This window comes from Microbacterium gallinarum (genome assembly GCF_014837165.1).
Classification (GTDB): domain Bacteria; phylum Actinomycetota; class Actinomycetes; order Actinomycetales; family Microbacteriaceae; genus Microbacterium; species Microbacterium gallinarum.
Map to the genome: position 1 here is coordinate 1 of NZ_JACSPM010000005.1, position 57671 is coordinate 57671.

Here is a 57671-nt window from a genome sequence, read left to right on the forward strand (position 1 = left end):
TTCAGGCGACGCAGGATGTCGCCGATCTCCTCGCGACCGCTGTCGAGCTTGCCCGACATCGCTTCCATCTCGCCGTAAGAAGCCTTGAAATCCGCCATCGTCATTCCCTTCGTCCGTGGACCGGGTCCGGCCCGGTGACTCCACGCTAACCCGGGACCGCCGGAGTGCCCATGGGGACCATTCCCCATGGCGGACGTCGGGCGCTATTGCGCCAGGTGCCGCACCGCGTCGGTTACGGCGTCGTCGTCCGTCAGCAGCTCGATGCGCTCGAAGAGGTCGATCATCGGCTGCTGCATGATCGCGAGGGTGACGAGGTCCTCGTCGACGGCGTTGAGGACGAAGAGGAGATCGGATGCCGCGGCCACGGTGCGGATGCTGCCGGCGACGCCCTGCGCGGTCTCCGGATCAGCAGCGACGTCCGACAGGCGCACGGTCGCCGCCGACTGCACGACGGTGCCGAAGCGCTCGGAGGCATGCGAGGCGATCTGCGGCGCCGTCGGCGAGTCGATGCCCAGCATCGCGACCTCCTCGAGGTCGACGTCGGCCGGGGCCTCGCCGTACACGCTGAGGAAGGCCACCCCCATCGTGCGGCCGTCCTCGGGAGCGAACCACAGCACGTGGTCGACGTCCTGCGGGCGATCGGAGGCGACGTTGAAGGCGGCACGCTCGAAAGCGGCGCGGCGCTCGGGATCGTCGGGGATGGCGGCGTCCGCGATCGCCGCGGACCAGGCCGCGGCATCCGCCCACTCGAGATACGGGAAGGCCGGCGGCACGCCGATCCACTCGCGGTCGTCGAGATCGATCACGTAGTCCGTCATGCGGGCCGGCCCCACTCGAACGTGCCGATGATCCCGTGCCCGAGCGTCTCGAGCGAGCGGTCGGGCTCCTCGCCGCGATCCTCGGTGAGGACCGTGTAGGCGTACAGCAGGTGCAGGGCTCCGGCGTCGTCGGGCCGCGGGATCATGTAGTGGAGGGTGACGGATGCCGCGGCATCCTGCCCCTCCAGCTGGTCGGCGCGGTCGTACCAGCGGTACCAGCGGGCGCCCGTCGCGTCGACCTCTTCGACGGCGGCGTCGCCGGCCCGGTCGGCCACCGCCCGTGCGAGGCCACCGGGCGCGAACCGCACCGGCACGACCGTGAGCGAGGCCGGGAGGACGGAGTCGTCCATCGTGACGACGGGCAGGTGCACGCCGAGCGCGCGCCGCCGGCGGAGACCCTCGAACATCCGGTGGATGTGCTGGCGGATCGCGAGCGCCACGTCGGCGCGGCCGGCGTCGCGGGCGCCGCGGGTCGCCAGCTCGGTGAGCTCGCGCTCACTCTCGACGTCGGTGCGGAACTCCCGCCAGCCGGGCGGGAACAGCATCGAGAACCCGAGTCCGGACGGCGGTGCGGTCGGTGTGCTCACGCGTCGTCTCCGGGCTGGTCGTCGGTGGCGCCGGACGGCCGCTCCGACGCCTTCGGGGAGGCGGCGGCCGCGGCGGCCTGACGGGCGCGCAGGTCGGCGAGGTCGGCCTCGAGGGTGGCGCGCGCCTTCTTGTCGTAGCGCGCCCTGCGCCGCAGTTCGACCTCCTCGAGGAAGAACGCGTCGCGCTGGACGGGGGCGACCGGCGAAGCCGGCAGCGTCACGCGGCGGATGATCAGCACGATCGCGCCGATCAGCGCGAGGGGGGCGCCGAGCCAGTGCCATCCCATCGTGCGATCCCCGTCGGGGATGCCGCCCGGCTCGGGGTACACCCACGACAGCAGGATCGGCAGGAGGAGGAAGACCGTGAGCGCGTAGACGATCGTGTTGGTCAGCAGCGCCTTGTGCCGGGCGTCCACGACCTTCCACAGCAGAACGGCGGTCAGCAGCGGGGCCAGCGCGACCGGGACCGTCAGCCAGCTGGGCAGCGGGATGAGCGGGAACGGCACATCGGAGTCCCACGCGGACGTGCCGTCGACGGGGTTGGGGATGCCCGATACGAAGATGTTCACGATCGTGACGACGATGAAGACCGCCGACGCGATGAGGCCGATGCTCATCGGCATCCAGCGCGGGCCGATGCTGCGCTCGCGCGCAGCGTCGGCTTCGTCGCCGATGGCGTAGGCGAAGGGCGAGTGCGGCGGGGTCACGACACGAGGCTCGCTCTCCAGCCGCTGTAGCGTTCGGAGTTCTGCGTGGCCATGAAGTCGGAGTTTACAATCCACGTGACCGACGACTCGAAGACGGAGGCGGTCTGCGCGAACTGAGACGGCGCGAACGACGCGACCTCGGCGGAGTTGGCCCACGCGACAGCGTCGTCGCCCACGCGCGAGCCGTTGCGCAGCAGGAAGTTCGAGAAGCTCGTGACCGGGTTGTGCCCGCCGCGCCACAGGTTCATCACCGGGCGGTCGATGAAGAAGTCGCGCATCGAGAAGCGCGAGAGCAGCGCCGACGACCGCATGCCGGACCGCACGGCGTAGTACGCATTGCGTGTGCCCGCCCACGCGTTGTTCCCGAGGCCTGCCAGCCGCGAGAACGGCCCGCCCGACATCGGCGCGTAGCCGAAGCGGGGGAAGGTCGACCGCACGGACGCGCGCATGATGCCGCGACCTGCCGAGAACGTGGCCGAGACCCCCCGCAGCGCGGCGATGCCGCCCCTCGCCCCCGTGATGAGCGGTCGGGCGAACGGGATGACGCCGATGATCGACAGCGTCAGATCGAGCCAGTTGCCTCTGCCCTTGGCGTACTTGAGCACGTTGATCGCGACCATGACGAGGGCGATCACCGCGCCGATGGCGGCGATGGCCAGCGCGATGGGACCGGTCACGAAGATCGCGACCACCGCGAGGCCGACCGCGATCCAGCCCAGGACCGGCAGCAGGTCCTCGCCCCACGCGTCGTTGTTATCGGCCGCGTCGAAGGCGTCCTCGATCCCGTCGACCGCGTCGTCGTAGGCGTCCGACCAGGTCGAGAACTTGCGGTCGAACGTGCCCCACAGTGACGCGAGCCTGCTCTCGGCGTTCTCCCGGGCCGTCTCGGCGCTGGTCTGCGCGTCGAGCGCGGCCTGCTTCTGCGAATCGGAGACGTCGTCCTCCCACGGCATCTCGTAGCGGTGGTCGCGCACGAGCCGGTCGGCGTCGGCCTCCTCCGTCCGGGCCGTCGCCAGGTCGCGATGGGCGTCTTCGATCTGCGGGATGAGCGGGTGGATCCCGGTCTGCGCCGTGTCGAGCTCGACGGCGTACGTCTTCAGCACCGCGCCGGTGCGCTCGTACCGCGTCGCGGCCTTCTCGAGGTCGGGATACGTCTCGCCGGCGACCTCGCGGACGGCGTCGACGGACTCGGCGATCTGCCGCGTGCCCTCGCTGATCCGCTTGAGCTGCGTCGCCGTGCGGCGCATGACTGCGCCCGCGTCGACGAGATCCTGGCCGTAGCGGCGCACGTCGCCGGGGTTGCCCTCCAGACGGCGCAGCAGGTTGTTCTCGGGGGAACGGAGTGTCATCGTGTCCTCACACCGCGTTGTCGGGGGCCGACGACTGCATCGCGGCGGCGGCCTCGGCGTCCCAGTTCTGCCACCCGTCGATGACGTCCTGGAGGTGCTTGCGGATCTGGTCGAGGTTGTCCTTCAACTCGCCGCGCGTGTTGTTCCAGTCGTCCTCGAAGTCGTTCGCCTTGCCGTGGAGCGAGCCGCGGCCGTCGGGGCGGCCGATCGCCTCGGCGATGCCGTCGGCGACGCCGGTCGCGGAGTCGAACTCGCCGATCGATGCGTCGAGCCCGGCGAGGACCTCGTCGAGCTCCTGCATGTTGAGGTAGATGTCTGGCACTTCTTCGCCCCCCGCATGGCGCGGCGGGGCGGCCGAGGGCCGCCGCCGCCGCGAAGTCGTCAGTTGCCGGCGAGTGCCTGGTCGGTGTCCTTGATCGCCTGCTGCATCTTGCGCAGCGACTCACCCATGTCAGCGATGCCCTCGATGGCCTTCTCCAGACCCGTGGTCAGCTCGGTGTAGCCCTCGCCGAACTTGCCCGACGCGTGCTGCGTCTTGAAGTCGTCGCCGAGCAGACGGTCCACATCGCTCTTCAGGCGACGCAGGATGTCGCCGATCTCCTCGCGACCGCTGTCGAGCTTGCCCGACATCGCTTCCATCTCGCCGTAGGAAGCCTTGAAATCCGCCATCGTCATTCCCTTCGAAACCTCGGACCGCTCTGGCCCCACGTCAGGCTAACCGAGCGGGTGAGCGCTTCCCAATGGGGATCATTCCCCATCCGCGGCATCCGCTCGTCTCTACTCCGCGACCAGCGGCAGCTGGACCGTGACGACCTGCCCGTTCTCGACGAAGAGGCCGCGGCCGACGGGGAACTCGTGCCGCTGCACCTTCGGGAAGGGGACCTTGAACAGCGAGTCGCCGTCGTACGTCTCGGGCCGCAGGGCGATGCCGTGGCGTCCGCCCTTGAGCTCGCCGATCAGGCCGTAGCCGCTGCTCAGCTGCGACACGTCGCCATCGGCCACGAGGAAGTGGTCACTGCGGTTGATCGCCTGGAAGAGCTCCTTGAGCGGGCGCTCGGCGTCGGTGTCGCCGTACTCGGTGATGTTCTCGACGACGACCGCGATCCGCTTCGAGGTCGACTCGTCGGCAACGACGTCCTTGAGCTCCTTCGCGAGCGCGCGCACGTCTTCGATGGCCGACACCGCCTGCCGCCACGGACGGTAGTCGCGCAGTGCGGCGCGACGCCCGCCGACGTGGAAGAGCTCGACATCGGGATCGAAGCGCTCCAGCGACGAGACGATGCCGCGCAGGGCGGTGGTCTTGCCGCTCTGCGGCGGCCCCGCGACGACGAACGTGCCGACGGGCTCGAAGCCCTTGGGGCCGAGGGTGTCGTCGCCGATGCCGAGCGCGGGGAACTCCCCCACGCGCGCCGGCAGCTCGGCGACGTCGAGCTCGACCGGGAGCGACCCGATGTTCTTCGCCTCGACGGCGCCCGCCGCCCGCAGCGCCGCGGCGAAGGCCTCGGCGGCGGTGTTCTGCTCGGCGACGTTGGTCGTGCCGCCGATGACGGCGACCTGGGTCTCGAGGCCGTCGACGATCGCACGGCCGGGCACGCTGCGCTCGTTGAGGACGTCTTTCGCGACGCCGAGGATCGAGTACGCGCCCTCGTCGGACATGCGCAGCACGATCCGCTTGGTGACGTTCGCGCTCACCGCGGTCGGCACGGCGCCGTAGCGGTCGGCTGTCGCGACGACGTGCACGCCGAGCGGGCGGCCCTCGCCGAGGAGGCGCATGAAGATGCCGTAGAACGGCGCGCGCGTCGACGACGTCTCCCAGTCCTGCTTGAAGACGCCGAACCCGTCGAGCAGCAGGATGATGCGGGGCTCGGCGGCGTCGCCGGTGATCTGCCGGTACTCGGTGAGGGTGGCGGCGTTGACGTCGGAGTACCGCTTCGCGCGGTCGTCGAGCACGCCTCGCAGAGTGCGCAGCAGGCGCTGAACGCGCTCGACGTCGTCGCCCGAGACGATCGACCCGACGTGGGGCATGATCTCCATCGAGCGCAGCGCGCCGGTGCCGAAGTCGATGCCGTACACGGCGACACGTCCGAGGTCGGGCCGTGCGCCAGCCGCGATGCCGATCGTGCGCAGCGCGGCGCTCTTGCCCGCGCCGCTCGTGCCGTAGACGAGCATGTGGCCGTCGGTGTCGGGCTGGAAGTAGACCGCCTCCTGCAGCTGCCGCTGCGGGATGTCGGCGAGGCCGATCGGGATGCGCTGGTCACCCTCGAGCGGCAGATCGCGCAGATCGATCGTGCCGGCGAGGTCGTCGAGCCACGGACGGCGCGGGGCGGGGATGCCCGCCTCGGCAGCCGCGGCCACGAGGTTCGCGACGAGGCGCTTCTGGTCGTTGGGACCGAGGTCCTCGTCGTGGGTGTCGGACTCGCTGTCGCCCTCGGCCTCCCATAGGGTGACCGAGCCGAAGCGCAGCTCGGCGACCCGCACCTGGGCGCGATCGGGCTCTTCCGCGGTCCAGCCGCCGGCGTACCCGGACTGGAACGGCACCAGGCGACCGGGGCCGGTCTTGGCGATGCCGCGGCCCGGGATCGACGGGTCGAACGTCGAGGCGACCGGGTCGCCCACGACGTCGTTCGAATCGGCGGCGTCGGCCATCCGCAGCGCGACGCGGAGGTTCGTGTTGGCGCGCAGGTTGTCCTTGATGACCCCCGCAGGGCGTTGCGTCGCCATGATCAGGTGGATGCCGAGCGATCGGCCGCGCTGGGCGATGTCGACGACGCCGTCGACGAACTCCGGCACCTCGGTCGCGAGCGCGGCGAATTCGTCGATGACGAGCACGAGCGCGGGCGGGGTCTCGGGGTCCTGGCGCTTCTCGAGTTCGAGGAGGTCCTTCGCCTTCTTGCGGTTGAAGAGGTGCTCGCGGTGGTGCAGCTCGGCGCGCAGGCTGGTGAGCGCGCGCCGCACGAGGTGCGGGCTCAGATCGGTCACGAGACCGACCGTGTGCGGCAGCTCGACGCAGTCGGCGAACGCCGACCCGCCCTTGTAGTCGACGAAGAGGAACGTCACCCGGTCGGGGCTGTACTCCGCTGCCATGCCGAGCACCCAGGCCTGCAGGAACTCCGACTTGCCCGAGCCGGTGGTGCCGCCCACGAGTGCGTGCGGCCCCTGGGTGCGCAGGTCGAGCGACATCGCGTCCGGGCTCCCCTGCCCGACGTACGCCTTCAGCGTTCCGGCACGCTTGAGCCGCGGACGCGGGCCGCGCGCGCGGTCGATGACCGAGTTGTTCTGACGCCACCGCTCGACCGCCGCCTGCGGCTCGGCCGCCATGTCGGTGCCGATGAGGCGCAGCAGCGACACGCTGTTCGGCAGGTCTGACGAGTCGGCCGCGACGGAACTCGAGTCGACGACAGGCGCCAGGCGCTTGGCGAAGATCTCCGCGTACTCGCGCGAGACGCCCTCGATCGCGACCTTCTGAGCGCGATCGCCCGCGCGCACCCAGCCGACGGTGGCCTCGTCGAGGCCGTCGCTCACGTCGATGAACGTGCGACACGACGCCGGCAGCGACTCGACGGTGGGAGCGACGAAGACGGTGTAGACGCCGGCATCCGGTCCCCGCTCGATCACCTGGGTGAGGCGCGGACGGTCGACGGGCGCGTCGTGCGTGACGAACAGCACGAGCGAGACGTCGCCGGCGGCCGACCCGCCTCCGCCGCGCTGCTCGCCGACGTGCTTGCCCAGGGCCATCGAGACCTCGCTCGCGGCGAGCGGGCCGCGGTGCGTCGCCGACCCCGACAGGCGCTCGAGGATCGCCTCCTCGAGTCCGTTGAGCAGTGCGGTGCCGGCGGACTGGCTGTCGGCGAGCGCCATCTCGGCGAACGGCGAGCGCGGGCTGGTGGTGTGGGGCAGCCACTTCATCCACTCCATGTCGCCGGTCCAGCCCGGGTCGACGATGGCGGCGGTGACCACCTCGTTTGGGGCGTGGAGCCCGAACAGCTGCACCCCGAGGCCCCGCACGACGTCGGCGGCGAGCTCGCGGGGTCCTGCGATGCCGATGGCGCCGGCGGACGGCAGCAGCTCGATGACGGGCACGTCGTCGATGTGCGCGAACCGGTCGCGGAGCCTGCGCACCTGCTGCGAGTACTGCGCGATGCCGCGCTGGTCGTTCGCCTCCTGGATGGTGTTGCGGCTGTGTCCCGCGCCGACGCCGAGGCGCAGCCCGAGGAAGTTCCAGTGCTCCGGCCGCCGCGTCCACAGCATCGGCCCGAGCGCCATGGCGTTCTCGTACACGGTCGCCGTCGCGGGCGCCTCGGCCCGCCGGCGCTCGCGCTCGACGATCTCTTCCAGCTCGAGCTGCTCCTCGAGCTCGTCGAGCTGCGTCTCGAACGTCTCGATCTCGAGCTGGAGCTTCTTGCCCTGCTGCGTGCGCTGGCCGATGAAGTTGCCGAGCATCATGAGCGGGGCCATCGCGACGATCAGGAGCGAGGTGGGGCGCTGCGTGACGGCGAACATCGCGAGCCCGAGCAGCACCGGGGCCATGATCATCGGCCACGGGAAGATGCGCGGGTCGGCCTCGTTGGGGATGATCGGATGCCGGAACTCCTGGCCCGCGTAGCGGTCCTCCACGCGCGGCGAGCGATTGAACATGAGCGCGCCGCCGCGCTCCAGCACGAGCGACGCGTCGGTCTCGACGCGCGGCACCAGCGAGAACGACACCTCGGTCGCGCCGATCGTGATCTTCTGGCCCGGGATGACCCGGACGCGCTGCACGAGGCCGCCGTCGACGATGAGGCCGTTGGCGGAGTTCAGGTCGACGAGCTCGATGGACTGGTCGACCTCGACGCGCGCGTGGCGCTTCGAGACGAGCGGATCGTCCAGCAGCACCTGCGCGGGAGCGACGCGGCCGATCACCGTCGAGCCCGCCGGGAGGGGGATCGTTCGACCGGCGTCGGGGCCGCTGTGGATGCGCATCACGGCCGCGGTCACCGCGCCGTCGGCGCCGGCCCCGTGGACGGCGGGCACGACGGAGGCGTCGAAGCCCGAGCCGATGGGCGCGTCGGCGATCGACGCGGACGGGTCGAGGTGGACAGGGCGACCCGCCGGCGAGGCGACGAGCAGCGTGGGCACGTCGCTCGCGTTCACGCCGCCCGGCGCGGCGAGCGCGTCACCCTCGGCGAGGGCGCGCGCCACATCCTGCACGGTCGCCGTCGAATCGGCGGTCACGAGCACGTCGACGGTGGATCCGACGCCTCGACGCAGACCCAGCTTCAGCTTCACGAATCAGCACCTCTCGGAACGAGCTCGAACGTCCTGCCGCCGATCTGCACGGTCCAGCCCACGGGGACGCGCATGCGCTCCCCTGCCGGAACGTCGACGACGTCTCCGCCGGGCGACAGCAGCTGCGTGCCGTTGCGCGAGCCGCGATCGCCGACCCACACCCCCTCGGCGTCCTGCCCGAACGCCGCGTGCGTCTTCGACATGAGTCGCTGCGGGTCGTCGAGCCGCACCACGGCGTCGGCGGTCTCACCCGCGGCGGGCTCCGGGTCGCGGCCGATGAGTCCCAGCACGGGAACCCGGAGCACCGAGCCGTCGTCGAAGCGGATCATGGCCTGCGCCCGGCGCAGCCCGGCGGCCGGCGCGGCGCCTGCCGCCTGCACGACCTCGGCCGGCGTCGGCGCAGCCGGGGCAGTGGCCGAGGTCCGTGCCGGAGCCGGCGTGGCTGCCGGGATGGCGGATGCCGCGGCGGGCGCTGCAACGGCAGCGGCGTCGGCCGCCGGGGGCGCGAAGCTCAGCGCCGCGGGGGCGAAGCTCTGCGCCGTCGGGGCGGCAGGCGGGGAATCCGCTCCGGGCACGCCGTCGATGACGCTGTCGTCGCCCGGCGCGGCGAGCGCCCACTGCGCCCCGGTGCCGCCGGGGCCCACGACGCCGGCGCGCGAACGCGCGTCGGGGATGCGCAGGGACGACTCCGCCGGGGCACCGCTCGCCATCGACGGCAGCTCCTCGGTGTCGTCGGGGCGACCGCGCAGCGCTCGGCGCGCGTGGCGGAGCGCCTTGGCGTCGAACGGGTCGAGCCCCGCGCGCGCGTCGATGACCCAGCATCCGCCGATGCGGTCCAGGATGCTGCGCCCCCTCCGCTGCGGGTCGGCGAGGCTCGACGCGAACAGCACGGCGGGGCCGATGACGACCAGCACGAGCGTGCTCGCCGCCAGGACGAGGGCGCGCAGCACCACTCGCCAGAAGCCCGGACGACCGAGGTCGGTCGCCGAGATCGAGCGAAGGCGCAGCGCGGCCTTGCCGGTCGTCACGCCCCGTCGGCCGTGGAGGATCAGCTGGATCAGGACGAAGAGGCCGGAGAGGAACCAGCCGCCTGCGATGAGGAGAAGGACCAGCAGTGAGGTGTCGCCCAGGGCCAGCATGACCATGCCGGCGATGAGCGGCGCCGCCAGGACCAGCCAGATGGCCACGTCGATCGTGAACGCGAGCGAGCGGTAGCCGAGCCCGGCCGGCACGATCCCGAGCATCGCCGCCGTCTCGGGCGCGACGGGGCTGTCGTCGAGGGGCTCGTCCCGCGTGAGGCGGGCGGGAGCGGCAGTGTCGGTCATCGTCATCCTCAGGTCACCGGTCGCCGTCAGGTCAGCAGGAGCACGAGCGCAGCCGCAGATCCGAGCACCACGGCCGCCGCGGCGAGCACGACGACGAGCATGCGCCGTCGGTCGCGGGCTCGTGCCGCACGCTCCACACTCTCATGATCCGGGACGGGGCCCGTGCGCTGGACGTCCGGAGGACGCACCGGCGCCGGCCCGCGGACGGCGGTCACCGGGGGAACCGGACGCGGCGGGACGGGGGCGCGGAGCGCGTCGACGTCGGGGACGCGTGCGTTCCGCGCGCCGGGCGCGGCGCCGACGGCACTCGGCCCACGACGGGCGTCGCCCGACGCGGCCAGCGGACGCAGCAGGGTCTCCTCGACCTCCGGCGCGGTGTCGGTCGCCGCGGCGGACCGGCGCGAGAGCACGGTGTCGTCGTCCGCGACCGCAGGCTCGGCCGGGACGCGGGCGCGAGCTGAGGGGATCGTGTCGTCCGGCGTGTCCGGCCCATCGGGGTCGGACTCGCCGCGACGGCGCACCGACACCACGGTCTCGTCATCGGGCTCCGGCGCACCGCCCCGACGCGCCGAGATCTCCGTGGCGTCGTCGACCGGGTCGGACTCGCCGCGACGGCGCACCGACATCACGGTCTCCTCACCGACCGGGTCCGGCGCGCCACGGCGTCGCGCGGAGATCACCGTCGCCTCGTCGACCGGCTCGGCGGCGGCCCGCCTGCGGGCGCCGATCACCGTCGCCTCGTCGACGGCGTCATCGTCGCCGGGCAGGGCGGGATCCGCCCCGGGACCGGGTGGGTTCGCGGGGTCGACCGGCGTCATCGGCTCGAATCGTCGGCCAGCAGCCGCAGTTCGGCGTCGCCGAGCAGCAGCCGAGCCGGAGCACGGTGCGCGGCGCCGGGCGGGATCTCGCGCTCGGCGCCATCGGACGCGATGAGGATCGTGCCGTTGGTCGAGTGCAGATCGGTCACCGACCACTCGTCGCCGTTGCGCTCCAGACGCATGTGCGTCTTCGACACCGTGCCGTCATCGATCACGACGAGCTGCGCATCCGGATACGCGGTGCTCGGCGCCGGTCGGCGACCGACGAGCACGATGTCGGCGGTGAGCTCGACCAGACCGCCCGAGGGCACCACGATCGACCACTTCGCCTTCCGGCGGTTCGCGATGACGGTCTCGTCGACGCCGTCCGGGATCTCGGGCAGCACATGCTGAGCCGAGACCGACGCGCGCGCCGACCGCGGGGTGCCGGCATCCGGTGCACCCACCACGGCGGACACCTCGCCGGATGCCTCCGGGAAGGCGTCGCCCTCGGGCAGCGGTGACCGCGCCGGAGCCCACGGCTCGACATCGGGGGCCGGCTGCGCCGCGGGCACCCGAGTGACCGCCGGACGCACGTCGGACTCCTCGTCGGGACGTTCGGCGGCGACGCCGGGGACCGCGGCGATCGGGTGCGGGGCGCCGCTGACGGCCGCCGTGACCTCTCCGGTCAGCTCGACGACGGCGCCGAGGTCGAAGCCGCCCCAGTTCTGGTTGGCGCGCGCAGACGACGCGGGGGCGGGTGCGGACTCCTCGTCGAGCACCGGCGACGGGTCGGCCGGTCGGTGGGGTGCGCCGGGGTGTGAGGGCTCGGTGAAGTCGAAGGATGCCGGGGGCACGGGCCGAGACGCGCCGGTCACCGGCACGAAGGAGATCGGCTCCTCCGCGGCCGCGGCCGCGGAGGCGGGTGCCGTGCGGGGCGTGTCCGCTGCAGGAGCGGGCGGCACAGGTGGTACGGGCGGAGCGGGACGCATCGTGGCCGGCGCGGCGGGGGCCCATGCGTTGCCGGCGGGCGCGGCGCCGGGCAGCGGCGGAGGCGCGCCGGCGTCCGCCGGAGAGGAGCCGGGAACCCGGGCGTCGGTGTGCGCGGTGGAGCGGCGCACCCCCGCGGCGGGCTCGGCGCCGACCCAGCGGGCCGAACCGAATCCGAGGACCGTGGCCCAGACCGGGAAGAGGAGCGCGGCGAGCACGGTCATCCCGACGCCGTGCCCGAACGCGACGTTGACGCGGTAGCAGGCGATCACGACGACGACCCACAGCGCGATGCCGCCCAGCACCGGGACGAGGGCCATCAGCACGAGCCAGGGCGAGAGACCCCCGAGCTGGAGCAGCACGATCACGTTGAGGACCGGAACCCACGCCTTCCAGGTTTCCTCGCCCGACTTGCGGAACACGGCGGAGAGCGCGAGCGCGGTCCAGACGTAGACGGCGGCGACCGCGAGCAGCGAGATCAGGATCCCGGCGACGGTGGCGGATGCTTCGGCATTCATGGCATCGGGCGCGCGGGCTGGACGACCCGGCGCCTCCCCCTCTCGGCGAAACGCGTGCGGGCACCCGGGGCGGGTGCGAGGTGTCGGACGAACGATCTCAACGATACGGTCACGGCAAGCCCTCTCCAGAACCCTCGCTCCTTCGCGAGGCGGCGACGCTCCTCGTCGACCGCCCGCCAGTACTGCGCGGCGTCGGCGTCCGTCTCATCTGCGGACGAGAATACGGCGCGATCGGCGGTGTCGGCGAGTTGCAGCCCCGTGTCGGAGCCGAAGTCGCTCGCGAGCTCCCGGCGGGTGTGCGTGCGCGGCGCCTCGCAGCCGGCGTCGAGGGCGGCGTCCACATACTCCTCCCAGCCCCCGGCGATGCGGGCCGCGGGAGAGGATGCGCGGCGCCGTCCGCGTCGGCGCGCCGCCTTCGCCGCGATGACGACGAGGAACGGCCCGAGCGCGAGCCCGAGGATCAGCAGCGCCACGCCGGAGGTGCGCAGGATCGGCCACAGCCACGCGAGGTCGAGCCCGGCGTCGTCGGCGGCGGGATCGCCCGAGGCCGAGTCCTCCTGGAGCGGATCGGGGGGCAGCACCTCCTCCACGGTGTCGGGCAGCACCTCGGTGACGATCTCCGGGTCGCGCTGCTCCGTCACGTCGAGGCTGGGCGACTCGGCCCATTGCGGGGTGACGTCGACCGTCACCCAGTCCCCCTCGGCCGACTGCACCTCGGTCCAGGCCGACAGGTCTCGCGCCCGGCACACGCCGTCGTCGCACGACGCGAGACCCGGCTGGGGCTCGCCGATGCGGGCGCCGAGCACGACCCTCGACGGGAACCCGAGTTCGCGGGCGATCAGCGCGACGGCGACGGCGAACTGCTCGTCGTCGCCGACGGCGGCGACGTAGTTGCCGGAGGCCTGCGCGCGCGGGTCGTCCTCGCGCTCGAGCAGCCGGTCGAACATCGCGTCGATGCGGGCGAGCGAGTGCCCCGACGCGCTCGGCTGGAACGTGTAGTCGGGCAGCTGCTCGGCCCACACCGGGAGCGGCTCGCCGGGACCTCCCCTGAGACCGTGGCTGAGGTAGCCGCGCTCCCGCAGCAGCGCGACGAGGTCTGCGAGAGCTGCGCCCCCGGTGCCCGAGACGTGGTTCTCGACCCACGCGCGCAGGCTGTCCGGCGCGGCGACGTCGCCCGCGGTCGCACCCGGGGCCTCCAGCTCCGCCAGGGCGGGGACCTCCGGGTCGACGCCGTAGGCGGTGTAGCGGTCGCCGGGAGCGAGCCCGCCGCCGGCCGTCTGCACGCCGGCGGACGCGGCGGCGTTGTAGTAGAAGCGGTCGGCGAGCGACGCGGCGCGCGGACCCTCGAACGCGACGCCTGACAGCCGCCCGGCGGTCGGCATCCAGATCCCGCCCAGCGTCTCGATCTCCACCGTGGCTTCGACCGGCGTGCCGGGTCCGGCATCGAGCGACGAGGGCACGCGCACGAAGCGTCCGGCGTCCGCCGCCCCCTCCCCACCGCTGCGGAACACCTCGCCGTCGTAGGTGTCGAGGGTGGCGACCCGCACGCGCTCCGGCGTCGCGGCGTCCGCGGTCACCGTGAAGAGCACCTGCTGCACGCGGTCGTCCTCGAACAGCGCGCGGTACTCGGCGAGCGGGCTCACGGCTGCGGAGAGGTCGACCTCGGGTCCGACCGCGGTGCGCAGCACCTCGCGTTCCGCTCCGCGCGCGGCGAACGGCACGACGCCCACGGCGAGCACCAGCGCCGCCGCGACCATCCCCGCGCCGAGCGCCGTGCGCCGCCGGTCGGCCCGCGACGGGCGACGCGAGATGCGGACGCCGCTCGACGCCGCGGCGCGCTGCAGCGCGCGAAGGCGCTCGTCGTGCGTGCGCCAGGCCAGCCACAGCAGGCACGACAGCAGGCTCAGCGCGCCGAGTGCGGTCTCGGCCGGGGCGTACAGCGTGACCGGCCCCATCTCGAGGGGGGCGCTCACCGTCGTGCGTCCGAAGAACAGCCCGAACGAGACCATCCCGAGCGCGACGGGGACGGCCAGGTAGGCGATGCGATCTTCGCGCCACGCGAGCAGCAGCAGGAGGCAGGTCCCCGCGAGGAAGACGATCAGCGCCGGAACGAGGAGGTTGCGGTACGAGCCGACGGGCAGCTCGACGGTGACGAGGTCCTTCCAGCCCAGCAGCGCCCCCGACGCGAGGTCGCTGAACCCGCGCAGGAGGTCGTTCGGCCCGCCGAGACGCGACGGCACCGCCAGCGGGACGCCGAGGACGAGGAAGGCGCCGGCCAGCGCGCCGGCGACGATCCAGCCGCTCCACCGCAGTCGTGCGGCCACCGCCGCGAGCGTGGCGGCGATCGAGACCGCGACGGCGACCAGCAGCCCGAACGCGGCCGAGTGGTAGATCGGCCACGCGGCCGCCGCTGCCACACCGACGACCACGAGGGCGAACAGGCTCCCGACGACGATGCGCGGAACGAGCACCGGTCGCCGCTCGGCCGCGGTCGCGGCATCCCGATTCGCACTCATGCCGTCGCTCCGCGCAGAAGGAGACCCGACAGGTCGTCGAGGGTGCCGACGGTGAGGACGGTCAGCGCCGAGAGCGGCTGCATCCGCGGATGCGCGCGCTCGTCGCAGATCACCGCGACGACGCTGGTGTCCGCCGAGAAGGCGAGGGCGGCCTGCTGCAGCCGCGTGAGGGTGATGCGGGACCCGACGACGACGAAGGCGATCGACAGGCGGTCGCCCGACTCGGCGGTGAGCCGGCAGACGTCGGCGATGGGCATGGTGCTCTCGAGCGTCGACACACCGCTGAACCCGTCGAGCATGGGGCGCGGGGAGCCGGCCGGGATGTGCCGGATCGCCCGCAGGCGACCACGGACCACGCGCGGGATCTCCGACCCGGTGACGATCTCGACGTCGCGCGCGTCGCGGACCGCGCGCAGGCCGAGCGAGGCGGCGCACGAGACCGCCAGCTCGAACTCGTCGGGATCGGCGTACTCGTGCTCGGCGACGCCCAGCACGACCGCCATGCGCGAGCGCCGCGACTCCTCGTACTGGCGCACCATCAGCCGCCCGGTCTTGGCGGTCGACTTCCAGTGGATCTGGCGGCGGGAGTCTCCGGGCGCATACTCGCGGATCGCGTGGAACGACATGTCGGAGTCGACGAGCCGGCGGGTCGGGCTGCCCTCGAGATCGCGGATCAGGCCGGCGCTCGTGGAGGGGAGGGAGGTCGTGCGGGGGTGCACGTAGACGTCGTGCACGTCCTCGAACGCGTGCTCGCGGCGCAGCAGGCCGATGGGGTCGCTGCGCACGGTCGTCGCGGGTCCGACGGTCACGATGCCGCGACGCAGGCCGGGGATGTCGAGGGGCTGCGAGACGGTGTGGCCGGGGCGCAGCAGCGGCACGCCGAACTCCACGAGACCCGCGCCGACGGGGATGTCGAGGCGACCCGGCAGGGCGATGCGATGGCCGTCGTTGCGCACGACGATCTCGCCGGTGACGCCGTCGCCGGCCACGACCCGCTCATGCGTGAGCGACAGGTCGACGTCGTACGAGCGTGCCCCGAAGAGGAAGGGGACGGATGCCGCGACCAGCACGAGCGCGGCGGCGCCCGCCACCATCCACTCCACCCAGCCGAAGACGATGCCCAGTGCGAGTCCCGCCGTCGCGGCGAGCACGACCAGCACCCCGGCCGGCCGGATCGTGCGCGCGGCCCACCCGGCCGCCGCCGCGATCCCGCGGGTGAGGGCTGTCCACGCGCCGACGAACCACACCACGACACCCACGAGGGCGCGCGACCGGCCGTCCGACGCCACCGACGTGGCGGTGACCGTCGTGCGGCCCGACGACCCCGTCGAGACGGAGGTGCGGGTGAGGCGGGACTCGGTCAGGCTCATACGGCCTCGCGGCGACTGGGCGGTGCGACGTCGAGCAGAACCTGGCCGATCACGGCCTCCTGCGTGACGCCGTCGAACTCGGCCTCGGGGTGGAGGATCAGACGGTGCGAGAGCACGGGCACGGCGAGCGCCTTGACGTCGTCGGGCGTCGCGTAGGTGCGTCCCTGCGACACCGCGCGCGTGCGGGTGGCCCGCGTGAGGGCGAGGGCGCCGCGGATGCTGACACCCAGCCGCACCTCGTCGGCCGACCGGGTGCTGTCGACGAGCCGGGCGATGTAGTCGAGCACGAGGGCGTCGACGTAGACCTGGGCTGCGAGGTCGGCCATGCCCACGAGCGCCTGCGGGGTGATGATCGGCGCGAGGTCGGCCGTCGCGACCGCGGCGCCGTCGAGGATGCGCACGGTGGCGGCGTGGTCGGGGTAGCCGAGGGAGGTGCGCATCATGAAGCGGTCGAGCTGCGCCTCGGGCAGGCGGTAGGTTCCGGCCTGCTCCACCGGGTTCTGCGTCGCCAGCACGAGGAACGGCACACCCACCTGGCGGGTGACGCCGTCGATCGTCACGCGGCCCTCCTCCATCACCTCGAGCAGCGCCGACTGCGTCTTGGGGCTCGCGCGGTTGATCTCGTCGGCGAGCACGATGTTGGCGAAGATCGGGCCCGCGTGGAACTCGAACACGCCCTCCTTCTGGTCGTACACGCTGATGCCGGTGATGTCGCCGGGCAGCAGGTCGGGCGTGAACTGGATGCGCGTGTTCGTCCCCTGCACCGACTGCCCCATCGCCCGCGCGAGCGACGTCTTGCCCGTGCCGGGGACGTCCTCGAGCAGCACGTGACCCTCGCTGAGCATGGCGGTCAGGACGAGCTCGACCGTGTGGCGCTTGCCGAGCACGGCGCGCTCCACGTTGTCGGCGAGCTGCCCGAACGTCTGGGCGAACCAGGTCGCCTGCTCCTGCGTGATCGTCATGTGTCGTCCTCGTTCATCTGGCTGGGTCGAAGGGGTCACGGCGCGGGCTCCGGAGGCGTGCCGGGATCGCAGGTGGCGCCGAGGGTCTGCGACGCGGGCGCGAGGTTCCAGGCGGCCGCCCACGAGACCGTCACCTGGAGGCCCTCCACGCGCGTCGCTCCCGCGGGCACGGTCCAGGTGCCCGCGGTGTACGGCAGAGCCGCTCCCGCCGCATCGTAGAAGACCGCGCCGGCGTCGGACCACGCGATGCCGGCTTCGCCGTTGCTCGACGAGCTCGTCGGCGACAGGGGCGCGCCCGCCACGCAGGACCCGACGTCCCAGCGCGCCTGCACCTGGTACGGCGCACTGCCCGGCGCGGGCACCACGGGCCCGCGGTCCGACTCGGTGCCCCAGATCCGGTGACGGAAGAACACGCGGATGCCGGGATCGCGGTCGTACACCGACGTGCCCGGGCCCCAGCCCTCGTACACCACCACGTTGAACCGCGGCGGGGCCTGGCCCGGAGCGGGGTCGTCGACGATCCGCCAGCGGGCGGCCTGGCCCTCGATCACGGGGTCGGGCGCGACGCGGAAGGTGTAGCCCTGGGGCGCCGCCCCGGACTGCTGGGCGCGCACCGTCGCGTCGGCGGACGCCGAGCCGAACGAAGCGCCGTCGTACCAGGACTCCACGCACACGTAGTAGCGGTAGTCGCGGCCGTCCTCCATACCGGGGAACGAGGCGCGGTCGCCGCCTGCGACCGGGGTGCAGGAGCCCCGCTCGTCATAGGGGACGATACCGAAGCGCAGCTGCGAGCCCGTGCCGTTCGGCTGGGCGGTCGCGACGGCGTCGATGGTCGACAGTCCGTCGCCCGTCGACCGCGAGACCAGCGACAGCGTGACGTTGAGCGGGGCGCCGACGCCGTTCGCCGTGATCGTCGTCGTCGTGCCGTTGGGCTGTCCGCCGAGCCCGGGCGGGAGCGCGAAGCGCGACAGCGGCGTGATCGTGACGGGGTTCGCCGCATTCGACCCGACGCGGAAGCTCGGCACCCGCACGGTGACGTCGTTGCGGCCGACCGCGACGCGCTGCGTCTCGCCGACGGCGCTCACGATCTCGAGAGTGCCCGTCTCCGCGGCATCCACACCTTCGATGAGCAGCGAGATGATGCCACCCTCCCCCGTCGCCGTCGCGACCGGCGCCCAGGTGATCCGCGTCGGCGCGGCCGGGGTGTCATAGGCCCACGCGACGGTGCGCACGCCGGTGCGCGACTCGCCCACGCCGTTGACCGCGACCGCCTCGTATGTGCGCTCTTCGCCGTTGGGGGCGGTGATGGCCGTGCAGACGCCGTCGGCGGTGCAGTCGCTGACCTTCTGCCCGTTCCAGCGGATGACGAACCCCGACAGGGCCGGGTACGCGAGGCGGGACTCACCCGGGTCGACCCGGAGCGTCACCGTCTGGTCAGCGTAGGCGGTCTGCACCACGCTCGCCGGCGCTTTCGGGTAGCCGAGCAGATCGAGGAGCAGCCGGCCGTCGCGCTCACCGCTCGTTGTGCGGTTCTGCGCGTCGCGCACGGAGAACGTCGCCGAGCAGGTGGCACCGGGGGCGTCGCCGGTCCACGACGCCGCGACGGACGTCGCGGACGCGACCTGGAACGTCACGCCGACGCAGGCGCCGGTCGCTCGCACGTCGACGACCTCGAGCGGAGTGCGCGGCAGCGGGTTGACCTCGCCGCCGACGCCGACCACCGAGATGGTGCACGAGGAGCCGCTCGCCTGCGAGCACTGCTGAGTGGTCGAACCGCCCTGCGGGAGCGTCGAGGGGGCCGCGCCGACGCGCAGGATGAGCCGCACCGGGGCCACCTCCTCGTGGCTCGTCACCGACACGATCGCCGCCTCCTCCGAGCCGGGAACCGCGGTGTCGCTTCCGGTCACCGTGACGATCGATCCCTCGAGCGACACGTCGAATGTCGAGCCCGGGTAGTCCAGGTCGTACCGGATGCCCTCCCAGTCCTGACGCAGCTGCCAGGAGGTCATGTCGCGCAGGTCGAACGTCGAGGTCTCGCCGGGTCCGACGGTCATCGAACCGGCCCTGAGCACCGGCTGCGGGTCGAGTGCGTTCACGACGATGGGCACGGAGAGGTAGGTCCAGTCGTCCTGGCCCTCGAGCCTGACCGGCACCTGGCACGAGTCCGCCCACGGACCGCCGGGGCCGGAGTCGTACCGCACGCTCGTGCCGCTCTCGGCCACACACGCTGCTTCCGCTCGGGCGCCCGACGCGCGCACGTCGCGGCCGACCTCGAGCGTGGTGCCGCGGGGCTTGGCCACCAGGTCGGCCATGTCGAACGTCACCGACTCAAGCTCGGTCACCTCCGGCGACGCGGCCCCGGAGCGGATCGAGAGCGCCAGGTCGTCGTCGCCCGGCACACGCAGGAACGCGTACGTGGTCACCGGGCCGTTGACGCCCTCGCCGGTCACGGCGAACGGGATCAGCCGGGTCCTCGCGGGCAGCGCACCGCTGATGTCCCAGCCGTCGACGTCGATGCCGGGCGGGTCGCCCCACAGCGACACCTCAAGGTCCGAGACGTCACCGCCCGACCAGGTGGCCTTCTCGTCCAGCACGTCGACGCCGTCGGGGAAGTCCTCGCGCGTCTCGGCGGTGAGGATCGTGTCGGTGACGACGGGGTAGTCGGGCACGTTCTCGCGGACGACCTTGACCACGATCAGACCTCGACCGGTGTTTCCGGAGCTCGATTCGACGTCGTAGAGGAACGACATCGTCGTCGGCTCCTCACCGGCCTCGATGACGACGGTCGAGCCGTCGGTGCGTCGCACTCGATCCTCGAGCCGGTCGAACTCGGGGTTGTCGGTGCCGTCCAGGAGAGTCTCCGGAAGGTCGGGACGCACAGCGGTGATCGAGAGCGTGCCGAGCGTCGGGTCGACGTCGTTGGCCAGCGGGCTGACCCGGATGGTGTTGCCCTCGCCCGCCTGCACCTGGACGTAGTCGGTGAAGGTCACGGGGCTGGGGTTCGATTCGGCGTCCAGCACGCCGATGCGCACTCTGGCCTCGCCGGTGTCCCCGAAAGCGTCGACCACGCGGTAGCGGAACGTCACCTGGCCCTTGTCGCCGGCGACGCTCGAGTAGACGATCGACTTGCCGTCCGCCGAGATCGTCGCCGCGCCGCGCTCCGGCTGCGTGACGATGCGGTCCAGCATGACGACATCGCCGTCGGGGTCCATGCCGAAACCGTCGAACTCGATGAGTGCCGACGCCCCGCTCAGCACGCGGCCCTCGAGCCTGTCGGGAACGGGCGCCCGGTTCACCTCGTCTTCGAGCACGCGGATGCGCACGACCGCATCATCGGCGAGCGCCGGAGCGCCGGTCGTGAAGACCCGGTAGTCGACCGCATACTCGCCCGGCTCGTCGGGCGCGAGGTAGCGCAGCAGGTCGCCGGAGGCGAACGCGAGCGCATCGTCGGTCGATGAGACCACGGACGCCGGGTTCAGCGTGGGGCGTCCGCCCGCGGGCGAGATGTCGTTCTCCAGGACGGGGATGTCGATCTGGGCGCCCGCCCGCACGACGACGGTGTCGTCGACGGCGATGGGCGCGAGCTCGGGGGCGAGCGGAAGCAGGTAGACGGTCGCCTCGCCCACCACCCGTGAGCCGGCGTCCTCGGTGCCGTCGCTCACGACGTAGCTCACCGTGCCGAGGCGGCCCGGCTGGCCCGTCGCCGTCGTGCCCGACACGCGGAGGTTGCTCTGACCGACGGTGTCGACGGTCAGGGAGGCGCCTTCCTCGGCATCCGCGACGACATCGCTGAGCAGCAGCACGCGTCGCGTGGGGTTGGAGACCGCCGCGAAGACGTCGAGCGTCGCATCCTGCTGGGGGCGGACGAAGGCGACCACGGGCGACGTCGCCAGATCGGCCGGGGCATCCGCCGCCAGCAGCGTGATGCGGGCCGTCCCGGTCACTTCGCTCGTGCCGTCGGTGACGGTGAAGTCGACGCGGAACGTGCCGGGTTCCTTCGCCGAGAAGTCGAACTCGGTCGTGCCGTCGACCGCCGTGGCCGTGGCCGCCGCGTCGTCGAGCACGCGCACCGAGTCGAGCCGGAGCAGGCCGGCCGTGCCCGTCACGTGCGGCGCGATGTCGACGGTCAGCGCGGTGTCGACTGTGTCGACGACCGCGAAGGACTGCACTTCGAGCAGCGGCTCGGGCGACACCGTGACGACGAGGGACTTCCGGGTGGTCGCCCCTTCGGTGTCGGCGATCGTGACGACGAGCTCGACCTGCTGCTCCGCCCCGCTGCCGTCGTCGCTGTGCTGATAGACGACGTCGCCCGACGGCGTCGCGGCCACGCTGCCCACCGCGCCGGTGTTCTCGACCGACAGCAGGAGGAGCGGGTCGCCCTCGGGGTCGACCCAGCCGGGCAGCACGGGCACGGTGACGGTGCCGCCGCGCGCCACCTCGGGCTCGGGCCATTCGACGAGGCACCGTTCGACGCCGCACCACTGCGGAGCGGTGTTGACGGATGCCGCGGCCGCCGTCAGCGTGACGGTCGTCGTGTCGGAGAAGAGGCCGGATGTGGCGGTGCCGTCGGTCACCGCGTACGAGAACGTCGCCGAGCCGGTCGCCTCCGGCGTGGTCCGCACCGCCAACCGCTGCCCGTTGTCTGTGATGGACACCGTGCCGAAGGCGGGATCGAGGCTCGACAACGACGCGGGGTCGATGCTCAGGACGTCCTCGTTCGGGTCGTGGTCGTTCATCAGCACCGGCAGCGAGGTGAGGCTCCCCGGGCGCACGCCGAAGGCATCGGGCTCGGCGATCGGCGGCTTCGGGTCGATGACGACCGTCAGCTGATCGTCGCTGGGCACGGCGTCGGACTCGGTGCGATCGTCGAGCGACCAGTCCTGGCTGGACTCGATGAGCCGGCCGTCGGGGATGGTCCAGGCCCAGCCCGATCGGGTGTCGTTGAGGATGACGGCGCGGTCGCTCGCGACGAACGTCGGCCGCCGTTCGTCGGCGAGCTCTCCAGTTCCGTAGTCGAGCCCGGTGGCCCCGCTGTCCGAGCTCCACAGGGACCCGCCCTCGGCTCCCACCCCGAGCCACGCGGCGTAGACGATGCCGTCCTGCACGATCGGCCGCGCCGGAACGCCGCGGGGCGCGTCCGGCTCGCCGGCCTCGGTCTCCGGGGCCGCGCCGTCGGCAGGCACGCGCACCAGCACGGAGTCGTCGGCCAGATAGACGCTCTGACCGGCGGGATCGGGCTCGCCCACGACGAGACCGGCACTCGCCACGGTCTGTGTCGGGCCATCCGCGCCGCGCAGCCACACGTCGCCGCTCTCGGTGTCGACCACCGCCCACAGGTCGCCGGCCGCGGTGATGGCCGGTGCGGCGATCTCGTCCGTTTCGATCGGGTCACGGCCCGCCACCTCGCCGGCCTCGATGTCGTAGCGCAGGACGGAGGCGTCCTCGCGCGAGTAGGCGAAGAGGATGCCTCGGTCGTCGACGGCGATCGCGTCCGCACTGTACGGCGGCGCGTCCTCGTCCTCCGAGGGGAAGGGGTCGAGCCGGGCCGGGTCTCCCGCGGACAGCAGTCCCGCGAACACCACGCCGGCGTCGGTGCGGTAGGCGACGAAGTCGCCCGCGGTCGCCACCTCGGTCGTGCCGGCAGGGGTGGACGCCGATGCGCGCAGGGCCTCGTCGTCGAGATCGGTCGGCAGCGACTCGTCGATGCGAGTGACCTTGCTGAGGCTGTCGCTGAAGATGTAGGCGGCATCGCCGCTCTGCACCACGCGGTCGGGGTTGCTGATCCCGCGCACGGTGTCGAGCTCGCGCACGGAGGTGTTCACGCGGGCGTACTGGCGCCCGTCGCCCGTCTGCAGTGCCCACACGGCGGTGTCGACGTCGGGGGTCTCCTGCGCATCGAGCCCCGGCCAGATCACGCTCGCCCCGATGACCACGGCGGCGACCGAGGCCGAGGCGACCAGGCCGGCGACCGTGCGGCGGCGCATCACAGCACCCCCGTCGCGAACATCGCGACGAGCACGGCGGCACCCGCCACGGTGAGTCCGACCACTCCGCCGACGATCCACGGCACGGCGCTGCGACGCGCGGGCCCGGGCGCCGAAAACTCGGTGTCCTCGTCGCGGGCGAGCCCCGAGACCCCGGTCGTGGCGCGGCGCTTGCGTGTCGAGTCGCGCTCCAGGTGCGACCGCGCGGGACCGCGCAGTGCGGAATCGGTGAAGTCGACACCGGCGGATGCGGGCGCCCACTCCTCCTCGGGGATCTCGAGCGAGGTCGGCGACAGTCCGAGCTCCACCTGCACCTCGCGGAGCGCCTCGGCGAAGGCGCGCGCCGAGGCGTGTCGGCGTGCAGGGTCGCGGTTCATGGCGGTCGACAGCACCGTCTGCAGCGACGCCGGCACGTCTGCGCGCGCGATCTCGGTGTAGCTCGCGCGTGCGATCCGACGGCGGAGCAGGTCCTTCGTGTTCTGGCCGCGCTCACGCCGCTCGAACGGACTGTGCCCGGCGAGCAGGGAGTACACCGTGGCGCCCAGGCTCCAGACCTCGCTGGCGATGGAGCCGGCAGTCTGCTCGGCCACGACCTCGGGCGCGCTCCACGGGATCGACATGGCCAGGACTTCGTCGGCGCTCTTCTGGATCAGCGACGAGGAGATGCCGAAGTCGGCCAGCACCGGCGTGCCGAACGTCGTGATGAGGATGTTGCTCGGCTTGACGTCGCGGTGCACCAGTCCGGCGCGGTGCGCCGACTCGAGGGCTCCGGCCATGCGCACGCCGATCGCGAGCACCTCGTCGACGGGGATCCGCTCGATGCGGTACCGCTGGGCCAGCGACCCCGGGCAGTACTCCATCACGATGTAGGGCCGGCCGTCTGCCGAGATCCCGGCCTGGTAGACGGTCACGATGGAGGGGTGCGCCGAGAGGTGCGCGAGCACGTCGGCCTCGGCGTTGAACATGCGGCGCAGGTCGGGATCGCGTACGTCGCTCGGCAGGACCTTCACGGCCACGTTGCGACGCGGCATGTCCTGCTCGTAGAGGAAGACGTCGGCGAAGCCGCCCGAGCCGAGGGGGCGGATGTAGGCGAGTCCCGGCAGAATCGGAGGCGCGGAGGGGAGCCTGGTGGCCACGACTCCTCCTTCGGTTCTCCTGCCGCCGAAAGAGCCGGCGTGCCGATCGCACAGCAAACTCGGCCATGCTAACAAAGTCGTCTCCATGAGCCTGTGCACACCCTGATGCTGTGGACTGCAGACGGTCTCTGCGTGTGTCAGCCCGTCGACGGATCGTGCGGGTCGAACGGCGCGTCGAGCGACCGCGTCAGCTCCTCGAGCATCGCCTCTATCTGCGGCTCGACGTATTCGGTGATCGCCGCCTGGATGCGCAGGCGATGGTGCAGCAGGATCGTGCACACCTCGCGGCCGACCATGTTGGCATAGTCGTCGGCGAGCCCGACCTCCTGCCGCAGGGCGGCCTTCGCCTCGTCGCTCAGCGGCGGCAGCGCCGGGATGTGGGCATCCGCCTCCTCCGCCAGTCCGGAGATCGTGAAGAGGAAGGGCGCACCGGGTACCGGGTCGGGGTCGAGCGGCAGGCCCTCGTACTCGGGCTCGAGGTTCTCGGCCGGCCGATAGGTGCGGGATCGATTGCGCGCCGCCTGCTGGTCGAGCTCGGCCTGCAGCATCGGCAGGTTCAGCGAGGTGTACTCCGCCACCGCGCGGTCGACGATCGTCTTGATGCGCGTCGAGAGGCCGTGCTGCACGCCGTGCGGAACGTCGGCTCCGAGACCCGCCGCCGACAGCACCGGCGACCCGAAGCAGCGGCGGCACGGAGCGACCCGGCCGCGATGCGTGGCGGGCTCCCACCGAGGCAACCACGCCAGCCAGGCGTCCACCGCCTGGCTGACCTGCGTCTCGAGAGAGCGCTCCACGTATACACGGTAGTACCGCACGGCCGCCTGTGCCGGGATTCCGCGGATCCCGTGCGGCCCGTCATTCGTCGAACTCGTCCTCCCACGGCCAGCGCGGTCGCTGTGCGCGCGTGCGGACGAGCGCGATGCCGGCCCAGCCGGCGACGAATCCCGCAGCCCCGATGACGAGCCCGAACCACGACGTGGCGATGCGTCCCGCCACCACGGATGCGATCGCGAGATCGGTGCCCGTCGCGAGGGCGCCGAACCACACCCCGCCCACGTAGCCTGCGAAGCACGCGATCGTGGTCCACGCCGCGCCTCCGAACGAGGCCGGCCGACGGCGCACAGTCGCCCACAGTGCTCCGGCGAACGCCGCCGTGGACACGAGGGTGCCGACGATGCCCGGGACCTGACCGAGGCCGGGCGTGGCGATGACGTCCTGTCCGGTGGCCAGGCTGGTCATCCCGAGCCCGAAGATCAGGAGCGCGATGTACCCGACGGTCGCGAAGACGAGCGCCGTGACCGGGCGGACCGGTCCGCCCGTCGGCTGCTGGTCAGCGGACATCTACTGCCGGACGAGCTGCGGCCCTGCCTCGAGGGTGCGCTCGTACTCGCGCTGGGCCTCGACGTTGAGCTCGGTCACGCGCTTGCCGCGCGAGGCCGCCCAGGCGCCGAACCAGATGGTGAGCTCGCGACCGATGATGAAGGCGGCGATGGCGAGCGGTGCGAGGATGTGCTGCTCCATGAGCTCCGCCCCCTGCGAGGCGGTGATGTTCCAGAACTGCTCCTGGAAGAGCTGGCCCAGCAGGTAGCCGCCCCACGAGGCGAAGCCGACGAGCAGTCCGAAGATCACCCACGAGCCCCAGCGGCCGCGGTTGATGATCGCGCCGAGCAGCCAGAACGAGAAGAAGAAAACGATGACGGGCACCCACAGCACCCATGACGACAGCGCTGCGAGCGCGTGCCCGGCGATGTCGTCGACGTTCAGCTCGCCCGCGATGGCGGCGAGCGCGAGCCACACCGCGAAGTACAGCACGGCGAACGCGAGGGCGGCCACGAGGCCGATCGCACCCGCCGCGGCGCGGTTGCCGCGTGGACGCGGAGCCTCGGGCGCCTGGACGAAGATGGGCTGCGGTGCCACCGGAGACGCGACGACCGTGTCGGCGACCGGCTCGCTCGGTGTGACCGCCGGGGCCACCGCGACCGTCTCGGCGCTCGAGTCGTAGACGGCGGTGTCGGCTGCCGGCGCGGGAGCGCGGTCGTACTGCAACGACGCCGCCTCGGCGGAGTCCCACGGGTCGGGCTCGGCCGGTGCGGCCGCCGGGGCCGGCTCGACGGGAGCGTCCGACGACGCGGTGGCCGGCGCGGTCACGCCGGGATCGGCGGATTCGGCACGCGCGGCCTCCGCCTCCGCCAGCCCCTCGTGCGCACGGCCGACGACATCACCCTCGGGCGTGGGCTCTTCGACCGGCTCTCCGTAGGTCGACTTCGAGTCACTCATCGCAGGCACTCCTCACGCGGGGTTCGATCCCGCACAGTGAGAGTAGCCCGGGGTGCGCCTCGCGCCTGGAAGCCATGCCGACGCGATTCCGCACTGTTCCCACGGTCCGGTGCCGGCGACGGGTCGGCGTGCTGGCCGCCGCACGCGGGACGACGACCTAGGGTGGGCGCATGGCCCACCGAACGTCGCGGCTCGCCGCCGCAGCGGCATCCCTCGTCCTCGCCGTGGCAGTGCTCTCCGCCTGCGCTGCCGAGGCGACCGGCGGCGCCGGCCCGACTCCGACCTCGCAGGCCGAGACGACGGAGGCGACGCCCATTCCGACGGTCACCGCCAGCCCGACGCCGACCGTGCAGGCCGACATCCCCGACGACTGCCGCGCGATCCTCAACGCCTCGGTGCTCGCCGAGCTCGCCGACGTGCCGCTGAACGACCCTGCCTTCGGCCCGTCCGGGCTCCAGAACGACGGGAGCCTGATCTGCGTGTGGCGCGACCCGGCCGCCGACACGACCAGCCTCGTCACGACGATCACCTACGTCTCCCGCGGTCCGGCGCTCGACCTCCTGAACGGACTCGCCGACGACGAGGACTTCACCTGCTACACCCCCGACGGCGGCACGCGCTGCGAGAAGACGTGGGAGAACGAGACCTATCCGGTGACCGACGGCCGCACGCTGTTCTGGCGCGACGGCATCCTCATCGACACGCAGTTCTCGAACCTCGCCCCCGCGGGCTACACCTCGGCGATCGTGACGAGCATCTTCGGCTGACCCCGCTCGCCCGCGTCTCGAGACGGGGCTCCGGGCAGCGCGACAACCGCTTCGGGGATCCGGCTCGCGCCGCTCAGCCGTGTCTCGATACGGCGCTTCGCGCCTACTCGACAACCGCTTCGGGTGTCCGGCTTGCGCCGGTCAGCCGAAGACCTGGCGCTCCAAACGGGCACCGTAGTCCTCGGGATGCCACGCCGTCTCGACGCTCGCCAGCCACAGCCCGTCGCGGAAGACGTGGGTCTCCGTCGCGCCCCCGGCGCCTCCTGCGCAGTGGAGCCCCGCGTCGCTCATGGCGCATGAGAAGCCCTGCCCGCGCAACGCCGCCTCGGCGAGCGCCGGAGCCGCCTCGTCGACCGCCGCGAGCGTCGACACGACCGTGCCGCCGTCGGGCGCCGCCCAGTGGCACGTCACGCGCACGTCGGGCGTGAGCACCTCGAGGAGCGTCGGCACGGTCGTCGACGGCGGGTCGAGATCCTGATCCAGGACCGTGCGACCGGTCCAGGTCATCTCGTTCCACAGGCTGTCCGAGTAGAGCGTGCGGCAGTCCAGGCGGTTCCCCTCCGCCGCCTGGCGCGCGGGCGTGTCGGCCTCCGTCGGCTGCGGTCGCGGGGTGGTCGCGTTGCGGAGCATGTCACCCGCCCACGCCACGGTGACCGGCACCATCGGCAGCGACAGCCAGACGAGCGCGCCGACGATCACGGCGCACACGAGGCCGACGGGCACGGCGATCCACGAATTGCGTCCGCCCACCCGTGCCATGGCCCCCACCACCTCCCTGTCCACGGTAAGCGGCGGGGGACGGATGCCGCGGCGCGGCGCGCAGCGCGCGTCAAAGCACCCGGATACGACGAAGGGCCCCGGCGAACCGGGGCCCTTCGCTACCACTCAGCGTTTAGATCTCGATACGGCGCTGGAGCGCCTACTCGATCTGAGTCGATCGCGCATCAACGCGGGCTTCGCTCGCATTGATCCGCATCGACTCAGTTGTAGTTGCCGCTGAAGTCGCCGTCGGTGGAGAAGCTGTCGAAGTCGACGTAGCTCAGGTCGGCGTCCGAGTAGGCGCCGTCCGAGGCGAAGATGCGGTTGGGGTACCGCTCGCTCTTGGCCTCCTCCGTCGCCTCGACCGAGACGTTGCGGTACTTCGCAAGTCCGGTTCCGGCGGGGATGAGCTTTCCGATGATGACGTTCTCCTTGAGGCCGAGGAGCGGGTCGCTCTTGCCCTCCATGGCGGCCTGCGTCAGGACGCGGGTCGTCTCCTGGAACGAAGCGGCCGACAGCCACGACTCCGTCGCAAGCGACGCCTTCGTGATACCCATGAGCTCCGGGCGACCCGACGCGGGGCGCTTGCCCTCGGCCACGGCCTCGCGGTTCATGTTCTGGTAGCGCTTGAAGTCGACCAGCTCACCCGGGAGCAGCGTGGTCTCGCCGTGGTCGACCACGGTGACCTTGCGCAGCATCTGACGGACGATGACCTCGATGTGCTTGTCGTGGATCGGCACACCCTGCGAGCGGTACACGCCCTGAACGCCGTTCACGAGGTAACGCTGCACCTCGCGGGCGCCCATGACGCGCATGACCTCCTTGGGGTCGAGCGTGCCCACCAGGATCGGCTGACCGACCGTGACGTGCTGTCCGTCCTCGACCAGGAGCGTCGCGCGCTTCAGGACCGGGTAGACGTGCGGCTCGTCGCCGTTGTCGGGCGTGAGGATGACCTTCTTCGCCTTGTCGGTCTCGTCGATCGTGATGCGGCCGTCCGACTCGGCGATCGGGGAGGCACCCTTCGGGGTGCGCGCCTCGAACAGCTCCTGCACGCGGGGCAGACCCTGCGTGATGTCGTCCGCCGACGCCGAACCACCGGTGTGGAAGGTACGCATCGTCAGCTGGGTGCCGGGCTCACCGATCGACTGGGCTGCGATGATGCCGACCGCCTCGCCGATGTCGACGATCTTGCCGGTGGCCAGCGACCGGCCGTAGCACTTCGCGCAGACGCCGACGGCGGACTCGCACGTGAGCACCGAGCGCACCTTGATGGACTCGACGCCACCCGCGACCAGCTTGTCGATGAGCACGTCGCCCACGTCGTCGCCCGCCTCGGCGAGGACCTCGCCCTGGGGGCTGACGACCTCGGCGGCCAGCGTGCGGGCGAACACCGAGTTCTCGACGTTCGCGTCACGCAGCAGCGTGCCGTCCGAGCCCACAGCCGCGATCGGCAGCTCGAGACCCTTGGTCGTGCCGCAGTCCTCCTCGCGGATGATGACATCCTGCGAGACGTCCACGAGACGACGCGTGAGGTAACCCGAGTCGGCCGTACGGAGGGCCGTGTCGGCCAGACCCTTGCGGGCACCGTGCGTCGCGATGAAGTACTCCGCCACCGACAGACCCTCGCGGTACGAGGAGATGATCGGACGGGGGATGATCTCACCCTTGGGGTTGTTCACCAGGCCTCGCATACCCGCGATGTTGCGGATCTGCAGCCAGTTACCACGAGCACCCGACGACACCATGCGGTTGATGGTGTTGTCCTCCGGGAAGTTGTCGCGCATCGCCTTCTGGACGGCGTCGGTCGCCTCGGTCCAGATCTTGATGAGCTCCTGGCGACGCTCGGCGTCGGTCGTGAGACCCTTCTCGAACTGCGCCTGGACCTTCGCGGCCTGCTTCTCGAAGCCGGCGACGATCTCGCCCTTGTTCGGCGGGGTGAGGATGTCGCTCAGCGCCACGGTGACACCCGAGCGGGTGGCCCAGTAGAAGCCGGCGTCCTTGATGCGGTCGAGCGAAGCAGCGACCTCCACCTTCGGGTACTCCTCGGCCAGCTTGTTGACGATCTGCGACAGCTTGCCCTTGTCTGCCTGCTCGCGGACGAACGGGTAGCCCTTCGGGAGGGTGTCGTTGAAGATCGCCTGACCCAGCGAGGTCTCGACGAGGCCGTTGCGCTCGTATGCGGCGATGCTCTCGGCGGTCTCGCCCTCGGACTCGAGGAACGTCATGCCGGGGATGCGGATGCGGACCTTGGCCTGAAGGTCGAGGCTGCCCTCGTCCTTTGCCAGGATCGCCTCGCCGACCGAGCCGAACACGCGGCCCTCACCCTTCGCGCCCTCCTTGACCGTGGTCAGGTGGTGCAGGCCGATGATCATGTCCTGCGAGGGCAGGGTCACCGGGCGGCCGTCCGACGGCTTGAGGATGTTGTTCGAGGCGAGCATCAGGATGCGTGCCTCGGCCTGGGCCTCGACCGACAGCGGCAGGTGCACAGCCATCTGGTCACCGTCGAAGTCGGCGTTGAACGCCGCGCAGACGAGCGGGTGCAGCTGGATGGCCTTGCCCTCGACCAGCTGCGGCTCGAAGGCCTGGATGCCGAGACGGTGCAGCGTGGGCGCGCGGTTGAGCAGCACGGGGCGCTCGCGGATGATCTCCTCGAGCACGTCCCACACCTCGGGACGCGTGCGCTCGACGGCGCGCTTGGCCGCCTTGATGTTCTGCGAGTGACCGAGGTCGATCAGGCGCTTGATCACGAACGGCTTGAACAGCTCGAGCGCCATCTGCTTGGGCAGACCGCACTGGTGGAGCTTGAGCTGCGGGCCGACGATGATGACCGAACGACCCGAGTAGTCCACGCGCTTGCCGAGCAGGTTCTGGCGGAACCGGCCCTGCTTTCCCTTGAGCATGTCGCTCAGGGACTTGAGGGCGCGGTTGCCGGTGCCCGTGACGGGACGACCGCGGCGGCCGTTGTCGAACAGCGCGTCGACGGCCTCCTGCAGCATCCGCTTCTCGTTGTTGACGATGATCTCGGGGGCACCGAGGTCGATCAGGCGACGGAGGCGGTTGTTGCGGTTGATCACGCGACGGTAGAGGTCGTTGAGGTCGGAGGTCGCGAAGCGGCCACCGTCCAGCTGCACCATCGGGCGCAGCTCCGGCGGGATCACCGGGACGACGTCGAGCACCATCGAGGCCGGGCTCATGCCGGTCTGCAGGAACGAGTTGACGACCTTGAGACGCTTGATCGCACGGATCTTGCGCTGACCCTTGCCCTCCGAGATCTGCAGGTGCAGGTTCTCGGACTCGGCTGCCAGGTCGAAGGCCTCGAGGCGGCGCTTGATCGACTCGGCGCCCATGTGGGCCTCGAAGTACTGACCGAAGCGGTCCTGCAGCTCGTGGAAGATCTCGTCCTCGCCCTTGAGCGCGCCGACCTCGAGCGTGCGGAAGTCCTCCCACACGCGCTCGAGACGGGCGATCTGGTCGTCCGCGTTCTTGCGGATCGAGGCCATCTCCTTCTCGGCGGCGTCCTTGACCTTCTTCTTCTGGTCGGCCTTGGCACCTTCCTCCTCGAGCGCGGCGAGCTCCTCCTCCAGCTTCTGGAGGCGGGTCGCGATGCGCGAGTCGCGGCGGTCGGCCAGCGTCTTCAGCTCGAGACGGATGTTGTTCTCCTGCGTCGGGAGGTCGCGGTGGCGCGCCTCCTCGTCGACGGAGATCACCATGTACGCGGCGAAGTAGATGACCTTCTCGAGGTCCTTCGGCGCCATGTCGAGCAGGTAGCCCAGACGCGACGGGACGCCCTTGAAGTACCAGATGTGGGTGACGGGCGCGGCGAGCTCGATGTGGCCCATGCGCTCGCGGCGGACCGAGGACTTGGTGACCTCGACGCCGCAACGCTCGCAGACGATGCCCTTGAAGCGCACGCGCTTGTACTTGCCGCACGCGCACTCCCAGTCACGCGAGGGTCCGAAGATCTGCTCTCCGAAGAGACCGTCCTTCTCCGGCTTCAGCGTGCGGTAGTTGATGGTTTCGGGCTTCTTGACCTCACCGAACGACCAACGACGGATGTCGTCGGCAGTGGCCAGGCCGATGCGAAGCTGATCGAAAGTTGTTGATTCGAGCACTAGTTCTCAGTTCTCCTGTGTCGGAATTCTGTCGTCGGCCGGGTCAGATCTCGTCGATCGACGAGGACTCGAAGCGGCTGGAGATGTTGATGCCGAGCTCTTCCGCAGCGCGGAAGGCGTCGTCGTCGGTGTCGCGGAGGTTGACCGCGGTGCCGTCGGCCGAGAGGACCTCGACGTTCAGGCAGAGCGACTGCATCTCCTTCATGAGGACCTTGAACGACTCGGGGATGCCGGGCTCCTGGATGTTCTCGCCCTTGACGATCGCCTCGTACACCTTGACGCGGCCGAGGATGTCGTCGGACTTGATCGTGAGGAGCTCCTGGAGCGCGTACGCGGCGCCGTAGGCCTCGAGGGCCCACACCTCCATCTCACCGAAGCGCTGGCCACCGAACTGGGCCTTACCACCGAGCGGCTGCTGGGTGATCATCGAGTACGGACCCGTCGACCGCGCGTGGATCTTGTCGTCCACGAGGTGGTGCAGCTTCAGGATGTACATGTAGCCCACCGAGATCGGCGCCGGGAACGGCTCGCCGGAGCGGCCGTCGAACAGCTGCGTCTTTCCGCTCGAGTCGATCAGGCGAACGCCGTCGCGGGTCGGGGTCGTCGAGTCGAGCAGACCGGCGATCTCCTCCTCGAACGCACCGTCGAACACGGGGGTGGCGACCTTCGTGCCGGCCGGTGCCTCGAGCGCCTGCTCGGGCAGACGGGCGGCCCACTCGGGGGTGCCCTCGACCTTCCAGCCCTGCTTCGCGATCCACCCGAGGTGGGTCTCGAGGACCTGGCCGAAGTTCATTCGACCCGGGATGCCGAGCGGGTTGAGGATCACGTCGACCGGGGTGCCGTCCGCGAGGAACGGCATGTCCTCGATCGGGAGGATCTTCGCGATGACGCCCTTGTTGCCGTGACGGCCGGCGAGCTTGTCGCCCTCGGTGATCTTGCGCTTCTGAGCGATGTAGACCACGACGCGGCGGTTGACGCCCGAGCCGAGCTCGTCGTCGCCGTCCTCGGCGTTGAACTCCTTGACCGCGATGATCGTGCCCTGCTCACCGTGGGGGACCTTCAGCGACGTGTCGCGCACCTCGCGGCTCTTCTCGTTGAAGATCGCGCGGAGCAGGCGCTCCTCGGCCGACAGCTCGGTCTCGCCCTTGGGCGTGACCTTGCCGACGAGGATGTCGCCGGGACGAACCTCGGCGCCGATGCGGATGATGCCGCGCTCGTCGAGGTCCTTCAGCAGGTCGGGGCTCACGTTGGGGAGGTCGCGAGTGATCTCCTCCTTGCCGAGCTTCGTGTCGCGCGCGTCGACCTCGTACTCCTCGATGTGGATCGAGGACAGGGTGTCGTCCTTCACGAGGTCCTGGCTGAGGATGATGGCGTCCTCGAAGTTGTGGCCCTCCCAGGTCATGAACGCGACGAGGAGGTTCTTGCCGAGCGCGAGCTCGCCGTTCTCCGTCGCCGGGCCGTCGGCGATGACCTCGCCGACCTCGACGCGGTCGCCGGCCGAAACCACGACGCGCTGGTTGTAGCTCGTGCCCTGGTTGGAGCGGTCGAACTTGCGCAGGAAGTAGTCCTGGGTACCGCCCTCGTCGAGCTGCACGGTGACCACGTCGGCCGAGACCTCGAGGACCACACCGGCCTTCTCGGCGGTGACCACGTCACCGGCGTCGATGGCCGCGAAGCCCTCCATGCCGGTGCCGACCACGGGCGACTCCGAGCGCAGCAGCGGGACAGCCTGGCGCTGCATGTTCGCACCCATGAGGGCGCGGTTGGCGTCGTCGTGCTCGAGGAAGGGGATGAGCGAGGTCGCGACCGACACCATCTGGCGCGGCGAGACGTCCATGTAGCCGATCTCCTCGGCGTGGAACAGGTCGACCTCGCCACCCTGGCCGCGGCGGGCCAGGATGCGGTCCTGCGCGAAGTGGCCGTCGGCCTTCAGCTCGACGCCGGCCTGAGCGACGATGTAGTCGCTCTCCTCGCTGGCGGTGAGGTAGTCGATCTGGTCGGTGACCTTGCCGTCGACGACCTTGCGGTACGGCGTCTCGATGAAGCCGAACGCGTTGATGCGCGCGAACGACGCGAGCGAGCCGATCAGGCCGATGTTCGGGCCTTCCGGCGTCTCGATCGGGCACATGCGGCCGTAGTGCGAGGGGTGGACGTCACGGACCTCGACGCCTGCACGCTCACGCGACAGACCGCCGGGGCCGAGCGCCGACAGGCGGCGCTTGTGGGTCAGACCCGCGAGCGGGTTGTTCTGGTCCATGAACTGCGAGAGCTGCGAGGTTCCGAAGAACTCCTTGATCGCTGCCACGACGGGGCGGACGTTGATCAGGGTCTGCGGCGTGATCGCCTCGATGTCCTGCGTGGTCATGCGCTCGCGGACGACGCGCTCCATGCGCGACAGACCGGTGCGGACCTGGTTCTGGATGAGCTCGCCGACCGCGCGGATGCGACGGTTGCCGAAGTTGTCGATGTCGTCGACGTCGAGACGGATCTCGGCGGGCTTGCCCGCGCGGATGCCGTCGAACGTGACGTCGCCGCGGTGGAGGCGGACGAGGTACTTGATGGTCGCGACGATGTCGTCGACCGTGAGCACCGAGTCGGTCAGCGGCTTGTCGAGGCCGAGCTTCTGGTTGATCTTGTAGCGACCCACCTTGGCCAGGTCGTAGCGCTTCGGGTTGAAGTAGAAGTTGTCGAGCAGCGCGCGGGCGGCCTCGGCGGCGACCTGCTCGCCCGGACGGAGCTTGCGGTAGATGTCGCGGAGCGCGTCTTCCTTGGTGAGGATCGTGTCCTTCGACAGCGTCTCCTCGATCGACTCGAAGCCGGCGAACTCGGCGAGGATGTCCTCGCTGGTGAGGCCGAGCGCCTTGAGGAAGACGGTGACCGACTGCTTGCGCTTGCGGTCGATGCGCACGCCGACCTGGTCGCGCTTGTCGATCTCGAACTCGAGCCACGCACCGCGGCTCGGGATGACGCGGGCCGACACGATGTCCTTGTCGGACGTCTTGTCGGGGGTCTTGTCGAAGTAGACGCCGGGCGAACGGACGAGCTGCGACACGACGACGCGCTCGGTGCCGTTGATGATGAACGTGCCCTTGTCGGTCTGGAGCGGGAAGTCGCCCATGAAGACCGTCTGGGTCTTGATCTCACCGGTCTGGTGGTTCATGAACTCGGCCTCGACGTAGAGCGGGGCCGCGTACGTCTTGCCGCGCTCCTTGCACTCCTCGATGGAGTACTTCTCGGGCTCGAGGTACGGGTTCGTGAACGAGAGCTGCATGGTCTCGCTCAGGTCCTCGATGGGGCTGATCTCCTCGAAGATCTCCTCGAGGCCGCTGACCTCGGGGACATCCGTGCGACCGGCCGCCTGGGCCTCGGCGACGCGCGTCTTCCACGCGTCGTTGCCGACCAGCCAGTCGAAGGACTCGGTCTGAAGCGCCAGCAGGTCGGGGACCGTCAGCGTGTCGGAGATCTTGGCGAACGAGAGGCGGGATGCTCCGCGGCCGTTCTTGGGGGTGGTGGTGGATGCGTTGCGCGCAGCAGCCAAGGGGATTACCTCCGTGGGCCCGGGTAGGGCTCGTTTCCTTGTCGTCAGGTGTGGAGTGCTCAGTCGTCCCCGATTGCCCGCGCGTCACGCCTCGCCGCGAAGCGAGGGCGCGCAGGCACAGCCGACCACCATATGAGGGCAGGGGGAATCCAAGAGCGCAAGGACCCACTATACGCCGGATGACTCGCCATGTCCAGCCGGATCCTTGACGAGCTTCGGATGCTGCGGTATAACCGCGCCGGATGGTGGACGGATGCGGCATCCCGCCCCCACAATGAGCGGATGACGCCGGGGAGTCGAGGGGGCTCGGGCGCGGCGATCCGCACGCCCGATCAGCGTCTGCGCGTGTTCGTGAGCTCGACGCTCAAGGAGCTCGAGGACGAGCGGCGTGCCGTCCGAGGGTCCGTCGAGGCGCTGCATCTCGCGCCGGTGATGTTCGAGCTGGGCGCCCGCCCGCATCCTCCGCGCGACCTCTACCGGTCGTACCTGGCGCAGAGCGACGTGTTCGTCGGCATCTACGGCGACAGCTACGGCTGGGTGGCGCCCGGCGAGGAGATCTCGGGGCTCGAAGACGAGTACCGGCTGGCCCCGCCCGGCATGCCGAAGCTCATCTACCTGCGCGAGTCGGCCGGCCGCGACGAGCGCCTCGAGGGGCTCGTGCGGCGCATCCAGGAGGACGACACCGCTTCGTACAAGGGCTTCTCGTCGCCCGACGAGCTCGCGCGGCTGGTCGAGGCCGACCTGGCGGTGCTTCTCGCCGAGCGGTTCGACGCGTCGCGGCGGGACGACCCCTCTCCCGCGCCGACGCCGACGACCCCGATGCCGGCCGCCTACACGCGCATCATCGGCCGCGAGCACGAGGTCGCGGAGGTGGTGGAGCTGCTGACCTCGGGCGCGCACCGCGTCGTGACGCTGCTCGGTCCCGGCGGCATCGGCAAGAGCCGCCTGTCGCTCGAGGTGGCGGAGGTCGCCCGCGCGCACTTCCCCGACGGCGCCGTGTTCGTCGCCCTCGAGAACGTGTTCGAGGAGAGGCTGCTCCTGCCGACCATCGCGTACGCGCTCGGCATCCGCGACGGCGGCGACCTCCCCGTCGAGGAGAGGCTCGCCCGGGCGCTGTCGACGAAGCGCATGCTGCTCGTGCTCGACAATTTCGAACAGCTCGTGGATGCCGCCGCCCAGCTGGTCGCGCTGTACACCGTCGCACCGCACACGTCGTTCCTCGTGACCAGCCGCGCGGTGCTGCGCGTGCGCGGCGAGCGCGTGTACGACGTGCCGCCGCTGCAGACCGCCGACGCGGGCGCGCCGCACTCGATGACGCGGGCGGCGCGCTCCGCGGCGGTCCAGCTCTTCGTCGAGCGGGCGCGGGCCGTGAAGCCCGACTTCGTCCTCACCGACGAGAGCACGTCGGCGGTCGTCTCGCTGTGCCGGGCGCTGGACGGCCTGCCGCTGGCGATCGAGCTCGCGGCCGCCCGCATGCGCCTGCTGACGCCCGAGCTCGTGCTGGAGCGTCTGCACGGCCCCCGGTCCGTGCTGCGCGATGCGGCGCGCGACGTGCCGGAGCGCCAGCGCACGCTGCGCGCCACGATCGACTGGTCAGCGGGGCTGCTGCGCCCCGACGAGCGCGCGATGCTGTGCGATCTGGGGGTGTTCTCGGCGGGGTTCACGCTCGAGGCGGTGGAGTCGGTCGCGGCGGGCCGCCCATGGGAGCCGCGCGCCGTCGACGCCCTCGAGGTGCTCATCGACAACTCGCTCGTCGCCCAGTCGGAGGTCGACGGCCACGCGGTCTTCACGATGCTCGTCACCGTGCGCGAGTACGCCGTGGACCACTTGCGCGAGACGGGCGACGAGCGCCGGATGCGCGACTCTCATGCCCGGTACTTCCTCGAGCTCGCCCGTCGCGTCGCCCCCTCCCTCGGCGGGGCCGATCAGCGCAGCGCGACCCGCCGGCTCGACCTGGAGCGCGGCAACCTCCGCACCGCCGTCCGCCACTTGATCTCGGTCGGCGACGCCGACGCCGCGACCGAGATCGCGTGGCGGCTGTACATCTACTGGTGGCTGCGCGGCTATTTCTACGAGGTGCGGGTGTGGATGGAGGAGCTGCTGGGTGCGGCATCCGACATGTCTCCTCACGCTCGCGCGGTAGCCCGCTTCTACTTCCTCTGGTCGGAGATGTGGCGGACCGACGAGCGCGACGGCGTCGTGGGCGGCCTGCTCGAGTCGGCCGCGCTGTTCGACGAGGCCGGCGACGATTTCGGGGTGACCATGGCCGAGGCGACCGCGGGGCTCGCCCGGATCACGATGGGCGATCCCGACGTCGCGTCGACGGCCGTCACGCTCGAACGATGCGCCGGCCGGTTCCGCGACGGCGGGCAGCGCTGGGGGCAGGTGCTCGCGCTCATCGCGCTCGGCAGGCTCGAGTGGGCGCTGGACGACCCCGAGGGTGCGGCGCGGCGCTTCGCCGAGGCTGCCACGGCCGCGCGCGAGGGCGGGGGCATCTTCGGGCTCTCGGTCGCCACGCATCATCTGGCCCGCGCGCGCCTGCTGGCGGGGGAGACGGATGCCGCGGCCTTCGGCTTCACGGAGGCGATGCGCATGTCGATGGAGCTCGATCACGACGAGGGCATCGCCTACGCCATCGAGGGTCTGTCGGCTGTCGCCTCGCTGCGCGGAGACGTCGAGACCGCCGCCCTGCTCGCCGGCGCCGCGGAGAGCACGCGCGAGCGGCTGACGATGTTCGACGCACCTCAGTTCGTCTTCCACCTGCGCTATCTCGCGGCCGCCGGCGGCGGGGGACCGGAGGTGGAAGAGGCGATCGCGCGCGGACGCACCTGGTCGCCTCGCGAGGCCGCCTCCTTCGCGGTACGCCGCGTGCCGGCCGTCGTGCGCGCCGGCGTGGAGACGGGCACCGGAGCGGCGCGGGCTGCGGCAGAATCCGGATAGCGCGATCCGGTCGGTGCGTGCAGATCGAGGACACCCGGCCGCGGCGCCGCGCGAATGTCTGGCGCGACCGGCCGCTCCGGGTCCAAGATGTCGTCATGACTGGGGAGTCGTTCCCCGCGATCCGCACTCCCGATCAGCGGATCCGGGTGTTCGTCAGTTCGACCCTGCGCGAACTGGCCGACGAGCGCCGCGCCGTTCGCGCCGCGATCGAGCGGATGCGCCTCGCCCCCGTGATGTTCGAACTCGGCGCCCGCCCCCACCCTCCCCGCGAGCTCTACCGCTCCTACCTCTCCCAAAGCGACGTGTTCGTCGGCATCTACGGCTCCAGCTACGGCTGGGTCGCCCCCGACGAAGAGATCTCCGGCCTCGAGGACGAGTACAACCTCGCCCCCAAGACCATGCCCAAACTCATCTACATCAAGAACGCCGACACCCGAGACGAACGCCTCGCCGACCTCATCGCCCGCATCCAAGCCGACGACACCGCCGCCTACCTCCACTTCCACTCACCCGAAGACCTCGAAGACCACGTCGCCGACGACCTCGCGATGCTCCTCGCCGAACGGTTCGACCAGTCGCAGCCGCCGGCAGCGGTCACCATCGCCGAGGCATCGGAGTCGCTGCGGGCACGCGTGCCCGTCCCGTACACCGAGACGATCGGGCGCGACGGCGAGCTTGCCGAGCTGCGCGCCCTCCTCGGCTCGGGCGACCATCGCGTCGTGAGCCTCATCGGCCCCGGCGGCATCGGCAAGTCGCGACTGGCGATCGAGGCCGCCCAGGCGAACGCCGATCTCTTCCCCGACGGAGTGTTCTTCGTTCCACTCGAAGGCGTGCTCGAGGCGAACCTGCTGCTGCCGACGATCGCCTACATCCTCGGCGTGCGCGACACCGGCGGCGGCACCCTCGAGGAGCGCATCGCCGGCGCCCTCGGGCAGCGGCGCGTGCTCCTCGTCCTCGACAACTTCGAGCAGCTGATCGACGAGGCTCCGGTGCTCGTGCAGCTGTTCACCCTCGCGCCGCGCGCGGTCTTCCTCGTCACCAGCCGTGTCGTGCTGCGCATCCGGGGCGAGCAGGTCTTCGACGTGGACGCGCTCTCCGCGCCCGACGAGGGCGCGCCGGCCACGCTCGACCGCGCCCTCTCATCCTCGGCCTGCCTACTGTTCGCCGAGCGCGCCCAGGCGGCGAAGCCGGGGTTCGAGCTCAGCGCCGAGAACGCTCCGGACGTCATCCACATCTGCCGGCGACTCGACGGGCTGCCGCTGGCGATCGAGCTCGCGGCTGCGAAGCTGCGGATCCTCACCGCGCATGATGTCGCGCAGCGCCTCGACCAGAGCCTGCCGCTGCTGTCGACGTCCGCGCGGGACCTCCCCGAACGCCATCGGACGATGCGATCGACGATCGACTGGAGCGTGAGCCTCCTCTCCCCGGAGCAGCGCGACATGCTCGACGGGCTGGGCGTCTTCGCCGCCCGGTTCTCGCTGGAGGCGGTCGAGGCGATCGGCGAAGGGCGTGCGTGGGGTGACGGCGCGATCGAGACGCTCGCCGCGCTCATCGACGCGTCGCTGGTCAAGCAGATCGACATCGCCGGCCGCTCCGCCTTCTCGCTGCTGGCGATCGTGCGCGAGTACGCGGTGGAGCGCCTCGAGGAGCGCGGCGAGGCGGCCGAGATGCGGATCGCCCACGGCAGGTACTACCTCGACCTCGTGCGCCGGATCGCCCCGGGTCTGCGCGGCCCCCGCCAGGCGGACACCGTCGCCGAGCTCAGCCTCGAGGTGCCGAACCTCCGCGCCGCCGCCCGGCACCTGGTGCGCGCCGGGCTCCTCGACGAGGCCGCCGACTTCGCCTGGTGCCTCCTGCCGTACTGGTGGATCTCGAGCCTGTGGGCCGAGGTGCGGCTGTGGATGCTCGAGCTGCTCGCCCACGACGGCCCGCTCGACGACCGCACCCGCGCCATCGCGACGTTCTTCACGCTCTGGGGCGAGATGTGGCAGCGGCCGAGCGACCAGGTCGTCGACGGCCTGGGCGAGTGCGTGCGGCTGTTCGCGGCGAGCGGGGATCGGGATGCTGCGGCCATGGCGCAAGCGGCCAGGGCCACGACGCGCCTGCAGTTCCCCGGCCTCGACCCGGTCGCCGCCGACGCCGAACTCACCGAGGCCATCGCCACGCTCAACGAGCTCGGCAACGGCTGGGGCGAGGCTCTGGCGGAGGTGGGACTCGGCTTCCTCAGCTTCGTGCGGGGGTCGGTCGGCGATGCACGCGCCCACTTCGACCGCTCCGCCGAGATCGCCGACGCCGAGCAGGACATCTTCACCCGGGCGGTGTCGGGCAACAATCGGGCGCGCATCTTCTTCATGCTCGGCGAAGTCGACACCGCCGAGCAGGAGTACTTCCTCACGCTCGACCTGTCGGCGCGGCTGCGGTTCGCCGAGGGCGCGGCCTACGCGCTCGAGGGCATGTGCGCGATCGCGGCCGTGCGCGGCGACGCGTGGCGCGCCGGCGTCTTCGCCGCAGTCACGCGGACGATGCGCGAGACCACGGGCATCTTCGACATCGAGGGATTCGCCATTCATGTCCCACCCCTCGCGGCGCTGCGCGAGCGCGACCCGGACGGCGTCGCGGGCGGCGAGCGCGACGGCGCCGAGATGACTCCGGCGGACGCGATCCGCCTGGCGCTGCCCCAGGCGGACGCCCCGGCGAGAGAGGCTCTGCAGCGATGGTGAACCTGCAGCATCAGCATCCCGTCATCCGCACTCCCGATCAGCGGATCCGGGTGTTCGTCAGTTCGACCCTGCGCGAACTGGCCGACGAGCGCCGCGCCGTTCGCGCCGCGATCGAGCGGATGCGCCTCGCCCCCGTGATGTTCGAACTCGGCGCCCGCCCCCACCCTCCCCGCGAGCTCTACCGCTCCTACCTCTCCCAAAGCGACGTGTTCGTCGGCATCTACGGCTCCAGCTACGGCTGGGTCGCCCCCGACGAAGAGATCTCCGGCCTCGAGGACGAGTACAACCTCGCCCCCAAGACCATGCCCAAACTCATCTACATCAAGAACGCCGACACCCGAGACGAACGCCTCGCCGACCTCATCGCCCGCATCCAAGCCGACGACACCGCCGCCTACCTCCACTTCCACTCACCCGAAGACCTCGAAGACCAAGTCGCCGACGACCTCGCGATGCTCCTCGCCGAACGGTTCGACGAGTCGCAGGTCGTGGCGGATCCCGACCCGGAGGCGGCCGCGGCCGCGCTCGTCGCGCGCGTCCCCGTGCCGTACACGACCACGATCGGACGCGACGGCGACATCGCGGCGGTGCGCGACCTGCTCGCCCGCGGCACCGATCGGGTGGTGAGCCTCCTCGGACCCGGAGGCATCGGCAAGAGCCGCCTGGCGATCGAGACGGCGCTCGCCACCGAGGACCTCTTCCCCGACGGCACCTACTTCGTGCTGCTCGAGGGCGTGCTCGAGCCCGGCCTGCTGCTCCCCACGATCGCCTACCACCTCGGCATCCGCGACAACGGCGAAGCGGCGCTCGAGGAGCGCATCTCGCATGCGCTCGCCGAGCGCAAGGTGCTCGTCGTGCTCGACAACTTCGAGCAGATCGTCGAGGCCGCGCCGGTGCTCGTGCGGCTGTACACGGTGGCGCCGACGGCCACCTTCCTGGTGACGAGCCGCGTCGTCCTGCGCATCCGCGGCGAGCGCGTGTACGAGGTGCCGCCGCTCTCGACGCCGCCCGGCAACAACCCTGCGAGCGTCGACCGCGCCACCCGCTCCGCCGCGGTCTCGCTCTTCCTCGACCGCGCCCAGGCCGTGAAGCCCGGGTTCGAGGTGACGGCGGAGAACGCCGCCGACCTCGCCGACATCTGCCGACAGCTCGACGGTCTGCCGCTGGCGATCGAGCTCGCGGCCGCGAAGGTGCGGATCCTCACGCCGGCCGGCATCTCCCAGCGGCTCGGGCAGAGCCTTCCCCTCCTCACCGCCGCCGTGCGCGATCTGCCCGAACGACACCGCACCATGCGGGCGACCATCGACTGGAGCGTGAGCCTGCTCCCCGACGAGCAGCGTGAGCTGCTCGAGGATCTCGGCGTGTTCGCGACGCGCTTCACGCTCGACGCCGTCGAGGCGCTGGGCGTGGGCCGGTCGTGGGAAGGGCTCGAGATCGACTCCCTCGCGGCGCTCGTCGACGCATCGCTCGTGAAGCAGACCGAGATGGGCGGGCGGTCGGTGTTCTCTCTGCTCGCGATCGTGCGCGAGTACTCGCTCGGACGCCTCAAAGCCCGCGGTGAAGCGGACCGGGTGCGCGCCGCACACGCCGACTACTACTTCGACCTCGTGCGCCGCGTGGCTCCGGGCCTGGGTGGGCAGGCGCAGGCGGAGGCGGTCGTGCAGCTCGGCCTCGAGCTGCCCAACCTGCGCGCCGCCGTGCGGCATCTGATCTACACCGATCGACTCGACGACGCGGGTGACTTCGCATGGTGCCTGCTCATCTACTGGTGGATCTCGGGGTTCTTCGCCGAGGTGCGGCTGTGGATGCTCGAGCTGCTCGACAAGCAGCACGACCGCCCCATCACGCAGCACACGCGGGCGGTGGCGTGGTTCCTCGCGCTGTGGGGCGAGATGTGGCAGCGGCCCAGCGAGCAGGTGGTCGCCGGGCTCGGTGAGTGCGTGCGGCTCTTCACCGAGAGCGGTGATGAGGGCGCCGCCGCCATGGCCCTCGCCGCCCGGGCGACGGCGCGCGTGCAGCTGCGCGATCCCAACATCGCCAAGGCGGAGAAGGAGCTCCGCAAGGCGGTCGCGAAGCTGCGGGAGTTCGGCAACGACTGGGCGGAGGCGATCACCGAGGTGTCGCTCGGCCGCCTCGCCTGGGTGCGGGGAGAGACCGACACCGCGCTCGGGCACTTCGACCGCGCGACCGAACTCGCCTCCGCCGGCGGCGACATCTTCACGACCTCCGTGGCGGGCAACCTCCGGTCCCGCCTGAACTTCCAGCTGGGCAACATCGAGGAGGCCGAGCGCGAGTTCATCCTTACGCTCCTGCTGTCGGTGCGTCTGCACTACGAGGAGGGCGTCGCGTACAGCCTCGAAGGCATCTGCGCGGTCGCCGCCGCCCACGGCGAGGCCTGGCGCGCGTCGGCGCTGGCCGTCGCCGCCGGGGTGATCCGCCGGCGCATCGGCATCTTCGACGTCGGCGCCTTCACGGTGCACACGCCGTACCTCGACATCCTGCGCGGCCGCGATCCCGACAGCGTCGCCGCCGGCGAGGCGGCGGGGGCCGAGCTGAGCGTGCCCGAGGCGGTGCGCCTCGCCCTTCCCGAGAGCGAGCACCACGGCGTGGCCGAGGCGCTCCGTCACTGGTGACCGAGCGGTCCGCTACTCGGTTCTGCGGGCGTGGCGGAAGCGGATGCGGGTGCCGGGCCGTGCCTGCGCGACGAGGTCGAGCGAGGCATCCGTCACCACCGCGATGACGGGGTAGCCGCCCGTCACCGGACCGTCGGCGAGGAGGATCGTCGGCCGGCCGCTCGGCGGCACCTGCAGCGCCCCCGCGACCATGCCCTCGCTGGGCAGCTCCCCCGTGCGCGCGCGCACGAGCTCGGGGCCGTCGAGCCGCGCGCCCACGCGGTCGGCGTGGTTCGACACCGTCCAGACCGACTCGTACAGGGCCGTCAGCGCCTCGGGCGCGAACCAGTCCGTGCGCGGCCCGGGCGCGAGCTCGATCTCCAGCTCGTCGTCGTGCGGCGCCCCCCACGGTGCGAGCAGGCTGGGGGGAATGGGAGCGGATGCCCCGTCCGCGACGCCCACCGGGGTGCCGGCGCGCAGCGGCTCGGGCCCGAGCCCCGCCATCACATCGGTCGACCGGGAGCCGAGCGCGGTGCGGCCCTCCAGCCCACCGCGGACGGCGAGGTACGCCCGCGCGCCGTGCGCGAACCAGTCGATGTGCAGCTCGCCGCCGCCCGGCCACTCATGCGCTTCGTATGGATCGAGCTCGCGGCCGTCCAGGAGCACCGGTCCCCACGCGCCGGTGACCGCGAACCACAGGTCGCGCCGGGCGACCGCGCGGAAGCCGCCCATCGTGATCTCGATCCCGGTCGCATCCTCGGGATTGCCGACCAGCCGATGCGCGGTCCGCAGCGCGGTGCGATCGAGCGCGCCCGAGCCCGCGACGCCCAGCGCCGCGGCGCCGGATCGGCCGGCATCCTGCAGAGTCGCCAGCAGTCCCGGCTCGGTGACGACGAAGCCGGGGGCCACCGACCCCGACGTCGCTGTCGCGCGCGACGCTGCGAGCGGGGCGAGTTCCGGCACAGCGCGGAACCGCACGCGCATGCCCGGCGCGAGCAGCGCGGGGGACGCGGCATCCGGATCGAACAGCGGCGCTGCCGTGCGACCGATCAGCCGCCAGCCGCCCGGGGTCTCGCGCGGGTACGCTCCCGCGAAGCCCGCGGCGAGACCGACCGCGCCGACGGGCACCCTCGTGCGCGGAGTGGCCAGGCGGGGGACGTGGTACGGCCAGTCGTCGCTGACGAGGTACCCGAATCCCGGCGCGAAGCCCGTGAAGGCCACGGTCCAGTCGGCACCGGTGTGCCGCCGGACGAGCTCCTCGGGCGTCAGGCCCAGCAGGGCGGCGGTGCCGGCGAGGTCGTCGCCGTCGTATGCGACCTCGACCTCGACGGTCGAGTCGGCCCCTGCGGTGTGCTGCTCCGCGGCTGCGGCCGTGCGCTCGGCCCACGTCCGCGCCGCCGACAGGGCGATCGCACGCGGGTCGACCCGCACCAGCACGGTGCGGGCGGCGGGGACGAGGTCGATCACGCCGTCGGGGCGGGATGCCTCGAGCCCGGCGTGCAGGGTCAGCACGTCATCGAGCGTCGTGGTCTCGAGCAGGAACGCGCGCTCGCCGACCGGCCGCACCCGCACGCTCACCACGGCGCGCGCACCTCGATGCCGGCGTCGTCGAGTGCGGCCCGCACCGCCCGCGCCATCTCGACCGCCGACGGCGTGTCGCCGTGCAGGCACAGCGACACGGCGCGCGCCTCGATGAGAGAGCCGTCGACGGCCTGCACGACGCCGTCGCGCACGAGGCGCACGGCGCGATCGGCCACCGCAGACGCGTCGTCGAGCAGAGCGCCCGGCGATGTGCGGGCGACGAGCCCGCCGTCGGGGGCGTAGCCGCGGTCGAGGAACGCCTCCCGGACGAACGGAAGACCCACGGATGCCGCGGCCGTCGCGATCTCGCCGCCCAGACCCAGCACGGGCAGCGCCCGCCCGATCAGGTCAGACTGGTCGGCGATGGCGCGGACCACCGCATCGGCCTGCCGGCGGTCCGCGGTGACGGCGTGGTACAGCGCGCCGTGCGGCTTGACGTAGCGCACCTCGGCGCCGGCGGCGATGAGCGCGCCGAGCTGCACGGCGACCTCCGCCGCGAGCAGGTCGGGAGCGATCGCGATCGCCGTGCGGCCGAAGTCGGCGCGGTCGGGGTAGGCCGGATGCGCGCCGACGGCGACGCCGAATCGGGCGGCCCGCTCGACCGCCTCGCGCATGGATGCGGCATCCCCCGCATGCCCGCCGCAGGCGACGCTCGCGCTCGAGATCACCGCGAACATGGCCTCGTCGTCCGCAGTGGGCACGCCGTCGACGGTCTCGCCGAGGTCCGCGTTCAGGTCGATCGCCGCCATGCCTCCACGGTAACCCCGCCGGATCGTGCCGCGCCGGGCGTTACGACTCCGTAAAGGCTGTGCACGGACGCGTGCACGACAGCCCCGTGGGAGGCAGGATGGACGAATGGCCCGCTCCACCGAACGTCCCGCGGCCGGGACGCCGCTCCTCCAGGTCCGCGACGTCGGCGTCGAGTTCCGCACCATCGATGGTCCGGTGCACGCCGTCGAGGAAGTCGACCTCGACCTCGCCGCGGGCGAGACCCTCGCCATCGTGGGCGAGTCCGGATCGGGCAAGTCGACGACGGCGATGGCGATCATCGGGCTCCTCCCCGGCAACGGCAAGGTCACCAAGGGCAGCATCCTGTTCGAGGGCGAAGACCTCGTCGGGGCACCCGAGAGCGTCATGCGCACCGTGCGAGGCGGCTCGATCGGCCTCGTGCCGCAGGACCCGATGTCGAACCTCAACCCGGTCGTGAAGATCGGCACGCAGATCGCCGAGACGCTGCTCGCCCACGGGCTCGCCACGCGGAAGAACGTCGACCAGCGCGTCGTGGAGACCCTCGCCGCCGCCGGCCTGCCGAACGCCGCCGACCGGGCGAAGCAGTACCCCCACGAGTTCTCGGGCGGCATGCGCCAGCGCGCGCTGATCGCGATCGGCCTGGCCTGCAACCCCAAGCTGCTCATCGCCGACGAGCCGACGAGCGCCCTCGACGTGACGGTGCAGAAGACCATCCTCGACCAGCTCGACCGCATGACGAGCGACCTCGGCACGGCCGTCCTGCTCATCACCCACGACCTGGGGCTCGCCGCCGAGCGCGCCTCGCGCGTGGTCGTGATGAATCGCGGACGCATCGTCGAGCAGGGCCCCGCCCGTCAGATCCTCGAGGACCCGCAGCAGCCGTACACGCAGGCGCTCGTGAAGGCGGCGCCCTCCGTGGCGGCCGTGCGTCTTCGGCCGGAGGTGTTCCGGAAGACGACGACGTCGCCCGTCGACACGGTGGTGCCCGACGCCGCCCCCGCCGCGACGACCGAGCCGCGCAGTCCCGAAGAACCCGCGGCCGCGGCATCCGCTCCCGACAACATCGTCGAGGTCGAGGGGCTGACCAAGGTCTACAAGGTGCGCGGCAGCAAGGAGGACTTCACGGCCGTCGACGACGTGTCCTTCGCGATCCCCCGGGGCGAGACCGTGGCCATCGTGGGCGAGTCCGGATCGGGCAAGACCACGACCGCGCGCATGATGCTCAAGGTGGTCGAGCCGACCAGCGGGTCGATCCGCTTCGACGGTCAGGACGTCGCCGCGCTCAAGGGCCGCGACCTGCGGCAGTTCCGCCAGCGCGTGCAGCCGATCTTCCAGGACCCGTACTCGTCGCTGAACCCGATGTTCTCGATCGAGCGCATCATCTCCGAGCCTCTCGAGTTCTACCGGCGCGGGTCGGGCAAGGAGCGCGCGGCGCGCGTGCGTCAGCTGCTCGACGACGTCGCGCTGCCGCAGTCGATGCTCCGGCGGTACCCGTCCGAGCTGTCCGGCGGCCAGCGGCAGCGCGTCGCGATCGCCCGCGCGCTCGCGCTCTCGCCCGACCTGATCGTGTGCGACGAGCCGGTGTCGGCGCTCGATGTGCTCGTGCAGGACCAGGTCCTGCGCCTGCTGCGCGACCTCCAGCAGGAGTACGGCCTGAGCTACCTGTTCATCTCGCACGACCTCGCGGTGGTGCGCCTGATCAGCGACTACGTCTGCGTCATGAAGGACGGCGCGCTGGTCGAGGCGGCGTCCAGCGAGGAGATCTTCACCAACCCGCGCGATCCGTACACGCGCCGGCTGCTGGCGTCGATCCCCGGCAACGAGCTCGACATCGCCGTCTGACGCATCTCGCCTGCGACACGACCCCCGGAACCGCAGCGGTTCCGGGGGTCGTTCGCGTCGGGCTCAGCTCGCGCGTGCGAACTCAGCGCTTGCGGGTGCGGGGGTCCATCGCCTCGCGCAGCGCCTCGCCGAGCAGCGTGAAGCCGAGGGCGGTGATCATGATGCAGATGCCGGGCAGGAAGGCGAGCCACGGCGCGATCGCGAGCTCCGCCTGGGCATACGTGAGCATGCGTCCCCACTCCGCCGTCTCGGGGCGGCCGCCGCCGAGGCCGAGGAACGACAGGGCTGCGGCCTCGATGACCGCCGTGGCGAGGCTCAGCGTGCCCTGCACGATGACGGGACCGACCGAGTTGGGCAGCACGTGGTTCATCGTGATCCGGCCGCGACCGAGCCCGAGGGTCTGCGCCGAGAGCACGTAGTCGGCGCTCCGCTGCTGGAGCATCGACGACCGCAGGAGGCGCGCGAAGACAGGCACCTGCGCGACACCGATGGCGATCATGACCGAGAACGGAGTCTGGCCGAGCAGGGCCGCGATGGAGACGGCGAGCAGGAGGCTCGGCACCGACAGCAGGATGTCGACGAAGCGCATCAGGATGTTGTCGACCTGGCCGCCGAACATGCCGGCGATGAACCCGATCAGCATGCCGCCGATCAGACCGAACGCGGTCGACACGACGCCGATGATGAGCGACGCCTGAGCGCCCCAGATGAGCTTCGACAGCACGTCACCGCCGAAGCGGTCGAGGCCGAGCGGGAACTGCGGCAGGTCACCGGGGCCGGGGATGTGGGTCGGCGTGATGTACGCCTGACCCGGGAGCGCATTCGGGGGGTACGGGGCGAGCCACGGAGCCAGGATGGCCACGAGGACGAAGAAGAAGACGATGATTCCGCCGACCCAGGCCGAGGGGTTGTGCAGCAGGCGGCGGAAGACGTCGCGCCAGAAGCCACCGCCGCCCGTGCGTGCGCCGAGCAGTTCGCCGTCGGTGATCGCCGTGTCGTCGACGGGGCCGCCGGAAGGGGCGGGAGGCAGCATTGCAGAGGTCATGCGGGACCTCCCGCAGTGAGAGTCACCGTGGCCATGCGGGACCTCCCGCCGTTTGCGTGGAGCGTGATCATGAGACCCTCACTCTCGGATCGATGAAGCTGTAGGACACGTCGACCGCCAGGTTGATGAGGGCGTAGCCGATCGCGATGAAGATGATGAAGCCCTGCAGCACGGCGTAGTCGCGCTCGAAGATCGCGTCGGCCATGAACTGCCCGACGCCGGGATACGCGAACACCTTCTCCGTGAGGACCGCACCGGAGATCAGCAGGCCGGTCTGCAGGCCGACGGTCGTCACCACGGGGAGCATCGCGTTGCGGAGGATGAAGCGATTGCGGATCGTGCCCTGCGACACGCCCTTCGCGCGGCCGGTGCGCACGTAGTCGGAGTTCTGCACCTCGAGCACCGAGGCGCGGGTGATGCGCACGATGATCGCGAGCGGGATCGTGCCCAGCGCGATCGCCGGGAGGATCAGGTGGAGGATCGCATCCCAGGCGGCGTCGAACTCTCCCGTGAGGATGCCGTCGAGCACGTAGAAGCCCGTGGGATGCGTCGCATCGATGCGAGGGTTCTGGCGTCCGTCGGAGGGGAGCCAGCCGAGCTGCACGGCGAAGACGTACTTGAGGATGAAGGCGAGGAAGAACACCGGGATCGTGATGCCGATGAGGCTCGCGACGACGGCGAAGTGGTCGGCGGCCCTGCCGTGGCGGCGGGCGGCCCAGTAGCCGAGCGGGATGCCGAACCCGACGGCGAAGATGAGCGCCGCGATCGCGAGCTCGAGCGTTGCCGGGAAGCGGAGCGCGAACTCCTCGAGCACGAGCCGGCCCGACATGATCGACGCGCCGAAGTTGCCCTGGAACAGCGAGGCGATCCAGGTGAAGTACTGCTCGATCAGAGGCCGGTCGAACCCGTAGAGCTCGTTGATCCGCTCGATGGCCTCGGGCGTCGCCTTCTCACCGAGGATGGCGACCGCGGGGCCGCCCGGGAGGGAGCGCACCCAGAGGAACAGCAGGATCGACAGGCCGAACAGGGTGGGGATGAGATACAGGACTCGTTTGCCGATGACGCGCAGCACTACACAAGACTCCGGGTTCCAGGATGAGAGGGGAACGCGGATGCCGCGGGTCGGGCGTGTGCCCTACCCGCGGCATCCGTCAGCTCGTCACTCGGTGAGGACGATCTGGTTGAACACCTCGTCGTTGACCGGGCTGGCCGGGTACGACTCGACGCGCGGGTCGAAGGCCAGCGACGGAGCGGGGTGGGCCAGCGGGACGCCGGGGTTGAACTCCGCGATCATCTCGTTGATGGCCAGGTACTGCGCCGTCTGCTCCTCGATGTCGGCCGTGCCGCGGGCCTCGGTCAGCGCCTCGAACAGCTCGGGGTTGTCGAAGCCCCACTCGTTCGAGGCCTGTCCGAAGAAGACGCCGACGAAGTTGTCGGTGTCGTTGTAGTCACCGGTCCAGCCGAGCAGGTGCAGACCGTGGTCCGCGCCGCCCTGGATGCGGTCGAGGTACGCCGGGTTCCACTCGTTGCCGGCCGGGGTGACCGTGATGCCCACGGCCTCGAGCTGCGAGGCCAGGTTCGTGAAGATCTGCTCCGGGTTGGGCATGTACGGACGCGACACGTTCGTCGGGTAGTTGAACATGAGGGTCAGGCCGTCGGGGTAGCCCGCCTCGGCGAGCAGCTCCTTGGCGCGCTCCGGGTCGTAGTCGTACGTCGTGACGTCCTCGTTCCAGCCGGTGACCACCGGCGGGATGAACTGCGACGCGACCTCGGTGCCCTCGGGCAGGACCTGGGTGACCAGGGCCTCCTTGTCGATGGCGTGGTGGATCGCCTGGCGCACGAGCGGGTTCGCGAGCTCCGGAACGGCCTGGTTCATGCCGAGGTAGAGGATCGTGAACGGGTCGCGCTGCATGACGTTGTAGCCGGCCTCCTCGAGTGCGGCGGTGTCGGCGGGGGCGACGAGGTCGTAGCCGTCGATGCTGCCCGACTCGAGCGCCTGACGGCGCGCGGTGGTGTCGGTGATGGTGCGGAAGATGATCTCCTCCACCTGGCCCTGCTCGCCCCAGTACTCGGGGTAAGCCGTGAGGGTGACCTGCTCGCCCGGCGCCCACTCGTCGAAGACGAACGGACCGGTGCCGGTCGGGTGCGCGTTGGCGTACTCGCTGAGCGTGGGGGACTCCTCCGTGCCGCCGACGCCGTCGGCGTCGTACTCGGCGAGAGCCGTCGGGCTCTGCATCGAGAAGGCGGGGAGCGACAGCGCCGCGATGAAGCCGGCGAACGGCTGCGTGAGCGTGACCGTCGCGTGCGTCTCGTCGTCGGCCGTGCAGGACTCGTAGACCGCGGTCTCGGGCGAGTCGGCGAAGCCCTTGAAGAGCGAGCCGTAGTAGTACGACAGGCTCTCGGACTGGGCGAGACCGGTCCAGTTGTACCAGCGCTCGAAGTTCGCGCAGACGGCTTCGGCGTTGAAGTCGGTGCCGTCGTGGAACGTCACGCCCTCCTTCAGCGTGAAGGTGTACGACAGACCGTCCTCGGACTGCTCCCAGCTCTCGGCGAGGAGCGGAGCGGGGTCGGCCGTCCCCGGCTCGACGCCCACGAGGCCTTCGAAGATCTGACGCGCGACGCGGAAGGTCTCGCCGTCACTGGCGAAGGCGGGGTCGAGGCCCGAGGGGTCGTTGGATGCCGCGAAGACGAACGTCGAGTCGACGTCGCTCGCCTCGCCGGTCTCGTCGCCGCCGCCGCGCTCGCTGGCGCAGGCGGTGAGCACGACGGCGCCGATGGCGACCGCCGCGGCGCCCGCGAGAAGGCGCCTCTTCGAAGTGTGGAGCATGTGCTGTGCACCTTCCATGTCGTGTGGGCGCCGCTCACGGCATCGTGCAGGCGTGGCGTGGGGGTGCCCTCAGGGGGTGTGATGCATCGACGCTACCTGGACGCGGCCGCTCCGGCGGTTACACGTATGTCTCGATTCTGTTTCGACCGCGCAGACGCCCAGCAGGTCAGCGATGTGCTCGGGGAGCATGCGGTCGCGGGTGCAGATGTGTCAATCCATCCCCGGAGCGGCGGTCCGGCCGCGCTAACGTGAGGGTCATGGCGCGCGGGGGGAACGAAGCATCCGCTCCATCGGCGCGTCTGCTCGACGGGACCATCGCCTCGGTCGTCCCCTCGCCGTTCGGCGGCGGCTGGGAGCTCGACGTCGACGGCACGCCCCAGTCGCATGTCGACCTCGACGACCCCACCCACCTGCACTTCGAATACGTGGCGCGCATGGGTGCGGTGATCGACAGACTGCGGATGCCGGGCCAGCCGCTCACCGCGATCCATCTCGGCGCCGGCGCTCTCACGATCCCGCGGTACGTCGAGGCGACGCGGCCTGGCTCGCGGCAACAGGTCGCGGAGCTCGAGCCGGCGCTGTGGGACCTCGTGCGCGAGAATCTCCCGCTCCCGCGCGGCGCATCGATCCGCGTGCGGATCGGCGACGCCCGCGCGGTGCTGGGCCGCCTGCCCGCGGGGCTGGCCGGAGCGGCCGACCTCGTCGTCTCCGACGTCTACTCGGGCGCCCAGACCCCGGCCCACCTCACCACCGTGGAGTTCTACACCGAGGCTGCGCGGTTCCTCGCCCCCGACGGCGTGCTGCTGGTCAACGTCGCCGACGGCGCCGGGCTCGCGTTCGCCCGCCGCCAGGTCGCGACCGTCGCGGCGGTGCTCGAGCACGTCATCGTGCTCGCCGAGGTGCAGACGCTGAAGGGCCGCCGCTTCGGCAACCTCGTGATCGCGGCATCCCGAGCTCCCCTCCCCACCGAGTGGCTGCCCCGTCTCATGGCGGCCGGCCCCCACCCGGCGAAGGTGGCGCAGGGCGCCGAGGTCGTCGAGTTCGCCCGCGGCGCCCGGGTCGCGACCGACGGCGACGCCACGGACTCGCCGAAGCCGTCGTCGTCGCTGTTCGACCGCTGACCGTCGCTTTCGACGGCGGTGGGATGCCGCGCCCCGGCGTGGCACGGCCGGACAGCGCTCGCCCGGCGGCACACTGGATCCAGCGAGCTGACCGTGTGCGAAGGGAGTCGCTGTGAGCTACATCCGCGGGTACGACCCCGACACCCTCCGCGAGAAGGTGGATCCTCGTCAGTGCAAGGAGCGCCTCGACGAGATCGGCGAGCAGCGCAGTCTTCCGGCGCTGCTCGAGCGCGTGTGGCTGCTGAAGGTGCTCGACCGCAGCGAGGATGCCCTCGTCGTCTCGGAGCAGTCGGTGCGCGTGGCCCGCATGGCCGGCACCCGCAAAGACCTGCTGCGCGCCCGGATCCTGCACGCCTCGGTGCTGCAGGCACGCGGTGCGTACGCCGCCGCCGACCAGGAGCTCACGACCTGCGCCGAAGAGGCTGACGGCCAGGGCTGGACCGGCATCGCCGCGTTCGCCTACCAGCACCGCGGCCGCACGCACTACGAAGCCGGCGACTACGAATCGGCGCGGCGGGACTTCAAGCGGGCGCTCTTCCTGCGCCAGGAGTCCGGCGCCCCCGACGACCAGCTCGAGTCCACGCTGCTCGCGATCGATGCCGCCGACCGGCGCCGGGCCGCGGCATCCGTCGCCAGCTGACTGTCACAGCCACCCCCTACTCTCGCGTTCATGTCGGACCTGCATCGCGTGCGCCTCTGGGCTGAGGCGCTCATCTCGACCCACCTCGATGACTCGTGGTCGTTCGGGTTCGACAACGCCAAGCGCCGTGCCGGGCTGTGCGACTACACGAGCCGTCGCATCAGCGTCTCCCGCTACCTCGCGGCACGCCACGACGACGACACCAACCACCAGACGCTGCTGCACGAGGTGGCCCACGCGCTCGCCGGGCCCGCCGCCGGCCACGGCGCCAAGTGGAAGGCCGTCGCCCGCGACCTCGGCTACGTGGGCGGCACCACGCACACCGGCGAGACGGCCACCGACCTGGCGCCGTGGGTGGGCGTCTGCCCAGCCGGGCACGTCGCGTACCGGCACCGGCGCGCCACCCGCCCCACCTCGTGCGCGAAGTGCGCGCCGCGCTTCGACGAGCGGTTCGCCTTCACGTGGACGCGGCGCGAGATCACTCCGGCGACGCGCCTGGCGGCGATGACCCCGCGCTGACCCGGCGGGCTTCGGGAGTCGCGGCGAACCCGCGACGCTGGTATCCCGGCGTGCGCGTCCCGGCGTGCCCGTCCCGGCGCCCTCGTCCCGGCGCGACGCGCGGGGTCAGAAGGCCCCGAACACGCCCTCGCGAAGGACGGGGACGACGGATGCCGCGTCCACGGCGGCCGCGGCGAGCACCTCGTCACGCCGTCCCGACGCCTCGAGCTCGCGGCCGGAGCCGCTCGCGGTGACGAGGTGCCGGACGGCGCCGCGCAGCGCCCGGAACCCTTCGCCCGCGACCGCGGCGTCAGGCGACGAGTGGTCGATGCCGAGTTCGGCGAGCGCGTCGACGACGGCTCCCGCACCGAGCAGGTCTTCGACGGCGAAGCGCAGCGGGGCGACGGCATCGGCCGAGACGCGCTCCCCGCAGGCGATGACGGCGATGCTCGTGCGGTCGCCGCGCTCGTGCTGGATCGCCATGATCGCCCGCGCCACGGCCGACGCGTTGCGCAGCCCGCCCAGCAGCACGGTGGCGCCCGATCCGGCGGCGGCCTCGGCGACGACCGCGCCGTTGAGGGAGACGGCGTGGGCCGCGGCATCCAGTTCCACCGTCCTGCCGTTCTCGACGGCCTGGATGACCGTCGACGAGAAGCGGAGCACGTCGACCACCACGATGACGTCGCTCGGAGCGACGCGCACGAGACCGTCGACACCCCAGTCGAGACGCACCTGGTAGGAGGACTGGTCGAACAGGTGGCCGGGCATCCGTCCAGCGTACGGCGGCGTGTGTCACAACTCCGCCTCGCCGGGGCGCCCGCCCGCCGCCACCCGCATGGATACGGCACCGGCGGCACGGCCGAGCCGGTGCCAGGCGGAGTCACCGCACGGCAGGCGGCCCGGCCAACCCCGACCAGCCCCGGCCCACCCCGACCCGCCCCGGCCCACCCCGACCCGCCCGCGGCGCACGGTGCGAGACTGGAGCATGCGCATCCTGCTCAAGCTCGTGATCGACTGCGACGCCGACGCCGCGTGGCGGGCCCTCCACTCCCCCCGCGCGGTCGCCGAGCTCTACGGCCCCGCGCTCGGACTCGAGCCGCTCGTACCCGACGGGCTTCCGACTTCCTGGTCGCCCGGCGACGACGTGCCGGTGCAGCTGTCGGCCTTCGGCGTGCCGTCCGGCCGCCAGCTGATCCACGTGAGCGAACGTGTGATCGACGAGCCGGCGGGCCCGGTGCGCATCTTCCGCGACAGCGGCATCCCGCTCACGGGACCGCTCGCCAGCCTCGACGTGTGGGACCACCAGATGGCCGTCTCGCCCGCGCCGGGCGATCCGTCCAAGACGCTCTGGCGCGATCGGCTCGTCATCGGCGGGCCGACGGCGCCCGCACTGTGGCCGGTGCTGTGGGGCATGTGGCAGTGGCGCGGGGCGCGCATCCGCGCCCTCGCGCCGACCTGGGCGCACGACCCCGCGGCCGACGCCGACGCCGACGCCGACGTCGCGACCTGACGTCGGCGTCCCCACCCCGCGGGGCGAGCGGCGCCGAGGGGCTCAGTCGGCGAGGGCCTCGATCGGAGCCACCCGCGTCGCCAGGCGCGTCGGCACCACCGCGGCGACGAGCGTGAGCACGGCGGTCGCGACCACGATCAGCGCGATGGGCAGCCACGGCACCGCCGGAGCGACGAACGTGGGCGACTGCCACGCCGGGGGCACGGCGACCGAGCCGAGGACGGACTGCGCTCCCGCCCACCCGTAGACCGTCCCCAGCACCAGCCCGGTGACGACCGCCGCGATGGTGATGTGCGCGGCCTCGAGCATCACCATGCGACGCACCTGGCTGGTGGCGACGCCGAGCGAGCGCAGCAGCCCGAGCTCGCGGCGGCGCTGCACGACTCCGATCGTCAGGAGGTTGACGAGCCCGACGGCGGCGATCACCGCCGAGACGGCGACGAGGCCCATCATGATGCCTGCGAACATGTCGAGGAGAGCCTCGAAGTCACGGTCGATCTCGCCGCCGCCGGACGCGGCGACGACCGCCTTCACGGTCTCGAGCGCGACGGCGAACATGGTGACGAGCGTCACGCCGATCACCACGCCGATCGCCATGCGGCTCGACCGTTCCGGATAGCGCAGCGCGTTCTCGGCCGCGAGTCGCGAGGTCGCCGAGTCGCCGAACAGCCGGCCGACCAGGCGCAGCACCGGCGGCATGACCATCGTCGAGCCGAGCACAAGGCCGGTGAACGACAGCAGCCCGCCGAAGAACGCGATCACCACGCCGAGGGGCGAGAACAGACCCAGCGCGATGCCCGCCGCCAGCAGCGCAGCGCCCGAGGCGAACAGGCCGATCGCGGCTCCGTTGCGCCCCTTGCGGCGGGTGTACGAGTCGTGGGATGCCTCGACCGACCCGCCGAGCGCCTGCAGCGGCGTCACTGTGAGCACGCGCCGCGACCCCACCCAGGCCGCGGCCCACGTGGTGAGCGCGACGATGATCGCCGGGATGGCGAGCACCGCCTGCACGACCGGGTACCCGACGTCGGGGACCCCGAGGAGCGACTCGGCGAGCGCGATGCCCCCCGCCGCCGCGAGCACTCCCGCGAGGAGCCCGACGACGGCGCCGATCACGCCGACGATGAGTCCCTGACGCGCGATCTCGTTGCGCTGCGAATACGCCGATGCTCCGATCAGACGCATCAAGGCGATGCGCCGGGTGCGGCCCGCGACGATCGTCGAGAAGGTGTTGGCCGTCACGATCGCGGCGACGTACATGGCGACGCCCACGAGGATCACCGTCATGATCACGAGCACGGCGGCCAGCGTCTCGCTGTCGCCGATGTACGGGTCGGCGGCCATGATCGCCGCGAGGTACCCCGTCGCGGTGAGGAGCAGCGCGCCGAAAGCACTGGAGATGGCGGCGACGAGGATGCTCGCGCCCATGCCGCGCTCGCGCAGCCACGCGAGGGGCCGCGCGGCCGGCGGCTGCGGCATCCGCTCGACTCGTTCCGGTGCGGTCACCGCGGTCATGACGCCACCGCCCGCTCGCCGACGCCCAGTTCGCTTGCGAGCATGTACGCCGAGATCTCCTCGGCGGTCTGACGGGGCTTGTCGGCGACGATGCGTCCATCGCCGAGGAAGAGCACGCGGTCGGCATGGCTCGCGGCGATCGGGTCGTGCGTGACCATCGCGATGGACTGACCGTGGTCGCGGCTGGCGGCCGCGAGAAGGCCGAGCACCTCGCGGCCGGTGCGCGAGTCGAGGTTGCCGGTGGGCTCGTCGGCGAAGACCAGGTCGGGCGCCGTCGCGAGGGCGCGGGCGATGGC

At 71.6% G+C, this 57671-nt stretch carries 38 protein-coding genes (1 of these 38 running past the window's edge); 9 read left to right on the forward strand and 29 right to left on the reverse strand.

The genetic code is table 11. The annotated features are described in order from the left end of the window. Positions 1-203 precede the first annotated feature (203 nt). The 18 genes from H9622_RS13530 to H9622_RS13615 all read right to left on the reverse strand — a co-directional run bounded on the left by H9622_RS13530 (position 204) and on the right by H9622_RS13615 (position 26601). Positions 204-818 carry a hypothetical protein gene (locus H9622_RS13530; protein WP_191766949.1) on the reverse strand — a complete coding sequence of 205 codons (615 nt, stop codon included), beginning with the start codon at positions 816-818 and terminating at the stop codon, positions 204-206. Next, positions 815-1405, reverse strand: a complete 591-nt coding sequence (locus H9622_RS13535; protein ID WP_191766950.1) for a hypothetical protein — start codon at positions 1403-1405, stop codon at positions 815-817. The genes H9622_RS13530 and H9622_RS13535 overlap by 4 nt, the downstream gene beginning before the upstream one ends. Continuing rightward, entirely contained in the window at positions 1402-2112 is a 711-nt protein-coding gene (locus H9622_RS13540) for a hypothetical protein (protein WP_191766951.1), read from the reverse strand. The genes H9622_RS13535 and H9622_RS13540 overlap by 4 nt, the downstream gene beginning before the upstream one ends. Next, complete coding sequence (locus tag H9622_RS13545; RefSeq protein WP_191766952.1) at positions 2109-3461, reverse strand: hypothetical protein; 1353 nt, start codon at positions 3459-3461, stop codon at positions 2109-2111. The genes H9622_RS13540 and H9622_RS13545 overlap by 4 nt, the downstream gene beginning before the upstream one ends. A gap of 7 nt (positions 3462-3468) precedes the next feature. Then, positions 3469-3783 (reverse strand): flagellar protein FlgN, encoded by a 315-nt coding sequence (locus H9622_RS13550; RefSeq protein ID WP_191766953.1) that lies wholly within the window; start codon positions 3781-3783, stop codon positions 3469-3471. 59 nt (positions 3784-3842) lie between these two features. Further along, entirely contained in the window at positions 3843-4130 is a 288-nt protein-coding gene (locus tag H9622_RS13555; RefSeq protein WP_191766954.1) for a WXG100 family type VII secretion target, read from the reverse strand. 108 nt (positions 4131-4238) lie between these two features. Beyond that, positions 4239-8726: an FtsK/SpoIIIE domain-containing protein gene (locus H9622_RS13560; protein ID WP_191766955.1), complete on the reverse strand. Its 4488-nt coding sequence runs from the start codon at positions 8724-8726 to the stop codon at positions 4239-4241. Continuing rightward, the gene (locus H9622_RS13565; protein WP_191766956.1) at positions 8723-10051 is read right to left on the reverse strand and encodes an RDD family protein; all 1329 of its coding nucleotides are present in this window, start codon (positions 10049-10051) and stop codon (positions 8723-8725) included. The genes H9622_RS13560 and H9622_RS13565 overlap by 4 nt, the downstream gene beginning before the upstream one ends. 26 nt (positions 10052-10077) lie before the next feature. Next, entirely contained in the window at positions 10078-10869 is a 792-nt protein-coding gene (locus H9622_RS13570; protein ID WP_191766957.1) for a hypothetical protein, read from the reverse strand. Then, positions 10866-12356 carry a DUF5684 domain-containing protein gene (locus tag H9622_RS16030; protein WP_191766958.1) on the reverse strand — a complete coding sequence of 497 codons (1491 nt, stop codon included), beginning with the start codon at positions 12354-12356 and terminating at the stop codon, positions 10866-10868. The genes H9622_RS13570 and H9622_RS16030 overlap by 4 nt, the downstream gene beginning before the upstream one ends. Continuing rightward, on the reverse strand, positions 12353-14872 hold the full coding sequence (locus tag H9622_RS13580; RefSeq protein WP_191766959.1) for a transglutaminase-like domain-containing protein: 2520 nt from the start codon (positions 14870-14872) through the stop codon (positions 12353-12355). Before H9622_RS13580 ends, H9622_RS16030 begins: the two co-directional genes overlap by 4 nt. Beyond that, entirely contained in the window at positions 14869-16242 is a 1374-nt protein-coding gene (locus H9622_RS13585; protein ID WP_191766960.1) for a DUF58 domain-containing protein, read from the reverse strand. The genes H9622_RS13580 and H9622_RS13585 overlap by 4 nt, the downstream gene beginning before the upstream one ends. Continuing rightward, positions 16239-17204: an AAA family ATPase gene (locus H9622_RS13590; protein ID WP_191766961.1), complete on the reverse strand. Its 966-nt coding sequence runs from the start codon at positions 17202-17204 to the stop codon at positions 16239-16241. Before H9622_RS13590 ends, H9622_RS13585 begins: the two co-directional genes overlap by 4 nt. A 35-nt stretch (positions 17205-17239) precedes the next feature. Next, complete coding sequence (locus H9622_RS13595; RefSeq protein WP_191766962.1) at positions 17240-23188, reverse strand: Ig-like domain-containing protein; 5949 nt, start codon at positions 23186-23188, stop codon at positions 17240-17242. Further along, complete coding sequence (locus H9622_RS13600; RefSeq protein ID WP_191766963.1) at positions 23188-24324, reverse strand: serine/threonine-protein kinase; 1137 nt, start codon at positions 24322-24324, stop codon at positions 23188-23190. The genes H9622_RS13595 and H9622_RS13600 overlap by 1 nt, the downstream gene beginning before the upstream one ends. Before the next feature lie 137 nt (positions 24325-24461). Further along, on the reverse strand, positions 24462-25118 hold the full coding sequence (locus H9622_RS13605; RefSeq protein WP_191766964.1) for a spermidine/putrescine ABC transporter substrate-binding protein: 657 nt from the start codon (positions 25116-25118) through the stop codon (positions 24462-24464). 61 nt (positions 25119-25179) lie between these two features. Continuing rightward, a complete protein-coding gene (locus tag H9622_RS13610; protein WP_191766965.1) occupies positions 25180-25665 on the reverse strand; it encodes a voltage-gated chloride channel family protein in 486 nt (161 codons plus the stop codon). Then, positions 25666-26601, reverse strand: coding sequence for an ABC transporter (locus H9622_RS13615; RefSeq protein ID WP_191766966.1), 936 nt, complete (start codon positions 26599-26601; stop codon positions 25666-25668). Between the two features lie 170 nt (positions 26602-26771). Here H9622_RS13615 and H9622_RS13620 point away from each other — a divergent pair, with 170 nt between their 5' ends. Beyond that, complete coding sequence (locus tag H9622_RS13620; RefSeq protein ID WP_191766967.1) at positions 26772-27368, forward strand: hypothetical protein; 597 nt, start codon at positions 26772-26774, stop codon at positions 27366-27368. 141 nt (positions 27369-27509) lie between these two features. Here the strand turns inward: H9622_RS13620 and H9622_RS13625 are convergent, their stop codons facing one another. From H9622_RS13625 to rpoB, 3 genes are all read right to left on the reverse strand, one after another. Beyond that, complete coding sequence (locus H9622_RS13625) at positions 27510-28127, reverse strand: hypothetical protein (RefSeq protein ID WP_191766968.1); 618 nt, start codon at positions 28125-28127, stop codon at positions 27510-27512. 221 nt (positions 28128-28348) lie between these two features. Continuing rightward, the gene (gene rpoC, locus H9622_RS13630) at positions 28349-32239 is read right to left on the reverse strand and encodes a DNA-directed RNA polymerase subunit beta' (protein WP_191766969.1); all 3891 of its coding nucleotides are present in this window, start codon (positions 32237-32239) and stop codon (positions 28349-28351) included. Positions 32240-32282: 43 nt separating this feature from the next. Next, positions 32283-35777, reverse strand: a complete 3495-nt coding sequence (rpoB, locus tag H9622_RS13635; protein WP_191766970.1) for a DNA-directed RNA polymerase subunit beta — start codon at positions 35775-35777, stop codon at positions 32283-32285. Between the two features lie 189 nt (positions 35778-35966). Here rpoB and H9622_RS13640 point away from each other — a divergent pair, with 189 nt between their 5' ends. From H9622_RS13640 to H9622_RS13650, 3 genes are all read left to right on the forward strand, one after another. Then, positions 35967-38717: an ATP-binding protein gene (locus H9622_RS13640; RefSeq protein WP_191766971.1), complete on the forward strand. Its 2751-nt coding sequence runs from the start codon at positions 35967-35969 to the stop codon at positions 38715-38717. 95 nt (positions 38718-38812) lie between these two features. Then, entirely contained in the window at positions 38813-41437 is a 2625-nt protein-coding gene (locus H9622_RS13645) for a DUF4062 domain-containing protein (protein ID WP_191766972.1), read from the forward strand. After that, complete coding sequence (locus H9622_RS13650; RefSeq protein WP_191766973.1) at positions 41431-44070, forward strand: DUF4062 domain-containing protein; 2640 nt, start codon at positions 41431-41433, stop codon at positions 44068-44070. The genes H9622_RS13645 and H9622_RS13650 overlap by 7 nt, the downstream gene beginning before the upstream one ends. A 12-nt stretch (positions 44071-44082) precedes the next feature. On the opposite strand, the gene H9622_RS13655 is transcribed toward H9622_RS13650, so the two are convergent. Continuing rightward, on the reverse strand, positions 44083-45630 hold the full coding sequence (locus H9622_RS13655; RefSeq protein WP_191766974.1) for a 5-oxoprolinase subunit B/C family protein: 1548 nt from the start codon (positions 45628-45630) through the stop codon (positions 44083-44085). Beyond that, a complete protein-coding gene (locus tag H9622_RS13660) occupies positions 45624-46379 on the reverse strand; it encodes a LamB/YcsF family protein (protein WP_191766975.1) in 756 nt (251 codons plus the stop codon). Before H9622_RS13660 ends, H9622_RS13655 begins: the two co-directional genes overlap by 7 nt. Positions 46380-46485: 106 nt before the next feature. Between H9622_RS13660 and H9622_RS13665 the strand changes: the two genes are divergently transcribed. Further along, positions 46486-48222: an ABC transporter ATP-binding protein gene (locus tag H9622_RS13665; RefSeq protein WP_191766976.1), complete on the forward strand. Its 1737-nt coding sequence runs from the start codon at positions 46486-46488 to the stop codon at positions 48220-48222. A gap of 82 nt (positions 48223-48304) precedes the next feature. Here the strand turns inward: H9622_RS13665 and H9622_RS13670 are convergent, their stop codons facing one another. The 3 genes from H9622_RS13670 to H9622_RS13680 form a co-directional block, all read right to left on the reverse strand. Next, positions 48305-49267, reverse strand: a complete 963-nt coding sequence (locus H9622_RS13670) for an ABC transporter permease (protein ID WP_191766977.1) — start codon at positions 49265-49267, stop codon at positions 48305-48307. 67 nt (positions 49268-49334) lie between these two features. Next, complete coding sequence (locus H9622_RS13675; RefSeq protein WP_191766978.1) at positions 49335-50339, reverse strand: ABC transporter permease; 1005 nt, start codon at positions 50337-50339, stop codon at positions 49335-49337. An 87-nt stretch (positions 50340-50426) separates the two neighbouring features. Further along, the gene (locus H9622_RS13680) at positions 50427-52094 is read right to left on the reverse strand and encodes an ABC transporter substrate-binding protein (RefSeq protein WP_191766979.1); all 1668 of its coding nucleotides are present in this window, start codon (positions 52092-52094) and stop codon (positions 50427-50429) included. Between the two features lie 257 nt (positions 52095-52351). Here H9622_RS13680 and H9622_RS13685 point away from each other — a divergent pair, with 257 nt between their 5' ends. The 3 genes from H9622_RS13685 to H9622_RS13695 all read left to right on the forward strand — a co-directional run bounded on the left by H9622_RS13685 (position 52352) and on the right by H9622_RS13695 (position 54374). Beyond that, positions 52352-53215 carry a spermidine synthase gene (locus H9622_RS13685; RefSeq protein ID WP_191766980.1) on the forward strand — a complete coding sequence of 288 codons (864 nt, stop codon included), beginning with the start codon at positions 52352-52354 and terminating at the stop codon, positions 53213-53215. 112 nt (positions 53216-53327) lie between these two features. Further along, entirely contained in the window at positions 53328-53855 is a 528-nt protein-coding gene (locus H9622_RS13690; protein ID WP_191766981.1) for a tetratricopeptide repeat protein, read from the forward strand. A gap of 30 nt (positions 53856-53885) precedes the next feature. Continuing rightward, the gene (locus H9622_RS13695; RefSeq protein WP_191766982.1) at positions 53886-54374 is read left to right on the forward strand and encodes a SprT-like domain-containing protein; all 489 of its coding nucleotides are present in this window, start codon (positions 53886-53888) and stop codon (positions 54372-54374) included. Between the two features lie 105 nt (positions 54375-54479). On the opposite strand, the gene H9622_RS13700 is transcribed toward H9622_RS13695, so the two are convergent. Next, on the reverse strand, positions 54480-55121 hold the full coding sequence (locus H9622_RS13700; protein WP_191766983.1) for a 2-phosphosulfolactate phosphatase: 642 nt from the start codon (positions 55119-55121) through the stop codon (positions 54480-54482). Between the two features lie 217 nt (positions 55122-55338). Between H9622_RS13700 and H9622_RS13705 the strand changes: the two genes are divergently transcribed. Then, positions 55339-55863: a hypothetical protein gene (locus tag H9622_RS13705; RefSeq protein ID WP_191766984.1), complete on the forward strand. Its 525-nt coding sequence runs from the start codon at positions 55339-55341 to the stop codon at positions 55861-55863. Between the two features lie 42 nt (positions 55864-55905). Here H9622_RS13705 and H9622_RS13710 read toward each other — a convergent pair whose 3' ends face one another. Beyond that, positions 55906-57375, reverse strand: a complete 1470-nt coding sequence (locus H9622_RS13710; RefSeq protein WP_191766985.1) for an ABC transporter permease — start codon at positions 57373-57375, stop codon at positions 55906-55908. Then, positions 57372-57671, reverse strand: partial view of an ABC transporter ATP-binding protein gene (locus tag H9622_RS13715; RefSeq protein ID WP_191766986.1) — the end only. 483 nt of this gene lie beyond the right edge of the window; only the last 300 of its 783 coding nucleotides appear in the window; its start codon lies beyond the right edge, outside the window; its stop codon occupies positions 57372-57374. The genes H9622_RS13710 and H9622_RS13715 overlap by 4 nt, the downstream gene beginning before the upstream one ends.

What these genes read in the sequence shown, in the direction of transcription:
- H9622_RS13530 (WP_191766949.1), bottom strand. Translation starts at nt 818, where the DNA reads ATGACGGACTACGTGATCGATCTCGACGACCGCGAGTGGATCGGCGTG.
- H9622_RS13545 (WP_191766952.1), bottom strand. Translation starts at nt 3,461, where the DNA reads ATGACACTCCGTTCCCCCGAGAACAACCTGCTGCGCCGTCTGGAGGGC.
- H9622_RS13555 (WP_191766954.1), bottom strand. Translation starts at nt 4,130, where the DNA reads ATGGCGGATTTCAAGGCTTCCTACGGCGAGATGGAAGCGATGTCGGGC.
- H9622_RS13565 (WP_191766956.1), bottom strand. Translation starts at nt 10,051, where the DNA reads ATGACCGACACTGCCGCTCCCGCCCGCCTCACGCGGGACGAGCCCCTC.
- H9622_RS13570 (WP_191766957.1), bottom strand. Translation starts at nt 10,869, where the DNA reads ATGACGCCGGTCGACCCCGCGAACCCACCCGGTCCCGGGGCGGATCCC.
- H9622_RS16030 (WP_191766958.1), bottom strand. Translation starts at nt 12,356, where the DNA reads ATGAATGCCGAAGCATCCGCCACCGTCGCCGGGATCCTGATCTCGCTG.
- H9622_RS13580 (WP_191766959.1), bottom strand. Translation starts at nt 14,872, where the DNA reads ATGAGTGCGAATCGGGATGCCGCGACCGCGGCCGAGCGGCGACCGGTG.
- H9622_RS13585 (WP_191766960.1), bottom strand. Translation starts at nt 16,242, where the DNA reads ATGAGCCTGACCGAGTCCCGCCTCACCCGCACCTCCGTCTCGACGGGG.
- H9622_RS13590 (WP_191766961.1), bottom strand. Translation starts at nt 17,204, where the DNA reads ATGACGATCACGCAGGAGCAGGCGACCTGGTTCGCCCAGACGTTCGGG.
- H9622_RS13595 (WP_191766962.1), bottom strand. Translation starts at nt 23,188, where the DNA reads ATGCGCCGCCGCACGGTCGCCGGCCTGGTCGCCTCGGCCTCGGTCGCC.
- H9622_RS13610 (WP_191766965.1), bottom strand. Translation starts at nt 25,665, where the DNA reads ATGTCCGCTGACCAGCAGCCGACGGGCGGACCGGTCCGCCCGGTCACG.
- H9622_RS13615 (WP_191766966.1), bottom strand. Translation starts at nt 26,601, where the DNA reads ATGAGTGACTCGAAGTCGACCTACGGAGAGCCGGTCGAAGAGCCCACG.
- H9622_RS13620 (WP_191766967.1), top strand. Translation starts at nt 26,772, where the DNA reads ATGGCCCACCGAACGTCGCGGCTCGCCGCCGCAGCGGCATCCCTCGTC.
- H9622_RS13625 (WP_191766968.1), bottom strand. Translation starts at nt 28,127, where the DNA reads ATGGCACGGGTGGGCGGACGCAATTCGTGGATCGCCGTGCCCGTCGGC.
- H9622_RS13640 (WP_191766971.1), top strand. Translation starts at nt 35,967, where the DNA reads ATGTCCAGCCGGATCCTTGACGAGCTTCGGATGCTGCGGTATAACCGC.
- H9622_RS13645 (WP_191766972.1), top strand. Translation starts at nt 38,813, where the DNA reads ATGACTGGGGAGTCGTTCCCCGCGATCCGCACTCCCGATCAGCGGATC.
- H9622_RS13650 (WP_191766973.1), top strand. Translation starts at nt 41,431, where the DNA reads ATGGTGAACCTGCAGCATCAGCATCCCGTCATCCGCACTCCCGATCAG.
- H9622_RS13660 (WP_191766975.1), bottom strand. Translation starts at nt 46,379, where the DNA reads ATGGCGGCGATCGACCTGAACGCGGACCTCGGCGAGACCGTCGACGGC.
- H9622_RS13665 (WP_191766976.1), top strand. Translation starts at nt 46,486, where the DNA reads ATGGCCCGCTCCACCGAACGTCCCGCGGCCGGGACGCCGCTCCTCCAG.
- H9622_RS13670 (WP_191766977.1), bottom strand. Translation starts at nt 49,267, where the DNA reads ATGACCTCTGCAATGCTGCCTCCCGCCCCTTCCGGCGGCCCCGTCGAC.
- H9622_RS13680 (WP_191766979.1), bottom strand. Translation starts at nt 52,094, where the DNA reads ATGCTCCACACTTCGAAGAGGCGCCTTCTCGCGGGCGCCGCGGCGGTC.
- H9622_RS13685 (WP_191766980.1), top strand. Translation starts at nt 52,352, where the DNA reads ATGGCGCGCGGGGGGAACGAAGCATCCGCTCCATCGGCGCGTCTGCTC.
- H9622_RS13695 (WP_191766982.1), top strand. Translation starts at nt 53,886, where the DNA reads ATGTCGGACCTGCATCGCGTGCGCCTCTGGGCTGAGGCGCTCATCTCG.
- H9622_RS13700 (WP_191766983.1), bottom strand. Translation starts at nt 55,121, where the DNA reads ATGCCCGGCCACCTGTTCGACCAGTCCTCCTACCAGGTGCGTCTCGAC.
- H9622_RS13705 (WP_191766984.1), top strand. Translation starts at nt 55,339, where the DNA reads ATGCGCATCCTGCTCAAGCTCGTGATCGACTGCGACGCCGACGCCGCG.
- H9622_RS13710 (WP_191766985.1), bottom strand. Translation starts at nt 57,375, where the DNA reads ATGACCGCGGTGACCGCACCGGAACGAGTCGAGCGGATGCCGCAGCCG.